General features: G+C 74.0%; 56 protein-coding genes, 4 tRNA genes and 1 pseudogene (1 of these 61 running past the window's edge). 28 read left to right on the top strand and 33 right to left on the bottom strand.

Annotated features, from left to right (window positions below; genetic code table 11):
- The 5 genes from ACL02R_RS20345 to ACL02R_RS20325 all read right to left on the bottom strand — a co-directional run.
- Positions 1 to 1,137, bottom strand: the 5' portion of a protein-coding gene (locus tag ACL02R_RS20345; RefSeq protein WP_412798382.1) for a copper resistance protein CopC. The gene continues 816 nt to the left of window position 1, outside the view; 1,137 of the gene's 1,953 nt are visible here — the first part of the coding sequence; it begins with the start codon at positions 1,135 to 1,137; the stop codon falls past the left edge of the window.
- 10 nt (positions 1,138 to 1,147) lie between these two features.
- Positions 1,148 to 1,618: a copper chaperone PCu(A)C gene (locus ACL02R_RS20340; protein WP_412798381.1), complete on the bottom strand. Its 471-nt coding sequence runs from the start codon at positions 1,616 to 1,618 to the stop codon at positions 1,148 to 1,150.
- Complete coding sequence (locus ACL02R_RS20335; RefSeq protein ID WP_412798380.1) at positions 1,615 to 2,280, bottom strand: SCO family protein; 666 nt, start codon at positions 2,278 to 2,280, stop codon at positions 1,615 to 1,617. Before ACL02R_RS20335 ends, ACL02R_RS20340 begins: the two co-directional genes overlap by 4 nt.
- A gap of 88 nt (positions 2,281 to 2,368) precedes the next feature.
- Positions 2,369 to 3,118 (bottom strand): YcnI family protein, encoded by a 750-nt coding sequence (locus ACL02R_RS20330; protein ID WP_412798379.1) that lies wholly within the window; start codon positions 3,116 to 3,118, stop codon positions 2,369 to 2,371.
- A 127-nt stretch (positions 3,119 to 3,245) separates the two neighbouring features.
- Positions 3,246 to 3,941 carry a hypothetical protein gene (locus ACL02R_RS20325; protein ID WP_412798378.1) on the bottom strand — a complete coding sequence of 232 codons (696 nt, stop codon included), beginning with the start codon at positions 3,939 to 3,941 and terminating at the stop codon, positions 3,246 to 3,248.
- A 228-nt stretch (positions 3,942 to 4,169) separates the two neighbouring features.
- On the opposite strand from ACL02R_RS20325, the gene ACL02R_RS20320 reads away from it, so the two are divergent.
- A complete protein-coding gene (locus ACL02R_RS20320) occupies positions 4,170 to 4,613 on the top strand; it encodes an ATP-binding protein (protein ID WP_362964010.1) in 444 nt (147 codons plus the stop codon).
- A 175-nt stretch (positions 4,614 to 4,788) separates the two neighbouring features.
- Positions 4,789 to 5,067 (top strand): Sec-independent protein translocase subunit TatA, encoded by a 279-nt coding sequence (gene tatA / locus ACL02R_RS20315; protein ID WP_412798377.1) that lies wholly within the window; start codon positions 4,789 to 4,791, stop codon positions 5,065 to 5,067.
- Positions 5,068 to 5,089: 22 nt separating this feature from the next.
- On the opposite strand, the gene ACL02R_RS20310 is transcribed toward tatA, so the two are convergent.
- Positions 5,090 to 5,773 (bottom strand): DedA family protein, encoded by a 684-nt coding sequence (locus ACL02R_RS20310; RefSeq protein WP_412798376.1) that lies wholly within the window; start codon positions 5,771 to 5,773, stop codon positions 5,090 to 5,092.
- 250 nt (positions 5,774 to 6,023) lie between these two features.
- Between ACL02R_RS20310 and ACL02R_RS20305 the strand changes: the two are divergent.
- From ACL02R_RS20305 to speD, 3 genes and pseudogenes are all read left to right on the top strand, one after another.
- A pseudogene (locus ACL02R_RS20305) lies at positions 6,024 to 6,222 on the top strand (phosphotransferase); the annotation flags it as partial.
- A gap of 297 nt (positions 6,223 to 6,519) precedes the next feature.
- Entirely contained in the window at positions 6,520 to 7,032 is a 513-nt protein-coding gene (locus tag ACL02R_RS20300; protein WP_412798419.1) for a peptidylprolyl isomerase, read from the top strand.
- A gap of 72 nt (positions 7,033 to 7,104) precedes the next feature.
- The gene (speD, locus tag ACL02R_RS20295; protein WP_412798375.1) at positions 7,105 to 7,542 is read left to right on the top strand and encodes an S-adenosylmethionine decarboxylase; all 438 of its coding nucleotides are present in this window, start codon (positions 7,105 to 7,107) and stop codon (positions 7,540 to 7,542) included.
- 25 nt (positions 7,543 to 7,567) lie between these two features.
- On the opposite strand, the gene ACL02R_RS20290 is transcribed toward speD, so the two are convergent.
- The gene (locus ACL02R_RS20290) at positions 7,568 to 9,046 is read right to left on the bottom strand and encodes an aminopeptidase P family protein (protein WP_412798374.1); all 1,479 of its coding nucleotides are present in this window, start codon (positions 9,044 to 9,046) and stop codon (positions 7,568 to 7,570) included.
- A 103-nt stretch (positions 9,047 to 9,149) separates the two neighbouring features.
- Positions 9,150 to 10,568, bottom strand: a complete 1,419-nt coding sequence (locus ACL02R_RS20285) for a PP2C family protein-serine/threonine phosphatase (protein ID WP_412798373.1) — start codon at positions 10,566 to 10,568, stop codon at positions 9,150 to 9,152.
- Positions 10,569 to 10,922: 354 nt separating this feature from the next.
- On the opposite strand from ACL02R_RS20285, the gene ACL02R_RS20280 reads away from it, so the two are divergent.
- The gene (locus ACL02R_RS20280) at positions 10,923 to 11,600 is read left to right on the top strand and encodes a bifunctional DNA primase/polymerase (RefSeq protein ID WP_412798372.1); all 678 of its coding nucleotides are present in this window, start codon (positions 10,923 to 10,925) and stop codon (positions 11,598 to 11,600) included.
- A gap of 233 nt (positions 11,601 to 11,833) precedes the next feature.
- Here ACL02R_RS20280 and ACL02R_RS20275 read toward each other — a convergent pair whose 3' ends face one another.
- The 3 genes from ACL02R_RS20275 to ACL02R_RS20265 form a co-directional block, all read right to left on the bottom strand.
- Positions 11,834 to 12,793: a DUF5926 family protein gene (locus ACL02R_RS20275; RefSeq protein ID WP_412798371.1), complete on the bottom strand. Its 960-nt coding sequence runs from the start codon at positions 12,791 to 12,793 to the stop codon at positions 11,834 to 11,836.
- Positions 12,794 to 13,505: 712 nt separating this feature from the next.
- On the bottom strand, positions 13,506 to 13,898 hold the full coding sequence (locus ACL02R_RS20270; RefSeq protein WP_412798370.1) for an ATP-binding protein: 393 nt from the start codon (positions 13,896 to 13,898) through the stop codon (positions 13,506 to 13,508).
- 189 nt (positions 13,899 to 14,087) lie between these two features.
- On the bottom strand, positions 14,088 to 14,876 hold the full coding sequence (locus ACL02R_RS20265; RefSeq protein ID WP_412798369.1) for a glycerophosphodiester phosphodiesterase: 789 nt from the start codon (positions 14,874 to 14,876) through the stop codon (positions 14,088 to 14,090).
- Positions 14,877 to 14,978: 102 nt separating this feature from the next.
- On the opposite strand from ACL02R_RS20265, the gene ACL02R_RS20260 reads away from it, so the two are divergent.
- From ACL02R_RS20260 to ACL02R_RS20225, 8 genes are all read left to right on the top strand, one after another.
- Positions 14,979 to 16,511, top strand: a complete 1,533-nt coding sequence (locus ACL02R_RS20260; RefSeq protein ID WP_412798368.1) for a trypsin-like peptidase domain-containing protein — start codon at positions 14,979 to 14,981, stop codon at positions 16,509 to 16,511.
- Positions 16,512 to 16,544: 33 nt separating this feature from the next.
- A tRNA-Ser gene (locus ACL02R_RS20255) sits at positions 16,545 to 16,631 on the top strand.
- Positions 16,632 to 16,895: 264 nt separating this feature from the next.
- Positions 16,896 to 17,477, top strand: a complete 582-nt coding sequence (locus ACL02R_RS20250) for a sigma-70 family RNA polymerase sigma factor (RefSeq protein WP_362963981.1) — start codon at positions 16,896 to 16,898, stop codon at positions 17,475 to 17,477.
- Positions 17,461 to 18,165, top strand: coding sequence for a hypothetical protein (locus ACL02R_RS20245; protein WP_412798367.1), 705 nt, complete (start codon positions 17,461 to 17,463; stop codon positions 18,163 to 18,165). The genes ACL02R_RS20250 and ACL02R_RS20245 overlap by 17 nt, the downstream gene beginning before the upstream one ends.
- Positions 18,166 to 18,374: 209 nt before the next feature.
- Entirely contained in the window at positions 18,375 to 18,665 is a 291-nt protein-coding gene (locus ACL02R_RS20240) for a hypothetical protein (RefSeq protein ID WP_412798366.1), read from the top strand.
- Between the two features lie 179 nt (positions 18,666 to 18,844).
- Positions 18,845 to 19,771: a DUF1906 domain-containing protein gene (locus tag ACL02R_RS20235; protein ID WP_412798365.1), complete on the top strand. Its 927-nt coding sequence runs from the start codon at positions 18,845 to 18,847 to the stop codon at positions 19,769 to 19,771.
- Positions 19,772 to 19,917: 146 nt separating this feature from the next.
- Positions 19,918 to 20,502 carry a SigE family RNA polymerase sigma factor gene (locus ACL02R_RS20230; protein ID WP_362963973.1) on the top strand — a complete coding sequence of 195 codons (585 nt, stop codon included), beginning with the start codon at positions 19,918 to 19,920 and terminating at the stop codon, positions 20,500 to 20,502.
- Between the two features lie 177 nt (positions 20,503 to 20,679).
- A complete protein-coding gene (locus tag ACL02R_RS20225) occupies positions 20,680 to 22,353 on the top strand; it encodes a long-chain fatty acid--CoA ligase (RefSeq protein WP_412798364.1) in 1,674 nt (557 codons plus the stop codon).
- Positions 22,354 to 22,368: 15 nt separating this feature from the next.
- Here ACL02R_RS20225 and ACL02R_RS20220 read toward each other — a convergent pair whose 3' ends face one another.
- Positions 22,369 to 25,518: a PAS domain-containing protein gene (locus ACL02R_RS20220; RefSeq protein ID WP_412798363.1), complete on the bottom strand. Its 3,150-nt coding sequence runs from the start codon at positions 25,516 to 25,518 to the stop codon at positions 22,369 to 22,371.
- Positions 25,519 to 25,641: 123 nt separating this feature from the next.
- A complete protein-coding gene (locus ACL02R_RS20215; protein WP_412798362.1) occupies positions 25,642 to 26,052 on the bottom strand; it encodes an SSI family serine proteinase inhibitor in 411 nt (136 codons plus the stop codon).
- A gap of 182 nt (positions 26,053 to 26,234) precedes the next feature.
- Here ACL02R_RS20215 and ACL02R_RS20210 point away from each other — a divergent pair.
- Positions 26,235 to 26,324: transfer RNA gene (locus ACL02R_RS20210), tRNA-Ser, on the top strand.
- A gap of 135 nt (positions 26,325 to 26,459) precedes the next feature.
- A tRNA-Arg gene (locus tag ACL02R_RS20205) sits at positions 26,460 to 26,532 on the top strand.
- 55 nt (positions 26,533 to 26,587) lie between these two features.
- Here ACL02R_RS20205 and ACL02R_RS20200 read toward each other — a convergent pair.
- Positions 26,588 to 27,376 (bottom strand): GntR family transcriptional regulator, encoded by a 789-nt coding sequence (locus tag ACL02R_RS20200; RefSeq protein WP_412798361.1) that lies wholly within the window; start codon positions 27,374 to 27,376, stop codon positions 26,588 to 26,590.
- An 86-nt stretch (positions 27,377 to 27,462) separates the two neighbouring features.
- On the opposite strand from ACL02R_RS20200, the gene ACL02R_RS20195 reads away from it, so the two are divergent.
- From ACL02R_RS20195 to ACL02R_RS20185, 3 genes are all read left to right on the top strand, one after another.
- A complete protein-coding gene (locus ACL02R_RS20195; RefSeq protein ID WP_412798360.1) occupies positions 27,463 to 27,894 on the top strand; it encodes an NUDIX hydrolase in 432 nt (143 codons plus the stop codon).
- A 92-nt stretch (positions 27,895 to 27,986) separates the two neighbouring features.
- A complete protein-coding gene (locus ACL02R_RS20190) occupies positions 27,987 to 28,631 on the top strand; it encodes a hypothetical protein (protein ID WP_412798359.1) in 645 nt (214 codons plus the stop codon).
- A gap of 140 nt (positions 28,632 to 28,771) precedes the next feature.
- A complete protein-coding gene (locus ACL02R_RS20185) occupies positions 28,772 to 29,266 on the top strand; it encodes a lamin tail domain-containing protein (RefSeq protein WP_412798418.1) in 495 nt (164 codons plus the stop codon).
- Between the two features lie 4 nt (positions 29,267 to 29,270).
- Here the strand turns inward: ACL02R_RS20185 and ACL02R_RS20180 are convergent, their stop codons facing one another.
- Positions 29,271 to 29,501 (bottom strand): hypothetical protein, encoded by a 231-nt coding sequence (locus ACL02R_RS20180; RefSeq protein WP_412798358.1) that lies wholly within the window; start codon positions 29,499 to 29,501, stop codon positions 29,271 to 29,273.
- Between the two features lie 159 nt (positions 29,502 to 29,660).
- On the opposite strand from ACL02R_RS20180, the gene ACL02R_RS20175 reads away from it, so the two are divergent.
- Positions 29,661 to 30,101 carry a type II toxin-antitoxin system PemK/MazF family toxin gene (locus ACL02R_RS20175; RefSeq protein ID WP_412798357.1) on the top strand — a complete coding sequence of 147 codons (441 nt, stop codon included), beginning with the start codon at positions 29,661 to 29,663 and terminating at the stop codon, positions 30,099 to 30,101.
- Between the two features lie 16 nt (positions 30,102 to 30,117).
- On the opposite strand, the gene ACL02R_RS20170 is transcribed toward ACL02R_RS20175, so the two are convergent.
- From ACL02R_RS20170 to ACL02R_RS20155, 4 genes are all read right to left on the bottom strand, one after another.
- Entirely contained in the window at positions 30,118 to 30,357 is a 240-nt protein-coding gene (locus ACL02R_RS20170; RefSeq protein ID WP_412798356.1) for a hypothetical protein, read from the bottom strand.
- Positions 30,358 to 30,556: 199 nt separating this feature from the next.
- A complete protein-coding gene (locus ACL02R_RS20165) occupies positions 30,557 to 31,444 on the bottom strand; it encodes an LLM class F420-dependent oxidoreductase (protein WP_412798355.1) in 888 nt (295 codons plus the stop codon).
- Between the two features lie 29 nt (positions 31,445 to 31,473).
- On the bottom strand, positions 31,474 to 31,908 hold the full coding sequence (locus tag ACL02R_RS20160) for a Rieske (2Fe-2S) protein (RefSeq protein ID WP_412798354.1): 435 nt from the start codon (positions 31,906 to 31,908) through the stop codon (positions 31,474 to 31,476).
- A gap of 83 nt (positions 31,909 to 31,991) precedes the next feature.
- The gene (locus ACL02R_RS20155) at positions 31,992 to 33,266 is read right to left on the bottom strand and encodes a ricin-type beta-trefoil lectin domain protein (protein WP_412798417.1); all 1,275 of its coding nucleotides are present in this window, start codon (positions 33,264 to 33,266) and stop codon (positions 31,992 to 31,994) included.
- 164 nt (positions 33,267 to 33,430) lie between these two features.
- On the opposite strand from ACL02R_RS20155, the gene ACL02R_RS20150 reads away from it, so the two are divergent.
- Positions 33,431 to 33,643 carry a hypothetical protein gene (locus ACL02R_RS20150; protein ID WP_412798353.1) on the top strand — a complete coding sequence of 71 codons (213 nt, stop codon included), beginning with the start codon at positions 33,431 to 33,433 and terminating at the stop codon, positions 33,641 to 33,643.
- A 66-nt stretch (positions 33,644 to 33,709) separates the two neighbouring features.
- Here the strand turns inward: ACL02R_RS20150 and ACL02R_RS20145 are convergent, their stop codons facing one another.
- From ACL02R_RS20145 to ACL02R_RS20135, 3 genes are all read right to left on the bottom strand, one after another.
- Positions 33,710 to 34,582, bottom strand: coding sequence for an RNA polymerase sigma factor SigF (locus ACL02R_RS20145; RefSeq protein ID WP_362963949.1), 873 nt, complete (start codon positions 34,580 to 34,582; stop codon positions 33,710 to 33,712).
- A gap of 211 nt (positions 34,583 to 34,793) precedes the next feature.
- Positions 34,794 to 35,576, bottom strand: a complete 783-nt coding sequence (locus ACL02R_RS20140) for an RNA polymerase sigma factor SigF (protein WP_412798352.1) — start codon at positions 35,574 to 35,576, stop codon at positions 34,794 to 34,796.
- A 94-nt stretch (positions 35,577 to 35,670) separates the two neighbouring features.
- Positions 35,671 to 35,853 carry a hypothetical protein gene (locus ACL02R_RS20135; RefSeq protein ID WP_412798351.1) on the bottom strand — a complete coding sequence of 61 codons (183 nt, stop codon included), beginning with the start codon at positions 35,851 to 35,853 and terminating at the stop codon, positions 35,671 to 35,673.
- A gap of 158 nt (positions 35,854 to 36,011) precedes the next feature.
- Between ACL02R_RS20135 and ACL02R_RS20130 the strand changes: the two genes are divergently transcribed.
- Complete coding sequence (locus ACL02R_RS20130) at positions 36,012 to 36,506, top strand: hypothetical protein (RefSeq protein ID WP_412798350.1); 495 nt, start codon at positions 36,012 to 36,014, stop codon at positions 36,504 to 36,506.
- A 68-nt stretch (positions 36,507 to 36,574) separates the two neighbouring features.
- Here the strand turns inward: ACL02R_RS20130 and ACL02R_RS20125 are convergent.
- From ACL02R_RS20125 to ACL02R_RS20115, 3 genes are all read right to left on the bottom strand, one after another.
- A tRNA-Ser gene (locus tag ACL02R_RS20125) sits at positions 36,575 to 36,661 on the bottom strand.
- Positions 36,662 to 36,705: 44 nt separating this feature from the next.
- On the bottom strand, positions 36,706 to 37,155 hold the full coding sequence (gene tadA, locus ACL02R_RS20120) for a tRNA adenosine(34) deaminase TadA (RefSeq protein WP_412798416.1): 450 nt from the start codon (positions 37,153 to 37,155) through the stop codon (positions 36,706 to 36,708).
- Positions 37,156 to 37,210: 55 nt separating this feature from the next.
- Positions 37,211 to 37,786, bottom strand: coding sequence for a hypothetical protein (locus ACL02R_RS20115; RefSeq protein WP_412798349.1), 576 nt, complete (start codon positions 37,784 to 37,786; stop codon positions 37,211 to 37,213).
- 276 nt (positions 37,787 to 38,062) lie between these two features.
- Here ACL02R_RS20115 and upp point away from each other — a divergent pair, with 276 nt between their 5' ends.
- Positions 38,063 to 38,698 (top strand): uracil phosphoribosyltransferase, encoded by a 636-nt coding sequence (gene upp, locus ACL02R_RS20110; RefSeq protein ID WP_412798348.1) that lies wholly within the window; start codon positions 38,063 to 38,065, stop codon positions 38,696 to 38,698.
- A 32-nt stretch (positions 38,699 to 38,730) separates the two neighbouring features.
- Here the strand turns inward: upp and ACL02R_RS20105 are convergent, their stop codons facing one another.
- The 3 genes from ACL02R_RS20105 to ACL02R_RS20095 form a co-directional block, all read right to left on the bottom strand.
- The gene (locus tag ACL02R_RS20105) at positions 38,731 to 39,405 is read right to left on the bottom strand and encodes a LytR C-terminal domain-containing protein (protein ID WP_412798347.1); all 675 of its coding nucleotides are present in this window, start codon (positions 39,403 to 39,405) and stop codon (positions 38,731 to 38,733) included.
- A 95-nt stretch (positions 39,406 to 39,500) separates the two neighbouring features.
- The gene (locus ACL02R_RS20100; protein ID WP_052847392.1) at positions 39,501 to 39,797 is read right to left on the bottom strand and encodes a type II toxin-antitoxin system VapB family antitoxin; all 297 of its coding nucleotides are present in this window, start codon (positions 39,795 to 39,797) and stop codon (positions 39,501 to 39,503) included.
- A gap of 138 nt (positions 39,798 to 39,935) precedes the next feature.
- Positions 39,936 to 41,336 carry a M28 family peptidase gene (locus tag ACL02R_RS20095; RefSeq protein WP_412798346.1) on the bottom strand — a complete coding sequence of 467 codons (1,401 nt, stop codon included), beginning with the start codon at positions 41,334 to 41,336 and terminating at the stop codon, positions 39,936 to 39,938.
- 109 nt (positions 41,337 to 41,445) lie between these two features.
- On the opposite strand from ACL02R_RS20095, the gene ACL02R_RS20090 reads away from it, so the two are divergent.
- Positions 41,446 to 42,378, top strand: coding sequence for an AEC family transporter (locus ACL02R_RS20090; RefSeq protein ID WP_412798345.1), 933 nt, complete (start codon positions 41,446 to 41,448; stop codon positions 42,376 to 42,378).
- On the opposite strand, the gene ACL02R_RS20085 is transcribed toward ACL02R_RS20090, so the two are convergent.
- Together ACL02R_RS20085 and ACL02R_RS20080 are read right to left on the bottom strand one after the other, a co-directional pair.
- Complete coding sequence (locus ACL02R_RS20085) at positions 42,356 to 43,549, bottom strand: FAD-dependent monooxygenase (RefSeq protein WP_412798344.1); 1,194 nt, start codon at positions 43,547 to 43,549, stop codon at positions 42,356 to 42,358. The genes ACL02R_RS20090 and ACL02R_RS20085 overlap by 23 nt on opposite strands.
- 10 nt (positions 43,550 to 43,559) lie before the next feature.
- Positions 43,560 to 44,111: a chorismate--pyruvate lyase family protein gene (locus ACL02R_RS20080; RefSeq protein WP_412798343.1), complete on the bottom strand. Its 552-nt coding sequence runs from the start codon at positions 44,109 to 44,111 to the stop codon at positions 43,560 to 43,562.
- Between the two features lie 125 nt (positions 44,112 to 44,236).
- Between ACL02R_RS20080 and ACL02R_RS20075 the strand changes: the two genes are divergently transcribed.
- Positions 44,237 to 45,130 (top strand): MurR/RpiR family transcriptional regulator, encoded by an 894-nt coding sequence (locus ACL02R_RS20075; RefSeq protein WP_412798342.1) that lies wholly within the window; start codon positions 44,237 to 44,239, stop codon positions 45,128 to 45,130.
- Here ACL02R_RS20075 and ACL02R_RS20070 read toward each other — a convergent pair.
- Complete coding sequence (locus tag ACL02R_RS20070; RefSeq protein WP_412798341.1) at positions 45,099 to 46,370, bottom strand: pyridoxal phosphate-dependent aminotransferase; 1,272 nt, start codon at positions 46,368 to 46,370, stop codon at positions 45,099 to 45,101. The genes ACL02R_RS20075 and ACL02R_RS20070 overlap by 32 nt on opposite strands.
- A 91-nt stretch (positions 46,371 to 46,461) precedes the next feature.
- Here ACL02R_RS20070 and ACL02R_RS20065 point away from each other — a divergent pair, with 91 nt between their 5' ends.
- Both ACL02R_RS20065 and ACL02R_RS20060 read left to right on the top strand, forming a co-directional pair.
- Positions 46,462 to 47,991 carry an SDR family oxidoreductase gene (locus ACL02R_RS20065; RefSeq protein ID WP_412798340.1) on the top strand — a complete coding sequence of 510 codons (1,530 nt, stop codon included), beginning with the start codon at positions 46,462 to 46,464 and terminating at the stop codon, positions 47,989 to 47,991.
- Complete coding sequence (locus ACL02R_RS20060; RefSeq protein ID WP_412798339.1) at positions 47,988 to 49,385, top strand: cryptochrome/photolyase family protein; 1,398 nt, start codon at positions 47,988 to 47,990, stop codon at positions 49,383 to 49,385. Before ACL02R_RS20065 ends, ACL02R_RS20060 begins: the two co-directional genes overlap by 4 nt.
- Positions 49,386 to 49,401: 16 nt before the next feature.
- On the opposite strand, the gene ACL02R_RS20055 is transcribed toward ACL02R_RS20060, so the two are convergent.
- Positions 49,402 to 50,103, bottom strand: a complete 702-nt coding sequence (locus tag ACL02R_RS20055) for a hypothetical protein (protein WP_412798338.1) — start codon at positions 50,101 to 50,103, stop codon at positions 49,402 to 49,404.
- Between the two features lie 31 nt (positions 50,104 to 50,134).
- On the bottom strand, positions 50,135 to 51,223 hold the full coding sequence (locus tag ACL02R_RS20050) for a hypothetical protein (RefSeq protein WP_412798337.1): 1,089 nt from the start codon (positions 51,221 to 51,223) through the stop codon (positions 50,135 to 50,137).
- A 287-nt stretch (positions 51,224 to 51,510) separates the two neighbouring features.
- Here ACL02R_RS20050 and ACL02R_RS20045 point away from each other — a divergent pair, with 287 nt between their 5' ends.
- Entirely contained in the window at positions 51,511 to 53,718 is a 2,208-nt protein-coding gene (locus tag ACL02R_RS20045; protein ID WP_412798336.1) for a terpene synthase family protein, read from the top strand.
- Positions 53,719 to 53,834: the final 116 nt, after the last annotated feature.

The raw sequence follows: 53,834 nt of genomic DNA, 5'->3' as shown, positions 1-53,834 counted from the left end.
CACGGCCACGCTGCCGAGCGCCACCGACGAGAAGCGCCGTACCGCCGCGCGCGGCACGGCGACGGGCGCCCGCGCCAGCAGCGCCAGCAGGGCGGCCAGCCCGCCGAGCCAGGCGCCCACGGCGAGGAGGTGCGCGATGTCGGCGGGGATGGCGAGCCCTGTCTGCCGCCCGGTGGAGGCGTGTTCGGACATCGCCCACGTGGCGGCGATGCCGATGGCCAGGATGGCGCCGCCCAGGCCCAGACCGAACGTCAGGTCGCGCAGCCGCTGCGCGTGGGCCTCGGCGAGGTAGGCCGCCTCGTCGGGGTCGTCGGCCCCGGGTTCCGCGGGTATGGCGTCCGCCGCGTGGAGCCGGGCGTAGCGTCCGTAGAGCAGGGCGACGAACGCACCGGCGGCGGCCACCAGCAGCAGTCGCGTGACGAGCGCGGTGCCCGTACGGGTCTCGACCACGTCGCGCAGCCCGCCCAGGTCGAGCACGTCCGCCAGGTCACCCGTACCGGTGTAGGGCGTGCGCAGCAGCAGGAGCGCCACAGTCCCGGCCGTCAGTGCGGTCCACCCCGTGAGCGTCACCTGCTGGAGTGCGCGCAGCCCGGATGCGGCGGGCCAGCACACCAGCGCGAACGCGCAGGAGCCGACGAGCAGCACGAAGCCCGCGTACGACACGTACCGCCCGACGTCGTACAGCAGGCCGACCACACCGTCGTCCCCCGTCGCCGAGACCGCCGCGATGTCTACGCTGGTCTCGGACGGCGCACCGATGGAGAAGGTGAACGCGCCCGCGATCGGGTGGCTGTCGGCGGACACGACGTGCCAGGTGACGGTGTACGTCCCGTCGCCCAGGCCGTCGCGCAGCCCGACGGCCTGCTCGCTGCCGCTGCCCGCGCCACCGGCCGTGTCCCCGGTGTCCGCGCGCGCGCCGTCGGGCGCGAGGACACGGATGCCGTCGTCGGGGACGGACACGCTCTCGGAGAACGTCAGGCCCACGGAGGCGGGCGCCCCGTCGACCACCGCGCCGTCCTCCGGGTCGGTGCCGGTGAGCACGGCGTGCGCGCCCGCGGACGGGGCGGCGGACAGCAGCGCCGCCAGCGCGGCGGCGACGACCGTGAGCAACTGGAGGAAACGGCGTGGCGCGGTCATGGCGGTGCTCTCACTCCCCGGTGTGGTTCGCGGCTTCGACCGGCACGTCGAGGGTGATCGGCGCGGAGGTCCTGAAGTGGAGTTCGATCGGCACGGTGTCGCCCTCGGCGGGGCGGGCGGCCAGGCCCATCAGCATCAGGTGGCTGCCGCCGCGGTCCAGGGACAGGCTGCCGCCCGCCGGGACCGTGAGGGAGGCCACCTGGCGCATGGTGTTCCCCTCCGTCTCGTGGATCTCGACCGACCCGGCGGCGTCGCTCGTGACGGAGGTGAGGGTGTCGTCGGTGCCGCCCGCGTTCTCGATGGTGAGGAACGCCCCCGCCACGTCGGCGGTCGGCGGCCGGGGGATGTACGCGCCGGAGACCGTCAGCTCGGGCGGCGCGCCGTCCCCGTCACCCTCGCCACCGCTCCCGCTGCCCCCGCCGCAGCCGGCGAGGACGAAGGCCAGCGCGAGCGCCGCCGCTGCGGGGCCGCCGCGTCTCACGGCAGTTCCCCTTCGAGCAGCTTCGGCAGGTCGCGCGTGAACGTCTCCGACGTCACGCCCTCCGAGTACAGGACGTGCCCCCGGTCGTCCGTGGGCAGGAAGCCGAGGACCTGGGTGCCGTGGGTGGACTCGATGCTGCCGTCGTCGTTCTCGACGGACGGCTCGATGTAGATGCCCACCGACTCGGCGGCCTCCTGGATGGCCTCGAAGTCACCGGTCAGGCCGGTGAAGTCGGGGTCCTGGGCGTCGAGCCAGGCGCCGAGCGACTCCGGGGTGTCGCGCTCCGGGTCGGTGGTGACGAAGACGACCCGCAGGTCGGCGCGCTGCTCGTCGGTGAGCCCGGCGGTGGCGACGGCGATGTTGCTCATCGTCAGCGGGCAGATGTCGGGGCAGTTGGTGTAGCCGAAGTAGAGCAGGGTGGCGTGCCCGGCCGTCTCGGCCCGCAGGTCGTACGGCTCGCCGTCGGTGTCGGTGAGGACGAGATCGGGCTTCTCGAACGGGGTGTCCAGGACGGTGCCCTCGTCGGGCCGCTGTCCGCCGGACACCTCGGCGGCGGCCGTGTCGTCGCCGCCGTCCGCGCCGTCGTCGTCGCTTCCGCAGGAGGCGAGGGCGAGCACGGTGGCCGCGGCGACGGCCGCGGTGGTGAGTCTGCGCAGGTGCATGAGGAACGGTTTCTCTGAATGCTGCGGTGAAAAGGGGGAGGAGGAACGCGCGGGACGGGCGCCGGCCCGTCCCGCGCGGCCGGTGGTGTCAGGCGCCGGTGCGGCGGCGTCCGGCCAGGACGCCGAAGGCGACGCCCGCCAGGCCGACGACGATGCCGGCGACGCCGAGCACACGGGCCATGGTGTCCGCCGAGTCGTCGTCGGACGCGGCGGCGGCCGTGCCCTGCGTGTCGTCGCCGGACGCGTGCTCCGCGTTCGCGCCGTCCTCCTCGGCCTCGGCCGGGGCCGCGCCGTGCCCGCCGCCGTCGCCGGGGACGAGCGCCAGGACCGGCGACGGGCTCTCCGGCTCGGAACCGTCCGCCGCGGGCTCCTCGATCCAGCGGACGATCTCGTCGTTGTCGTACGTCTGGATCGCGTCGAAGACCAGCTGGTCTGCGTCCTCGGGCAGCGGCCCGACCGACAGCGGGAACTCCTGGAACTGCCCCGGCTGGATCTCCCCGCCGGTCCAGGTCACGACGCTCGGCGCCTCCGTGACGGGGCTGCCGTGCACCTCGATCGGCTCGTCCAGCTCGGCGGTCTCCACCGTCACCTCCCAGCCGGGCACCGGCTGCGGCATGACGGACGCGAGCGGGTGCTCGGGGTCGAGGTGCAGTTCGAGCCGGATGGTCGAGGCGTTGTCCCGCTCGTTGGGGACCTTGACGTTGATGGTGCTGTAGCCGCCCTGTGAGGCTTCGGCGGGGTCGATGGTGACGTGCGCCGAGGCGGTCGGCGCGGTGACCGCGAGGACGGTGGCCGTGGCCGCGACGAGGGTCAGTGCGGCCAGACGTGTGCGCTGCATGAAGGGACTCCGTTGACTCGGAACCGGTGAGGGGGAACGAGGAAACGCGCGGCGTTTCCGGGCGCGCGGTCATGGCGCACCCGTCCCGTCCGGGTTCCGGGGGAGTGGAGCCGGGGGACGGAGTGCGTCAGGCCGCGAGGGCGAAGAGGGGAGGCCCGCGCCGCGTGACGGTGTCGGGCAGCGGCGTGCCCTGGGTGACGGGCGTCGGGTGGTGCGCGGTGCGCGCGGGACGTACGTCGTCCGGCGCGTCGGGCAGCAGCCCCGCGAACAGGGAAACGGCGAGCAGCAGCGCGCGCCGTAGCGGCAGGGGCCCACGGGCGGCGAGGCTTACGAGCCGCCACAGCGCCGCCTCTCCCCTGCGCAGCAGCCACCCGGCGATGAGGGCGGCGGCGAAGTGGGCGAGCAGCATGCTGCCGGACGGCAGCAGCCCGTGCGCCTCAGCGGCGGGCGCCGGGGGAACGGGGTCCAGACCCGCCGCCCGGACGATACGGGTCGCCGACGTGTCGGTCAGCGTGAGCGCGTGGTCGTTGCACAGCAGCAGGCGCGCCTGCGCGACCGGCCCGCCGCCGCCATGGTGCGCGGCAGGGGGCATCGCGGTGCCCAGGCTGTAGAGGCAGTGCAGGGCGAGCTGCCCGATGCCGAGGAACGCGGCGAAGGCAGGGACCGAGCGGCGTTCGCGCCCGGCGGGCGCCAGGGCGACGGCGAACGCGGCGGCCCATCCGGCGGCCAGCGCCCAGGGACTGACGCGGGACCCGCCCGCGGACAGGTGCCCGGCGGCGGCCAGCGTGGCGCACGCCGCGGCGAGGACCGCGGCTCGCAGCATTCGCAGATCGGCTCCGGCACGCATGGCGCGCCCATCATCTCATCGGGGCGGCCGGGCAGCGCCGGTGGGGAGCCGCCCGGCCGCGGACGGCTCCCCCTGTTTGCCACGAAAGATGCCGTTATCCCCTGATACGTCCGCCGAACGGGGGTGTTGCGCCGACCGCACGCTTACGGCGCGCGCCGGTAGGCAATACGTACTGACGGGGCGCGACCGGAAGGAGGCTGGAGCATGAGCATCTGGTGGTCTCTCCAACTGCGGCGGGAAGCGGCCAGCGTCCCGCTCGCGCGGCGCCTGCTGCTCGGCGCGATGGAGGCGGCGGGGGTGGACGCCGAGATCTCCCACGAACTGTCGGTCGCCCTCTCCGAAGCCTGCTCCAACGCGGTGCGGCACGCGGGCGGCCACTCCGGCGTCTACCGTGTGACCGCGTCGATCAACGGGGACGTCTGCCGCATCGAGGTCACCGACAGCGGCCCTGGCTTCCCCGCGGGCGGCTGGCTGCCGCCGGTGGCGGGACCCGCCCGCGAACCGGCGCTCGGCGGGCGCGGCCTCGGCCTGATCGAGGCACTGTCCGACCGCGTGCGCTTCGGCAACCAGCCGGGCAGCGGCGGCGCGGTCATCACGTTCGACAAGGTTCTCAAGTGGCGCGAGGGCGCGCTGCTGCGTGTCTCCTGAACGCGCGCCCGCCTCTTCCGGCCCCTGCCGTACCTAAGATCCCTGACGCCCTGATCCCCTTGTCGGGGCACGGATGTCCGGCGTATTCCTGTTCACTTCGCGCGCGCCGCGTTACCGTGGCGAGGGATGAGGGGCGCGCGGACGCGGCCCTTCCGTTCCGCGCGGAGGTGGGGTCATGGGCCAGATAGGACTCAGGGAACTGGTGCTCCTGGCGATCGTCGTGCTGCTGCTCTTCGGCGCCAAGCGGCTCCCGGACATCGCACGGTCGCTCGGCAAGTCGGCGCGCATCCTCAAGAGCGAGACGGCGGCCATGCGCGCGGAGCACCGCGCGGAGAACGCGCCGGCCGAGACACCGGCCCAGCAGCCCGTGGCCCCGCGCACCGTCCAGGCCGCGCCGGGTGACGTGTCCACCGCCCGCCCGGTGACCGGGACGGGCACCGCCGCCCAGGGCTGACCCGCCCCGGGCACCGACACGCTCAGCGCTTCGCGTGCCGCCCGCGCACCGGCGGCGGCTCCGCCGCCCCTGCCGCGCCCGCCGGCGCGGACCGCCTGGCGCGCAGGTACTCGACAGCGATCGGCACGACCGAGAGCAGCACGACCGCGACGAGCATCAGCTCGATGTTCTCCCGCACCAGCCCGACCCGCCCGAGCGCGGCGCCCAGCAGCGTCACGCCCGCCCCCCACAGCACGCCGCCGATCACGTTGAAGACGACGAACGAGCGGTAGTCCATGCGACTCACGCCCGCGATGATCGGCGTGAACGTCCGCACGATCGGCACGAAGCGGGCGAGCACCAGCGACTTCGGCCCGTGCTTCGCGAAGAAGACGCTCGCCTTCTCGACGTTCTCCTGCTTGAACAGCCGCGAGTCCGGCCGCCGGAAGAGCGAGGGCCCCACCTTGCGCCCGAAGAGGTAGCCCACCTGGTCGCCGAGCACCGCCGCGACCACCACCAGCGCGCACACCAGCCACAGCGGGTGGTGCAGGTACTGCCCGGTGGAGACGAGCATGCCCGACGTGAAGAGCAGCGAGTCGCCCGGCAGGAAGAAGCCGATCAGCAGCCCGGACTCGGCGAAGACGACGAGCAGGATGCCGATCAGGCCGAAGGACTGGATGAGGTGTTCCGGGTCGAGCCAGCTCGGGCCGAGGGCCAGGGATTCCATGCGGGAGAAACCTCGCGGAGCGCCGCCGGAAGCGGTCCCTCCGGGCTGCGCCCCAGGCTACCAACGCGCCGCGCGGCTCCCTCCCGTACGCCGTCCCGCGCGTGCCGCCGCCCGGATACCCGGTGGTGTGCGCCCGGGGCCGTCCGCGAGAGGGGCCCGGCGCACGCCGACAGCGTTCCGCACGGCCCGCCGCCCGGCTCGGTGATCCTCGTCACCGGGGTCATGGCGGCGGGGAAGTCCACCGTCGCCGAGGCCGCCGCACGTCGTCGTGCTCGCCCCCGGCCCGGACGCCGTGGCGGCGCGCGAGGCGGGCCGGGCGAAGACGGGGTACGGGGCGTGGACGGTGGCCGCCATGGACAGTGCCCTGGCTCGACACGTCGGCGCAGACGCCGGAGGAGACGGTGGACGCCGTCCTCGCGCGGCTGCCGGAGTCCCGGATCCGCCGCTGAGACGGTTCCGGTGGTCACCGGGGGGAGGCGTACGGGGACGCTGTGGTGCATGATGTGGGGTCGGAGCCCCTCTTTCCTCATACTTTTTCGGAAGGCGTCCTCATGATCCGCTCCCCCCGGCGGCTGGCGACCGCACTGCCGACCGCGCTGCTCTGCCTCGGACTGGTGACCGCCTGCGGTTCCGACGACGGCTCCGAAGGCGAGGGAGGCGACGGCGCGAACACCGCCACGAGCGCCCCCGAGGAGCAGCCCACCGAGGAGGCGCCGGCGGAGCCGGAGTTCGGCGGCCCCGCGAGCGTGGACCCCTCGGACGCGACCGCCGCGACCATCCACACCAGCGAGGGCGACATCGAGGTGACGCTCTTCCCCGAGCAGGCGCCGCTCGCGGTCACCAACTTCGCCGGCCTCGCGGACGGCTCGCTGCCCTACGAGGGGCAGGAGAACGGCGAGCCGCTCTACGACGGCACGATCTTCCACCGCGTCATCGCCGACTTCATGATCCAGGGCGGCGACCCGGAGGGCACCGGCATGGGCGGCCCGGGGTACGAGTTCCCGAACGAGACCAGCCCCGACCTGACCTTCGACGAGCCGTATGTGCTGGCGATGGCCAACGCGGGTCCCGACACGAACGGTTCGCAGTTCTTCATCACCGTCGCGGCGACGGAGTGGCTGAACGGCGGCTACAGCATCTTCGGCGAGGTCACCGACGAGGCGAGCCGCGAGGTGGTGGACGCCATCGTCACCACGGAGGTCAACGGCGAACGGCCGGTCGAGGACATCGTCATCGAGTCCGTCGAGGTCACCGGCTGACGGTCCCGCCGCCGCCCTACCATCCGCACATACGCCGATCAGCCGATATGTCCGGATGGTAGGCTCGCCGCCGTGACCCCGCACGTGCCGGCGGCCGGGACAACAGCCGCAGCCCCGCCGCCCGTTGACGCGCCGTCCGGCACCCTCACCGGCACGGGTCCCGGCGGCGGCGAGATGTCCACCTACGCCGTGGACCTCTGGGTCGCCGACCCCGCCGTCCTCACCGACGAGCCGCTGCTCCTGCACATCCTGCGCACCGCGGCCGCCGCGGGCGGCGCCACCGTCCTCGGCGAGGCGACGCACGTCTTCCCCAACGGCGCGGTGACGGCGATCCTCCTGCTGTCCGCGTCCCACATCAGCGTCCACACCTGGCCGGAACACCGCCTCGCCCACGTGGACGTGCTCGCGTACGGGCGCGGCAGCGGCGCCCGCATGGTCGCCTCCGTCGAGGCGGCGCTCGCCCCCGTACGCGTCACGACGGCGCGCGTGCCGCGCGCCGTCGGCCCCTGAGCGCCAGGATGTCAGGGCAGGAGCGTCAGGGCAGGAGGCGGGCCATCCACGCCTCCACGTCGTCCGCGCCGCGCGGCAGGCCGGCGGAGAGGTTGCGGTTCCCGTCCTCGGTGACCAGCAGGTCGTCCTCGATGCGGATGCCGATGCCCCGGTACTCCTCGGGCACCGTCAGGTCGTCCGGCTGGAAGTAGAGACCCGGCTCCACCGTCAGGCACATGCCGGGCTCCAGCGTGCCCTCGACGTACGTCTCCCGGCGGGCCGCCGCGCAGTCGTGCACGTCCATGCCGAGCATGTGGCCCGTGCCGTGCAGCGTCCAGCGGCGCTGGAGCCCGAGGTCGAGCACGCGCTCCACCGGCCCTTCGAGCAGCCCCCACTCGACCAGCTTCTCCGCCAGCACCCGCTGCGCCGCCGCGTGGAAGTCGCGGTACTTGGCGCCCGGCTGCACGGCGGCGATGCCCGCCTCCTGCGCCTCGAACACCGCGTCGTAGACCTTCCGCTGGAGCGGCGTGAAGCGCCCGTCCACGGGGAGGGTGCGGGTGACGTCCGCCGTGTACAGCTCGGTCGTCTCCACACCCATGTCGAGCAGCAGCAGGTCACCCGGCCTGACGGGCCCGTCGTTGCGCACCCAGTGCAGCGTGGTGGCGTGCGGGCCCGAGGCGCAGATCGAGCCGTAGCCCACGTCGTTGCCCTCCACGCGGGCGCGCAGGAAGAACGTTCCCTCGATGTACCGCTCGGACGTCTCGCGCGCCTTGTCGAGCACGCGCACCACGTCCTCGAAGCCGCGCGCGGTGGCCTCGCAGGCGTGCGCCAGCTGCGCGATCTCGAAGTCGTCCTTGACGAGCCGCAGCTCCGACAGGAAGACGCGCAGCTCCTCGTCACGCTCGCCCGTCACCTTGTCGGCGAGCGCCGCCTCGACCTCGGTGTCGTACGAACGCACCACGCGGACCGGGCCCTTCGCCGCCCGCAGCAGGTCGGGCACGGTGCGCACGTCCGCGACCGGCAGGCCGTAGAGCAGCCCCGCCTCGGTCAGGCTGGTGCGGCGGCCGACCCACAGCTCGCCCTGCCCGCTGAGCCAGAACTCGCCGTTCTCCCGGTCGGAACGCGGCAGCAGGTAGAGCGTCGCCTCGTGGCCGCCGGAGTCGCGCGGCTCCAGGATCAGCACGCCGTCCTCGGTCTGGTCGCCCGTCAGGTAGGCGTACTCGACGGCGGCGCGGAAGGGGTAGTCCGTGTCGTTGGAACGCGTCTTGAGCCGCCCGGCGGGGACCACCAGGCGCTCGCCGGGGAACCGCGCGGACAGCGCGGCGCGGCGGCGCGCCGTGTGCGCGGCCTGGGGGACGGGGGCGAGGTCGCGGCGCTCGGTGTCGGCCCAGCCGCGCTTCATGTTCTCGGCCAGCTCGTCGGAGATCCGCGGGGTGACCTTGTTCTTCCGGTCCTCGCGCTCGTCGGGCTCCCCGGCCGGCTGCTCGCCGCCGTCCACATCCGGGGTGGTCTGCTCCTCGGCCATGCCACGCCTCCTCGCCTGCCGGTGGACCGGTCGCTGACCGGCCCGTCCATCGTATGCGGCGGGGCGCGGCGCGCGACAGGCCGGTGGGCGGCGCGATGGCGGGTCAGCCGCCGAAGCGCGCGGCGAGGAGGACGGTGTCGTCGGCGGCTCCGGCGTGCGGCGCGTCGGGGCCGGGGCGGTCCGCGGGGCGCACGGTGCGCAGCAGGTGGTCCACGAGCAGTTCGGGGTCGGCGCGGACGCCTGGCCCGGCGGCGAGCGCGGCGTCGCGCAGGCGTCCGAACGCGCGGTCGAGCGGCTCGCCGGTGCGGTGCAGCAGCCCGTCGCTGTAGAGCAGGACCGTTTCTCCCTCCGCGATGTCCAGCTCGACGCTCGGCGCCTCCCAGCAGGCCAGCATGTTGAGCGGCGCGGACAGCGCCGTCTCCGCGAACTCGGCACGCGAGGGCCCGACCACCAGCGGCGGCGGATGCCCGGCCGAGGCGACGACCAGGCGGCGCGCGGCCGGCTCGGCGTACCCGAAGAGCGCGGTCGCGGGACGGCCGGGCTCGGTCAGGCGCAGCAGCAGCTCCAGGTCGGACAGCACGGCGACCGGGTCTTCGCCCTCCATCACGGCGTACGCGCGCAGCCCGGCGCGCAGCCGTCCCATCGCGGCGAGCGCGGCGGGTCCGGTGCCGGTCGTGCCGCCGACGGCGAGGCCGAGCGCGTGGTCGGGCAGGGCGAGCGCGTCGTAGAAGTCCCCGCCGCCGCGCGGCCCGGTGCTGTGCCGCACGGCCAGCGTCACGCCGGGGACGCGGGGCAGGCGCGGCGGCAGCAGGCCCTCGTGGACGGCGGTGAACGCGGAGCGGGCGCGGGCGAGTTCGAGACGGTTCGCGATGTGCTGCCCGGCCTGGCGCAGGTAGAGGGCGAGCAGGTGCCGCTGCCGCCCGTCCGGCTGCCCCGGCTTGTCGTACAGCCATACCGCCGCGCCGAGCGGTCCCGGGGTCTCCGCGGTGAGCGGCACGGCGTAGCTCGCCGCGAAGCCGAGGCGCGCGGCGACCTCGCGGTGCCGCGGGTGCAGCCGGTCCTCGCGGGCGATGTCGCGGTGCACGACCTCGGCGGTCTCGCCGTCGCCGCCGAGGGCCGTGTGGAAGCCGCGCGGCACGGTCTCGATGTGCCCGAGGTCGGCGCGGCCGAGACCGAGCCCGGCGAGCCGTTCGGGGCCGAGGCCGTCGGCCGGGCGCAGGCTCACCAGGCCGCGGCGCGCCCCCACGAGCCCGGCCCCGGCGCGCAGGGTCTCATGCAACGCGTCGGCGAGGGTACGCGTACGGGCGAGCCGTTCCGTGAGGCTGTGCAGGGTCGTGAGGTCGGAGATCCAGGACGCGAGCCGGTCCTGGACGCCGCCGGGGCGGGCGGCGCCGTCGGCGGGCCGCGCGGACGGCGGCACCGGGGTCTGCGACACGGGATTCTGCGGCACGGAGGAAAGGGAAGGTTTGATTCCGGCCACTTTTGACGAGGGGAGCGAAGGGGGCGAGGGGGATGCGCTCATGTGGGAGGGCTTTCGTCAAGGCACGCAGGCCCACGGATGTCGGTATTGTCCTGCCGTGATGGATGATGCCCAGGGAACGGCTCCGTTCCGGGGCCGACAGGCCGGGCCGCGCGGACTTTGGCGGAAAACGGCCTGCTGTCCCCGGGGGCGCGATCCACTGGGCCGCCACGACCGAGGAGCGGATCGGACGGACCGTGTACATATCGGAACGGATGCGCGAGTTCCGGCGTCCTACAGGGTGAGGCGGTCAGGTCCCCCCTCCCTCCGCTGCTCCTCACTGCGCGACCCGCTGCACACGGTGATCTGAGTTCCACGTGGTGTATCCGAACCCGCGAAGGAAGGGAACGAGCGCTGATGCGCGAGATCCTCGGAGAGCGACGCACGAACGGAAACGGAAACGGAAAGGACGGCCGGGACGGCGACCCCGCCCTGCGCCGCGCCGCCCTGCGGTACGCGCGACACCGGCACTGGCCCGTCCTCCCCGGGGCCGCGGTCCTTGAGGACAGCGGCTGCGCGTGCGAGCGGCCCGACTGCGTGGTCCCCGGTGCCCACCCCGCCGATCCCCCGCTGCTCGCGGCCACGGCTGACCCCGCCATGGTCGCCTGGTGGTGGACCGAACGCCCGGCCGCGCCGATCGTGCTGGCCACCGGGGGGCGCGCGCCCTGCGCCATGAGCCTCCCGGCGCTCGCCGGGGCGCGCGCGCTCGACGCCTGCGACCGCCTCGGTGTGGCCACGGGCCCGGTGCTGGCGACGCCCACGCGCTGGATGTTCCTGGTCGAGCCCTACGACCTGCCCGAGCTGGGCGAACTGCTCGTCGAGCAGGAGCACGTGCCCAGCAGCCTGCGCTTCCACGGCGAGGGCGGTTACGTGCCCCTGCCCCCGTCCCGTACGGGCGCGGGCGACGTCTGGTGGGTGCGCGAACCCCGGTCCGCCGGCGGCCGCGTCACGCTGCCGCGCGCCGCCGGGCTGCTGGACGTCCTGGTGGCGGCCGGACTGACCGCGCCCGACCAGGGCAGCCGGCTCGCGTACTGACCCGCGCGGCACCCGGGGGAGAAACAGAGAAACGCCGCCCGGGGAGGACGGCGTGACATGGACGGACCCGATCGCTGGCGACGGGGGATGCACCAGCGACCGGGCCCACCTCAGAAGGTAACAACTGATCGGGGATTCGCAAATCCCGCATGGCCGCACAATGGCCGAAGTCGCCGCTGTGGCGGGGCGTTGTGACTGGAATCACTCCCCCGCCCGGCGGCGTCGGCCCGCCCTCAGCTCAGGGTGATCTGACGGTTCGTGAGCCCGCTGCGCGCCCGGCGCTCGTCCACCGTGAGCGGAGCCGCCGACGCGAGCGCCTCGGCCAGCCGCTCGCCGAACGCGGTGGCGGGCTTCTCGCACTCCTCCGCGCCCATCGCGCCCGGCAGGTCCCACACCGGCACGGTCAGCCCGTGCGCGCGGAACGAGCCCACCAGGCGCGTCCCCTCGCCGAGCGACGAGGCACCGGCCGCGTGCAGCCGCGCGAGGCCGTCGAGCAGGTCGTCCTCGGCCTGCGGCATGACCCACCTGAGGTGGTTCTTCTCCGGCGTGCGGCACCAGTAGGCGGCCGTCACGCCGGACAGCCGCGCGGTGGGCATCGCGGCCTCGTTGGCGCGTTCGAGGGAGGCGGTCACCTCGGGCGTCGCCTGCGCCGCGTCGTCCAGCCAGAACTCGAAGCCCTCGTGCACCTCGGGCTCGAAGGGCGCGGAGAGGTCCAGCAGGTCCTGGAGGCGCGGGCCGTCGGGCGCGGTGCGCGCGGACGGGACGGGGTTGCCCGGCTCGGTGGCCAGCGCGCGGGTGAGGACGTCGGCGAGGTCGCGGCTCAGGTCGCCGGTCGCCGTGTCGTTCTGCACGCCCAGGAGCACCGCCCCGTTGTCGCGGCGCAGCGCGGGCCACGCCATCGGCAGGACCGTCGCGAGCGTCACCGAGGGCACGCCCTCGGGCAGCCCGTCCCGCAGCGCCAGCGGCACGGTCGCGGCGGGCACCAGCTCGCGCAGCGCGACCCAGTCGCACTCGCCCGGCAGGCCCTCGAAGGGGCGCCGCACCAGCTCGGTCGCGGCCTGGGCGGCGGCGCGCCCGTGGCACGCCTTGTAGCGGCGGCCCGAGCCGCACGGACACGGCTCGCGCGCGCCGACGACGGGCACCTCGCCCGTGACGGGCTTCGGCTGATTCTGGGGACGGCGCTTTTTGGCCATGACGGACGGGTCTCCTGCGTGCGGACGGCGTACGGGTACCGTCCGGGAGCCTAACGCCAAGGCGCCCGCGGCCCGCCCCGTCGGGACGCCGCGCACGGCATCTTCAGGACGCGCCCGCCACGACGGCGATCCGACACCACACCACCGGACCCCGACCGGTCGCCGCCCCGGCCTGCCAGCGGGAGCCGGTCCGGCGGACGGTGGGGCTACCGGTGCTCCGCACGGGCTCGGGCCGTTGCCCCAGTCGTCGGGGGAGCCGGCTGGGCGGGCGGTGGCGCTGCCGGTACCCCGTCCCGCCGTCGGGGAAGACGGTGCCGGGCAGGCGCGGCCTTCGAGGGCCGGGGAGTGGCGGAGCGTTTCAACCGCCCCCGCCCCGCGCGCAGCAGCGCATCACCTCCGGGACCCTCGCGCGGGCGTCCCGCCGTCGGGGGCCCCGCCCGGGACCGCGCTGACAGGCCGCGCGTACGAGCCGCGCCGCTCCGCACCGCGAGGTACCGCACCGCGAAGGCGCGCCCCAGGGTCCGTCTACGAAGGGGGCGTCCGACCGCTCGCGGCTCCCCCGGCCCGAGCTGTCCCCAGGTGCGTGCGACCGCAGGGCGCCGGATCGTCCTTGTACCGGGCCCCACAGAGGCGATTCGGTAACGCGGCAAGCGTGCGCGCCAGGGGGAACGCCCAGCCGCCAGGCTGAAGGACCCCTCTCGGAAGACGAGCCCTAGCCGTCCCGGCCGTCGAGCACCGCCCACACCGTCACGGTGCCCGGTGCCTCCGCCTCCCGGACGCCCCAGGCGCGCGCGAGGGAACCGATGATCGTCAGCCCGCGCCCGCCGCGCGCGGTGAGCGACGGACTGCCGGGCCGCGGCCGCGTCGGACCGCCGCCGTCCGTGACGGCGACCGTGACGGCGCCGTCGACATCCTGCGACCAGGCCGCCCGCACCTCCTGGCTCGCCGGGAGCGGGCGCGCGTGCCGCCATGAGTTGCTGAGCAGTTCGGAAAGGATCAGTGCCGCGTCGTCGATGACGGCTTCCGCGGCGCCGCTGCCGGCCAGTTCGGCGCGCAGCCGGCGGCGTGCCGTCGCCACGCCCGACGGGCCGTGGAAGACCGACATGGACGAAGACGTCGGTACCTGTTGTGTCACCACCAACGCCACCCCCGAGACCTCCTTAGCCCCACGCCACCTGATTCGTGCCCTTGCGCCATTGCCGGGAAACCGTTCGCCGGTCTCCTGTTGACGCAGTCGTGACGGAAGTGTGCGCAGCGGATGCGCCGGGGCGCGCCCGGCGGGGTCGGGACCGGCTCAGGCGGGGGCGTCCCCGAGCTGCTCGCGCACCGCGCGTGGCCGGTTGGTGATGATGGCGTCCACGCCCAGGTCGGCGCAGAGGGCGACATCGGCGGGGTCGTCCACCGTCCAGACGTGGACCTGGTTCCCGGCGCGGTGCGCGCGTTCCACGTAACCGGGATCGCGCCGCAGGATGCGGATGCCGGGCCCGGCGATCCGCACACCCTCCGGCAGCCGGCCCGTGCGGTGCCGGGGGAGCAGGAACTGCATCAGGTAGACAGTGGACAGGCCAGGCGCCGCCGCGCGTACGCGGTGGAGCGAGCGCGCGGAGAAGCTCATCACCCGTACGGGGCCCGGCAGGGGGTGGCGCGCCAGCAGGTCGATCAGCCGCTCCTCCACGCGGCCCGCCCAGCGCGTGGGGTGCTTGGTCTCGATGGCGAGGCCGACGGGCCGGCCCGCGTCGGCGACGAGGCGCAGGAGCCGTTCCAGGGTGAGGACGGTCGTCCGTTCGCGGTCGGCGCTGTCGGGGGCCTCGGGGCCTGCGGAGGCCTTCCACGAGCCGAAGTCCAGCTCGGCCAGCTGCGCGAGTTCGAGCGCCGACACCGCTCCGCGCCCGTTGGACGTACGGTTGACGCGCCGGTCGTGCACGCACACCAGGTGCCCGTCGGCCGTCAGCCGGACGTCGCACTCCAGGGCGTCCGCGCCGTCGTCGATGGCCTTGCGGTAGGCCGCCAGGCTGTGTTCCGGCGCGTCCTCGGACGAACCCCGGTGCGCGATGACCGGGATGCGGCGGCGGTCGGCAGTCATCGCGTCATGGTGCCATGCGCGGACGGGCCCGGGGTTTATGCCCGCCTGACAGGTCATGGGCAACACTGGACACATATTCGTCGTGCATCCGAGGAGATAGCTGTGAGCACCGAGAACGAGCGCGCCGGTCAGCCGGACGGGCCGACGGCCGGTGCGCCGGAGACCGGCAGCGGCCCGGCGGCCGGTGCGCCGTCGCCCTACGGTCCGCCGCCCCAGCAGCCGGCCCCGTCCTACGGCCCGCCCCAGCACCCGCAGCACCCTCAGGCCCCGTCGCCCTACCAGTCGGCGCCGCCGCCACCGCCCCACGCGCAGCCCCCGCACCAGCACGCGCAGCCCCCGGCACAGCCGCCGCTGCCCCCGGCGGCGCCGTCCGCCGAGCAGCAGCAGCCGGCCAGTCCCACCACCACGGTGCTGCGCGCCCTGCCCCCGACGCCCCCGGCCGGTCCCGTACCGGGGCAGGACGGCACGGGGCAGCTGCCGCCCGCCGAGCCCTGGACGGTGCTCCCGCCCCCGGCCCCGAAGAAGAAGCGCAACGGCCTGCTGATCGGCGTCCTCGTCGCGGCGGTCGTCGCGGGCGGCGTCGGCGGCGGTGTGGGATACCTCGTCGCGGACGACGACGCGTCCTCGCCCGCCGCGTCCGCCCCCGGCCGCGGCGACGGCGACGAGGTCGCGGCCAGGCCGCCGGACTCGGTCGCCGGGATAGCGGAGTCCGCCCTGCCCAGCGTCGTCACCATCGAGGCGGGCAACGGCGCCGAGGCGGGCACCGGCACCGGCTTCGTCTACGACGAGGAGGGCCACATCATGACGAACAACCACGTGGTCGCCCCCGCCGCGGACGGCGGCACCCTCAGCGTCACGTTCTCCGACGGCGAGAGCTACGACGCGGAGGTCGTGGGCCGCGCCGAGGGGTACGACGTGGCCGTCATCCGCCTCACCGACCTCAACGGCAGGCAGCTCGACCCGCTGCCGGTCGGCGACTCCGACAGCATGGCGGTCGGCGACGCGACCATCGCCATCGGCGCCCCGTTCGGCCTGTCGGGCACGGTCACGACCGGCATCATCAGCGCGAAGGACCGCCCGGTCGCCTCCAGCGACGGCCAGGGGGCGAGCGCGTCGTACATGAACGCCCTCCAGACCGACGCGTCCATCAACCCGGGCAACTCCGGCGGCCCCCTGCTGAACGCGGAGGGCGAGGTCATCGGCGTCAACTCCGCGATCCGCTCCACGTCCAACGGCATGGGCGAGGCGGGCAGCATCGGCCTCGGCTTCGCGATCCCGATCAACCAGGCGGAGCGCGTCGCGCAGGACCTGATCGACGGCGGTGAGCCGATCTACCCGATCATCGGCGCCTCGGTCGACAACGGCGCCTCCGGCATGCAGACGGCCGGCGCCCCCATCGTCGAGGAGACCAGCGGCGGCACCGACCCCATCACCAGCGGCGGCCCGGCGGACGAGGCGGGCCTGCGCCCCGGCGACGTGATCACCCGCTTCGGCGACCGCCCCATCGACTCGGGACCGACCCTCATCAGCCAGATCTGGACCTACGAACCGGGCGACTCGGTGGACGTCACCTACGTCCGCGACGGCGACGAGCACACCACGACCATCACCCTCGGACAGCGCGTGGGTGACTGACGCCCCAACCGCTAGGCTGTGCGGGTACCTCCAGGAGGCGTGCCCGAGCGGCCGAAGGGACCGGTCTTGAAAACCGTCGTGGCGGCAACGCCACCGTGGGTTCAAATCCCACCGCCTCCGCCGCCCGCATCACACGCACGGCCCCCGACCAGCGCAGACGGTCGGGGGCTCGTGTGTCTGTGCGGTGGGCGTGGCGAAGGTCTCGCGCCGGGGGTTTTTGCGTTCGCCCCGAGGGCTGGGAAGCTTCTACCGTATAGAAGTTCGGCCGGACCCGGATGGGTCGGGCGCGGGGGACGACGAGAGGACCAGGAGGTCCGTGAACGAGCAGATCGCCGGGCGCCGAGGTGCCCAGGGCGCGGAGCGGCGCATACGGGAGGTCCGGCCGTGACCGGAAGCCCCTCGCCGCACCGCCACGGTGTCAGCCCGCTGATCCCCCTGCCCGCGGATCTCCGCGCCTTCCATCAGCTCTACCGCCCCGCCTACGTCCGCTGGGCCGAACTGCACCTCGGCGACCGGCAGGCCGCCGAGGAGACGGCCGACCGTGTCTTCGAGCAGCTCGCCGCCGAGTGGGGCGACGTCCTCCGCCTCGACAGCCCCGCCGGGTACGCCTGGACCGTCCTCAAGCAGCGCACGCGCGAGGCCGCCAGGGACCGTGGGCGGCGCCCTGTCGTCGCGGACACGGCCGCGTTCGAGACCGAGGCGCTGCGCACCGCCGTCGATCCCGTCGGCGAACTGGCCGGCAGCATCTCCCTCTACCAGGCCATGCGCGAGCTGCCGGAGCGTCAGCACGATGTGATCGTCCTGCGCTACTGCATCGGCTACAGCCCCTCGGAGACGGCGGACATCCTCGGTGTCACCGTGCCGGGGGTCCGCTCCACCGCCCGGTACGCGAAGCACCGGCTGAAGGAGTCGCTCGGCCTGTCCGCCCCGGGGAAGGAGGACGCCGACGATGGCTCCGACCATTGAGGAACTGCTGACGAGGGCCCTCCTCGCCCATCCGCTGCCCGTCTACAGCCAGGCGGAGATCGAGGCGGCCGAGCGGCGGATCGCGGCCCGGCTGACCACCGGGCGCGTCCGGCCCCGCGAACGCGCGGAGCAGCAGCTGCCCTCCGGTGACGGTCCCGGCGGCCCCGGGGCGGAGGGGCCGTGCGTCGACGGCCATCTGGCGACGCTCTGCCGCACCGTCGCCGAGCGGGACGGCGCCCTCCAGCACATGGCGGCCTTCCTGGGCGGCCGGGTCCCGCAGCCCGAGGGGGCGCGCGTCCTCGGCTGTGTGCTTCAGCTGGCGGGGCGCGAGGACAGTGCGCGTTTCTGGTGGCAGTTCGCGGCCGGGGCGGGGGACGCCGCCGCCGCCTACTGCCTCTACCTTCACCACCTCGCGCTCGGCGAGGAGTGGGAGGCCGAGCTGTGGCGCAGGCAGGCCGACCCGGACCGCCCCCCGCACCCCCTCCACGACGGGGCGGCGGGCGACGGCAGCGACCCCGCGCTGGTGCTGCGCGTCCTGGCGCTGCTGCACGGCGACCACGGCTACCTGACGGACACCACGGCGGCCGTCGTGCACTACATCCCGCAGGCGGTCCAGTTCGTGGACGAGATAGAGCTTCCCCTCCCCGGGCCCGACTTCGCGCGGCGCATCGAGGAACTGACGGCCTGAACCCGCCGTGCGCCCCCCCCGTGCGCCACGCGGGTGGGGAAAGGGCGTTTGTTCCGCCGCCGTCATTCGTGCGGGGGAATCGGCCCGGTGCGGGTGGTGGGCGGGTGATCCTCTGGGCAAGCCTGGTGTCACGACGTCGTGATCCGTCCAGGCAGTCCGGCCGGCTGCTGTGCCACACCCATCGTCCGATTCCACGGAGGAACTGACCTATGGCAAGCATCCGCACCGCCCGCACCCTCGCCGTCCTCGCCGCCGCGCCGCTCGCCCTCGGCGTGTGCGCCGGCGTCGCCCAGGCCGACAGCGTGGACGGGCTCAGCGGCAACTCCATCATCGGCGGCGGAGTCGGCGACGACCTGGCGGGCAACTCCACCGTCACCCAGCAGTCGTCCGTGGGCTTCGGCAACTCCAACGAGAGCAACGCCGCCAGTGTCAACGGCTTCGGGGTCATCGACCAGTCCGACAAGGCGTTCACGCTCATCGTCGCCAACTTCCTCCCGTGACGACGGGGCCCCGGTGACGTCCCGGGGTACGTCGCCGTTCTGATGGCAGGGTCAGCCGCGCGGTCCGCACTCCACGGTGCGGGCCGCGCGGTGCGTCGTCCGCCGTACGGCTGAACCCTCCACCGCCACGGGGAGTGTCGCGCCGTCCCACCCCGTACGCGCGACTTTGACTCATCCTCATGCGATATGCCCATCACACCCCCTGGTCGCCTCGCACCCGCCGTGCCCGGCACGCCCGCCCCACCCCGCGCCGCGCCCCCCACCTGTGGCACGTCCTGCTCGCCTTCTTCCTGACGGCCCTCCTCGCCACCCCCGCGACCGCCGCCGAGGACCCGCGCCCCCTTCCCGCTCCCACGCTGATGGACAGCGACCTGTCCGCCCAGGGCGCGGAGATCTACGAGGGCGCCGCGTTCGACACGTGCGAGGCGCCCTCGCTCGACACGATGCGCGGCTGGCTGGCCTCCCCCTACCGGGCCGTCGGCATCTACGTCGGCGGCGCCGGACGCGCCTGCCCCGCCCAGCCGAACCTGACCCCGGACTGGGTCACCGGCGTGTCCGAACTGGGCTGGCGCCTCCTGCCCCTCTACGTCGGCTCGCAGTCGCCCTGCGTCCTCGACAAGGCCAAGAGCGCCGTCCCGATCGACGCCGACCGCCCCTGGCAGCAGGGCGTCACCGAGGCCGCCGACGCCATCGCGTCCGCCGAGGCCCTGGGCCTCGCGCCCGGCAGCCCGCTCTACCTCGACATCGAGAACTACGACCACCTCGACGCGTCCTGCGCCCGCACCACCCTCGCGTTCATCCAGGGCTTCAGCCGCGAACTGCGCGAGGAGGGCTGGATCCCCGGCCTCTACTCCAGCGCCGCGTCCGGCATCGCGCACATGGAGAGCGCCCGCGCGGCCGGGGCCGTGGACCTGCCCGACGTGCTGTGGTTCGCCCGCTGGGAGACGTCGCCGACCCTGGACGGCGAGCCCTCGCTCGACCCCGCCGCCTGGCAGCCGCACCGCCGCATCCACCAGTACGCGGGTGACGTCACGGAGACGCACGGTGGCCGCCGCCTCGCCATCGACCGCAACCTGGTGCACGCCCCGGTGGCCGTCCTCCGGTGAATCCCTGATACCCCTGGGGGGTGACGGGCGGAACCCCTACACCTGTGGGAGGTGTAGCCCGCACCACCTCTACTCCCTGGGGCGGATGCCCCATCGCGACCTCTGGGCGATCCGCCCGGGGGGTCCTTCGGCCTAATTTGTAGAGCATGACCACGCCCACCGCGGCCCAGAAGGCGCCACCGCCGACCTTCAGCTCGTACGTGCGGGCCCGCGGCCCCATGCTGCTGCGGACCGCTCGTTCCCTGACCTCGAACCCCTCCGACGCCGAAGACCTCCTCCAGACCGCGCTGACCAAGACCTACCTGGCCTGGGAGCGCATAGAGGACCACCGCGCGCTCGACGGCTACGTCCGCCGGGCCCTGATCAACACCCGCACCTCCCAGTGGCGCAAGCGCCGCGTCGACGAGTACGCCATGGACGAGCTGCCCGAGCCCGACAGGCGGCCCGACACCGACCCCGCCGAACAGCAGGCCGTGCGCGACGCCATGTGGCGCGCCATCGTCAAGCTGCCCGACCGCCAGCGCGCCATGGTCGTCCTCCGGTACTACGAGGACCTCAGCGAGGCGGCCACCGCCGAGCTGCTCGGCGTCTCGGTCGGCACCGTGAAGAGCGCCGTCTCCCGTGCCCTCGCCAAGCTGCGTGACGACGAGCAGCTGATCGACATCCTGCGCGGCGCGGCCCCCGCCGCCCGCGAGCGCGTCCCCGCTCAGCGGCACGCCATGGCGGCCTGACCCCCGGCCGCCCGGCACGCCGCCGTGCCCGGCCCCGTGCCCCGTACCCGGTCGTTCCCCGGGCGCGCCCCCGGGCACGGCGCCCCCACCCCCTGGCCAAGACGCCGCCGACCCCGCAGAATCACCGGCACACACGCGTCGCAGTCGCTCAGCGGGAGGCCCTTGGTGTACGGCACGATGCAGGACACGCCCCTACTCGTCAGCCGTATCCTGCGGCACGGCACGACGGTCCACGCGGCGGCGTCCGTCACCACCTGGACCGGTACGCCCGAAGGACCGCGCCGCCGCACGTTCGCCGCCGTCGGTGAACGCGCGGCCCAGCTCGCCCACGCCCTGCGCGACGAACTGCGCGTCGAGCCGTCCCAACGCGTGGCGACCCTCATGTGGAACGACACGGAGCATCTGGAGGCGTACTTCGCCGTCCCCTCCATGGGCGCTGTCCTCCACACCCTGAACCTCCGGCTGCCCGCCGACCAGCTCGCGTGGACCATCACCCACGCCGCCGACCGCGTCATCCTCGTGGACGGCACGCTGATCCCCCTGCTCGCCCCGCTGCTCCCGTCCCTGCCGACGGTCGAGCACGTCATCGTCAATGGCCCCGGCGACCGCGCCCCCCTCGACGGCGCCCGCGCCACCGTCCACGACTGGGACGAGCTGATCTCCGGCCGCCCCACCACGTACGCCTGGCCCGAGCCGGACGAACGCACCGCCGCCGCCCTCTGCTACACCTCCGGCACCACCGGCCACCCCAAGGGCACGCTCTACAGTCACCGGTCCATCTACCTGCACTCGATGCAGATCGGTATGACCGAGTCGATGGGCCTGTCCGCCGACGACACGACGCTTCCGGTCGTCCCCATGTTCCACGTGCTCGGGTGGGGGCTGCCGCACGCCGCGTTCATGTCCGGTTTCGGCCTCCTCCTGCCGGACCGTTTCCTCCAGCCCGGCCCGCTCGCCGACATGATCGCCGCCGAACGGCCCACGCACTCCGCCGCCGTCCCCACCATCTGGCAGGGACTCCTCGCCGAACTGGCCGACCGCCCCCGCGACCTCGGCTCCCTCCGCCGCGTCACCATCGGCGGCTCCGCCTGCCCGCCCGCGCTGATGCGCGCGTTCGAGGAACGGCACGGCGTCCGCGTCGAGCACGCCTGGGGCATGACCGAGACGTCGCCCCTCGGCTCCGTCGCCCTCCCCCCTGCCCGGCTCAGCCCCGAGGAGCAGTGGCCGTACCGCGTCAGCCAGGGCCGTTTCCCGGCGGGCGTCGAGGCACGCCTCGCCGGGCCCGACGGAACGTTCCTCCCCTGGGACGGCGCGTCGGAGGGCGAGCTGGAGGTACGCGGCCCCTGGATCGCCGCCGCCTACTACGGCGGCGCGGACGGCGAACCCGACCGCCCCGCCGACCGCTTCAGCCCGGACGGCTGGCTGCGCACCGGCGACGTCGGCGTCATCTCCCCGGACGGCTTCCTGACGCTCACCGACCGCGCGAAGGACGTCATCAAGTCGGGCGGCGAGTGGATCTCGTCCGTCGCCCTGGAGAACCACCTCATGGCGCACCCGGACGTCACCGAGGCCGCCGTCGTCGCCGTGCCCGACGACCGCTGGGGCGAACGGCCCCTCGCCACCGTCGTGCTCACCCCGGGGACGGCGCCGGAGGCCGCGTTCCCCGCCCTGTGCGCCTTCCTCGCCGACCGCGTGCCGCGCTGGCAGCTGCCGGACCACTGGGCGGCGATCGACGCCGTGCCGAAGACGAGCGTCGGCAAGTTCGACAAGAAGCTGATCCGCGCCCGGCACGCCGACGGCGCGCTGGACGTCACGACCCTGCCGCGCCCCCGGTCCGGGGGCGACGGCTGAGGTGCCGCCGGCGGGTCAGTGCGCGCCGATCTTCGTCAGCAGGTCCACGATCCGCTCCTGCACGTCGGCGTTGGTCGAGCGCTCCGCCAGGAACAGCACGGTCTCGCCCGACGCGAGCGACGCCAGCTGCGCCGGATCGCTGTCCGCCGCCGTGTAGACGACGAACGGCGTACGGTGCAGCAGGCCGTTCACCCGCAGCCAGTCGATGATCCCGGCGCGCCGCCGCCTGACCTGGCCGAGGTCCATGACCACCAGGTTGGGCCGGACGCGGGCGGCGACCTCCATCGCCTCCGCGTCCGACGCGGCGTGCGCGGCCTGCATGCCCCGGCGCTCCAGCGACGCGGCCAGCGCGCTCGCGATCTCCGGCTGCTCCTCGACGAGGAGGACGCGCGGCGGGTGCTGCTCGCTGTCGCGCGGCGCGAGCGCCTTCAGCAGCACCGCCGGGTCGGCGCCGTACGCCGCCTCCCGGCTCGCCTGGCCCAGACCGGCCGTCACCAGCACCGGCACCTCGGCGGCCACCGCCGCGGCGCGCAGCGACTGGAGGGCCGTCCGCGTGATCGGCCCGGTCAGCGGGTCGACGAACAGCGCCGCCGGGTAGGCCGCGATCTGCGCGTCCACCTCCTCGCGCGAGTGCACGATCACCGGGCGGTAGCCGCGGTCGGTGAGGGCCTGCTGCGTGGACGGGTCGGGTTCCGGCCACACGAGGAGGCGCCGCGGGTTGTCCAGCGGCTCGGGCGGCAGTTCGTCGTCCGCCGGGGCGGGCGGGCCCGCGGTGGCTGGGCTGTCGGTCACCTCGACGGCGCCGTTCGGCCCGTCGAGCGGCTCGGGGCCCTCCGCGGCGCCCGCCGCGGGCGCGCCGATGGCGAAGCGGCGGCCCCTGCCGTGCGTGCCGGGTCCCTGCTGCTGCGGTACGGGCGCCGCCGCGCCCGCCGCGTTCCCCTGCTCCGGCTCCTCCGCGGGCGGCGTCGCCAGTTTCCGGCGCCGCGTGGGCATCTGCTGCGGTACGGCCGCCTGCATCGGCGGCGGTGGTGCGGGAACCCCCGGCGCGGGCCGTCGTTCCGGCAGCGCCGATGGTGGTACGGGCACGCCCTGTCCGAGCGTCTGCACGCTGACGCCGGGGAGCGCCCGTTCCGCACGGTCACTGCCCGGCATGGGCAGCGCGCGGGGGGCGCGCGGCGCGCTCACCGGCGGCGGCGCGCTGCCGTCCAGGATGGGACTCGCCGCCACCACCGAGTGCTCGACGGGTGGGGGTTCCTCCTGCTGCGGCGGCTCCTGCTGCGGCTGCGGCTGCGGCTCGGGCACGACCGCCTCGGCGGCGGGCTGCTGTGCCGCCTCAGCGTCGGCGGCCTGCCTGCGCCGCCGGCCCGTGGGCTGCGCCGCCGGGGGCGCCGACTCCGGCACCTGCGGCACCGGTACGTCGCCCTGCTCCTCCACCGCCGGGCCCAGCGCGCGCCTGCGGCGCCCGCGTCCCGACATGTCCACCGAACCGGTGTCCCCGGCGCCCTGCTCCGTCTCCTCCGGCGCGGGCGCACCCGCCCTGCGGCGCCGCCCTCGCCCGGTCGGCGTGTCCTGCACGGGCTCGATGGCCAGCGCCGGTCTCCGCGCCTGCGCCGCCGTCCCCCGCGCGGGCTCCGCCGGTACGGGCATCACCGTCGTGTCACCGCTTGCGTCCCGCGTCGCCGGTACCGCGGAAACGGCTCCGCCCCCGGCGAGCACCGGTACCTCCAGCACGTACGCCGACGCGCCACCCACCTCGTGCGTCTGTAGCACACCGCCGTGCTGCCGGACGATTCCCCGCACGATCGGCTCGTGCACCGAGTCCCCGCCGGGATACGGCCCGCGCACCTCGATGCGCACCACATCCCCGCGCTGCGCCGCGGCCACCACGATCGTCGAATCCCCGGCCGCCGCACCCGACGCCGCACGCCCGGTCGCGTCCACCCCGGCCACGTCGGCCACCAGGTGCGCCAGTGCCTGCGCCAGCCGGTCCGGGTCCACCTCCGCCTCGATCGGCGGCGCGTGTACGGCGAACTGCGCCCGGCCCGGCCCGATCAGCTCCACCGCGCCCTCGACCCCCGCCGCCACGACGGCGTCGAGCGACACGCGCTTCACCGACAGCTTCTCGTGCCCCTCGTCCAGCCGCTGGTAGCTGAGGACGTTGTCCACGAGCGTGGTCATCCGCGTGTATCCGGCGGCGAGATGGTGCAGCACCTGGTTCGCCTCGGGCCACAGCTGGCCCGCGGGGTCGGCCGCGAGGGCCGTCAGCTCCCCGCGCAGCTGTTCCAGCGGCCCGCGCAGCCCGTCCCGCAGCACCGACAGCAGCTGCGTGTGCCGCGCGGCGAGCGCGTCGTACGCACGCCGGTCGGTGAACGCCAGGACGGCCCCGACCAGTTGGTCCCCGTCCCGCACCGGCGCCGTCGTGAGGTCCACGGGGACGGCCTTGCCGTCCTTCGTCCACAGCACCTGCCCGCGTACGCGGTGCTTGCGGCCCGAGTGCAGCGTGTCGTGCAGCGGCGTCTCCTCGAACGCCAGCGGTGTCCCGTCCGCTCGCGAGTGCTGGGCGAGCGGGTGGAGTTCCTGCCCGCCGAGCTGGCTGGCCCGGTGGCCGAGGATCTGCGCGGCGGCCGGGTTGACGAGCACGATCCGGCCCGCCGTGTCCACGCCGACGACGCCCTCGGACGCCGCCCGCAGGATCATCTCCGTCTGCCGCTGCTGGCGCACCAGTTCGGCCTCGGTGTCGAGGGTGCCCGACAGGTCGCGGATGATGAGGACCAGCAGTTCCTCCCCTGCGGGGTCGTCGGCGAAGGCGGCCTCGATGGCCGACGCGTACGGCGCGCGGTCCGAGTTCAGCCCCGCGCTGGTCACCTCGACCTGCAACGCTCTCCCGTCCGTCCGCCGTGCCACCATCCGCGTGGGCTTGGTCCTGACACTGGGGTCCTCCTCGGGACGGCGCATGGAGCCGGGGATGCGGCGCGGATCGAAGTCCGGGACGATGTCCAGCAGTCCGCGGCCGATGAGGGGGGCGCCCGGAGCCTCCAGGGTCTCCACGGCGATGGCGTTGGCATTGACGACGGTTCCGTTGCCGTTGACCAGCAACAGCGCGTCGGGCAATGCGTCGAGTATGGCGGCGAGGCGAGCAGCGCCTCTCGCTGGCCTGCTGCTCACGACGTCGGTTCCTCCCTTGACCCACGTGATTCAGGTGCACGGACCCCGTGCGTGTCTCCAGGGGAGTCTACGGCCAGCGGCGGCGGGAGCGGCGGTGTGTGCCGAAGTCGCCGCCCGTGAGGGTCAGCTCACGGGGCCGGGAAGCACCGGCACGAGGGCGTCCCAGCGGGCGATCTCGCAGCCGTTCGTGCGGCTGTAGCGGGCGTGGACGGGCTCGCCGTTCCAGACCCCCTGGATCGTCGCGGTGGCCGGGCCGCCGTACACGTAGGTGCACAGCGGCTCCGCGCCGTCCGTCTCACCGGCGGTGGCGAACGGCGCCCGAGCGGCGCGCAGCACCTCGCACGCGCCCTCCGGATCGGGGTGCGTCCCGCCGGGCGGCGCGCACTCCAGCTCGTACGTGCCGTCCCGCCCGTCGCCGGCGCCTTCGACCGTGACGGTGAGCCGGTCCCCGGACTCCAGGGCGTGCCCGGCCGGTGCTGCGGCGAACGCTCCGGCGAGGGCGATGAGGGCGACGAGACTGGTGCGCAGCGGCATGCGGGAGCTCCTGTGTGTACGCGGCGTGAGCGGGTGTCTTCCCTCTGTCAACGCTGCCGCGCCCCGACCGTCACGCAACTCGACGCGAGGGCCCGTACCCCCGTAGGGTGGAATCCGATTGGCTGCGGCCGTTCGGGCTGTGGCATCATTTGCACGCACGCATCGTCCGCGCTGTCGTGCAAGGAGGCTTCGCCTAGTCTGGTCTATGGCGCCGCACTGCTAATGCGGTTTGGGGTGACCCCCCATCCCGGGTTCAAATCCCGGAGCCTCCGCATCACCCCCGCGAGCCCCGTCCTGCTGGCCGGGGCTTTCGCATTTCCGCAGGTCAGCAGGGGTGCGGACAATGGATTTCACCTGACGCCGACGGTCCTGTACTGTTGTCCACGCAACGCCCCGCAGGGGGCGGAGCGCTCGTAGCTTAACGGATAGAGCATCTGACTACGGATCAGAAGGTTGCAGGTTCGAATCCTGCCGAGCGCACACAACGAGGCCCTGTCGCACAGCGACAGGGCCTTTTGCTATGCCCGCTTGGTTGTCAGTGGGCGGGCAGGTGGTAGGTGAGGATGTAGGTGTCGGCGGCCATGGTGGTGTCGCAGACTTCGACGGGGCGGTTCTCTGTGTCGTAGGCGGTGCGGATGAGGTGGATGACGGGGATGCCCGGGGCGAGGCGGAGGGACTTGGTCTCGTGTGGGGTGGGCATCCGGGCGCGGATCTCTTCTTCGAAGTGGTCGAGGCGGTGGCCGAGTTCTTCGAGTCGTGCGTAGATGCCGCCGGGGCCTGGGTTCGGTTCGGCGATCGGGGTGCCGGCGGCGATGTCGAGCGGGAGGTAGGAGGTCGCGGACTCGACCGGCCGTCCGTCGAGCAGGTAGCGGCGTCGGCGGGCGAGGACTTTGCGGGGTCCGCCGAGGCGGGTTGCGATGTCGCGGGTGGGGCGTTCCTCCCTGACCTGGAGGCTGTCCACCTCCGGGTGGCTTCCGGCGGCCTCGGCTTCCACGGTGAAGGCGGCCTTGCCCTGGTCGCGGTGGCGTCGGGCGAAGCGGTCGGAGGCGAGGCGTCGCACGGGTGGCCGGGGGCGGACGAAGACGCCCTTGCCGTGCTCGGAGTGCACCAGTCCTTCGCCCTGGAGGATGCCGAGGGCGTTGCGGACGGTCATCCGGGAGACCCCGAAGTGCTCCACCAGTTCGGACTCGGACGGGAGCTTGGCCCCTTCCTTGAACCGGCCCTTGTCGATCGCTTCGCGGAGGTGGTCGGCGATCTGGCGGAAGACGGCCCGGTCGCTGGTGGGGTCCAGGGTGCCGAGCACGCCGGAGGGCGGAGCCGTCATGCGCTCACTCCTTCGGGTGTCTAGACGAGTGGTTGAGTGGAGTTGCTACGGTGGGAAGCCTAGCCAGTCGAGAGGGCAGGGCAGCAATGGGTCGTGAGCGTCCGCATTCCGTCAGCGTGGCGGGGGTGATCGTGGACGATCGGGGGCGCGCGCTTCTGATCAGGCGGTGTGACAACGGGAAGTGGGAGCCGCCCGGCGGTGTCCTGGAGCCCGGGGAGACGATCCTCGATGCCCTGGAGCGCGAAGTCCTCGAAGAGACCGGCCTGAAGATCGCCCCGTCCGCGACTCTGACGGGCGTGTACAAGAACATGACCGGGCTGATCGTCGCGCTGGTCTTCCGCTGCGAGTCCATCGGTGGCGAGCCGACGACCGGGGAGGAGACGGCCGAACTGCGCTGGGTCACCCGCGAGGAAGCCGGACTGCTGGCCGACGAGGCCTACGCCGTCCGCGTCACCGACGCCCTCGACGCCCCCGTCCCACCGGCCGTCAGGGCCCACGACGGCGTGAAGCTCGTCTAGCAGATCTTCCACCGCACACCCGCCCACCAGCAGGGAGCAACTTGTATGGACGAGTATATGAGTGAGGCGTCGTCTCGACTCGGGTGCATCCGGTGAGCCCGGCGCCGACCCGGGCGGTCGTGCCCTACATCACGCGTTGGAGCGGCGAACGCCCGCCAGTTGTAAGGGTCGTTGAGCGACGCGGGCGCCTCGCGTACGCCGACGAACGCTCCTACGACCGTGACACCGGCGGCGTCCTGTGGCGCCGTGTCCCCTCCACGCCGGGCAAGGGCAGGCGCGAGTTCGGCGCGGTGCATCCCCTGCGCCAGCGGGTCGCCATGGCAGGCCTGCTCTGCCAGGTCTGCGGCGGTCCCGCCGACCGCAACGAGAACGGCGTGCTGTGGCTCATCGGCGACGCACCGGACGCCCCCGGCTCCTGGCCCCAGGGCCTGGAGACCGCCCACCCGCCGGTCTGCCAGCCCTGCGCCGACCTGTCCGTCCGCGCCTGCCCGCACCTGAGGCAACGTTCCGTCACCCTGCGCGTCCGGACCTGGACCCAGGCCGGAGTCCACGGCGCGCTCTACCGGCCCGGCTGTCCCGACCCCGTCCTCACCGACGCAACCGGCATCCCCTCCGACCACCCCGCCATCCAATGGATCATCGCCAGCCAACTCATCGTCAGGCTCGACCACTTCACCCTCATGGGCGCGGGGATCGAACACCTCGGCCGCGGGGAGGGGGCGAATGGTCGAATGTGATCAAAGTTAGGTGTGAAGTGATCCAGTGAAGAGGATCTTCGCAAGGTGTTCGTGTGATGGAGGGATTGTCTGTACGGTGAGGCCTCCGTTGTGCACAGGGGGTGCGGGCGGGGATCCGGTCTTGTGGGGAGGCCCTTGTGGTGAAGGCTGTTCGGCTTGCTGTCGTGGCGCTCGCGTCGGTGTGTGTCGCCGTTCTCGTGCCGGGGCAGGCGCAGGCCGCCGAGTACAGTTCGGCGCTGAAGATCAGGGGGGTGCAGTACGACGCTCCCGGGCGTGACGACAACAGCTGCTCGTCGGGGAACACCGACGAGGAGTTCCTGGTGATCACGAATTTCTCGCGGTCGACGACCGTCAACCTGCGGGGGTATGTCGTGAAGGACGCGGCGGGGAACCGTTTCGTCCTCACGAAGAACCACACCCTCCAGCCCGGTGACTTCATCCGGCTGCGAGGCGGGCGCGGTACCGATTCGGACGGCGGGAACGTCGTCTACCGCAACAACTGCAACTTCCTGTGGAACAACGCCGGCGACTCCCTCTACCTCTACAAGCCGTCCGGCGACCGGGCCGACGTCCACGCCTACACCAAGGCGAAGAACGACCGCGACGGCAACGGGTACGTGACGTTCCACAAGTGAGCCGTCAGTAGTCCTCGCGGTCGCGGATGTCGTCGATGTAGGCGTTCGCCGAGGCGCCCTCGTCCACCAGGTCGGGGGTCAGGGGGGCCGCCTCCAGCAGGCGTGCGCCCGCGCCCTCGGCGGGCTCCCACTCCGCCGCGATGATCCGCTGCTTCTCCTCCGGCTGGCTCTCCAGCCACTCCCGGTTGAGAGGGCTGAGCTGGCGGAGGAAATGGGCGAGGAGTTCGTCGGGCATGGGGTCGTCTCCTGACCGGTCGGCGGGTTACGGGGCACAGCCTCGGCGAGCCGCCGCCGGTCGGGGGGCGTGTGGCGGGCGGGCCGGGTGTGTCTCACCCGGTCGGGTGCCCGCGGCCGCCGCCTGTACCCGGGGAACGCGCGGTGGTTCCATGGCGGGATGGATGCGCTCGTGTGGGTTCTCCTGGCCGTCGCGGTCGCCGTGGTCGTGTACGCGCTGCGCCGGGCCGGGCGGCGGCGGGCCGTACGCGTACGGGGCTTCCGCGCGGTGGCGCCCGGCCGGCTGCCGCCTGGCGTGCCGAGGCCGCGTGAAGTGCACTGGGCCGCCGTGCCGTTCGAGGACGGCGGCGGGGTGAAGGACCGGCCGTGCCTCGTGCTGGCGGCGAACGCCGAGCGGGTCGTCGTCGCCAAGATCACCACACGGGAGTACCCGCCGGCGCGCCCTGTCCGGCTGCCGGCCGGCACCGTCGACGACCGGCGGGGGAGGGTCAGTTGGGTCGAGCCGGCGAACCTGCGGGTGCTGTCGGTCGGCGCCTTCAGGCGTCGGGCCGGCGCGGTGGACGGCGCTGTCTGGGACCAGGTGCGGCGGCGGGCGCGGTGACGGGGGGGACGGGGGGTCAGGAGAGTGCGTGGCGCTGCTGGCGTGCGCGGCGGTTGGCCTCCGCCACGCGCTGCCGCAGGGATTCGCTGGCGCTGACGGGCTGCACGTCCTCGGGCAGTGCCGTCCATTCGCGGCCGCCGCCCGGGGGGCGGAGCCAGATGTGGCCGGACAGGTGGGCCATGACGCGGCCGATGCGGTCGTGCGACGCGTCGTAGGCCATCGTGCCTATCTCCGGCTGGGCGGGCTCGTGGGTCATGGCCGGACTCCGAACGCTGAGGCGGGCGCTGGTGCGGTGCCGTGTGATCGGCTTCACGTTCTCCACCATGCCCGAGCGGCGGGGTCCCGGACGCACGGGACCCCGCTTCCAGAGGGAAATTTGAGGTTGTGGTGTCCTGTTTATCCGGACAGTGGCATTCCTGCACCGCCGCATATGCCACCGGTGTGGGACAAGTCGATCACCCTGCGGAGCCGAGCGACAGCGCCTCGGCGAGCGTGCGGTACGCGGCGCGCGGGATGTCGGTGCGCGGGTTGTCGTTGACGACCTGCACGGCCACGTGGTCGGCGCCCGCCGCGAAGAACTGCTCGATCTTGTCGCGGACCGCCTCCGCGTCCCCGAGGCCGTAGACCGCGTCCAGCAGCCGGTCGCTGCCGCCCGAGGCGAAGTCGTCCTCCGTGAAGCCGAGCCGCAGCAGGTTGTTCGTGTAGTTCGGCAGCTTCAGGTACATGGCGAGGTACGCGCGGGCGGTGGTGCGGGCCGAGGCGAGGTCGGGGTCGAGGACGACCTTCAGTTCGGGGGCGAGCGTCGCGCCGTCGCCGAGCCGTTCGCGGGCCTGGGCGACGTGGTCGGCCGTGACGAGGTACGGGTGCGCCCCGCCGGTGCGTTCGGCGGCGAGCGCCAGCATCTTCGGGCCGAGCGCGGCCAGGACGCGCCGCTCGGCGGGCACGGGCTCCTCGGCGGCGTCGAGGCCGTCGAGGAAGTCGCGCATGGCGGAGTAGGGGCGGTGGTACTCGCGGTGGAGCGGGCCGTGGCTGACGCCGAGGCCGAGGACGAAGCGGCCGCCGTACGCGCGGTTCACCTCGGCGGACGCGCGGGCGACATCGGCGGGTCCGTCGTTCCAGATGCTCGTGATGCCGGTGGCGACGGTGAGGCGGGAGGTCGCGGCCAGGGCGTGCACGGCCTGCCGCGGTGTGGCGCTGCCGCCGAGCCACAGCGTCCCGTAGCCCAGCTCCTCCAGCTCGGCGATGCTCTCGGTGATCTCGTCCCGGCGCGCCGGCTCATCAACGGCGAGCAGGCCGCTCCAGATGCCGACGCGACCGAGGTCTTCGGTCAGTTGAGTACCCATGGGCCGGTCAACAGGATGACGCTGCGCGCCTATTCCGCGACGATGCGGTCATTCTCGATCTTCACCCGGACGGCGGGGAGGGCCCTGGTCGCCGGTCCGGAGACGACCTCGCCGGTGGCCGCCTCGAACACCGAGCCGTGGCAGGGACAGCGCAGTTCGTCGCCCGCGGGCTGGACCGCGCAGCCCCGGTGCGTGCAGGCGGCGCCGTACGCGGTGACCGTCGTCTCGTCGGAGCGGTAGAGGAACGCCTCGCCGCCGCTCTCCGTACGGGCGAACGTCGGCTCGCCCACCGGTACGTCGGCCAGCGCGGCCAGCTCCTCGCCGGGGCGTACGCCGGGGTCGTCCGACGTGTCCCCGCCTCCGCCGCCACCGCGGCCGCAGGCGGTGAGGGCCAGGGCCCCGGCGGAGGCGGCCGTGGCGGCGACGAGGGTCCGGCGGCGGGTGCCGGTGGGGAAGGCGTCCATGTGAAGGGGAACGAACCGGGGCCCGCGGAGGTGCCCGGCCCGGCGCGCGTCACAGGGCGCGCGCCGGGCGGAAGGGGCGTACGTCAGGGGGCGGTCCACTTCTGGTTCGCGCCGCCCGTGCACGTCCAGATCTGGAGCCGTGTGCCGTTGGCCGACGAGTTGCCCGTCGCGTCGAGGCACTTGTCGGCCTGGGGGTTCACGATGTCGTTGGCCCCGCTGATGGCCCAGCGCTGGTTGGCGCCGCCGACGCAGTCCCACAGGTGGAGCTGCGCGCCGTTGGCCGTCGAGTTGTTGGAGACGTCGAGGCACTTGCCGAGGGCACGGATGGTGCCGTCCGTGCCGACGGTCCACTGCTGGGCGGCGGTGCCGTTGCAGTCGTAGAGCTGGACCGGGGTGCCGTTGGCGGGGTTGGCGCCCGCGACGTCCACGCACTTGCCCCCGAGCCCGCGGATCGGGCCCGTACGGCCGCCGCCGGGGGTGTCGCCCGTGGTGACGCGCACGTAGTCCACGGTGAGCTGGCCGGGGAACGGGGTGGAGCTGTTGGGGTCGCCCGGCCAGTAGCCGCCGACCGCCAGGTTGAGGATCAGGAAGAAGGGCTTGTTGAACACCCACTGATCGCCGCCGAGGTCGGCGGGCGTACGGGTCTGGTAGGTGTTGCCGTCGACGGACCAGGAGATGCGGTTGGGCGACCAGTCGATGGCGAACGTGTGGAAGCCGTCGGCGAACGCCTGGCCGCCGGGCAGGGTGTAGCCGGCGCCGATGCCCTCGCCGCCCGAGTAGCCCGGCCCGTGGAGCGTGCCGTGGACGGTGCCGGGCTCGAAGCCGACGTTCTCCATGATGTCGATCTCGCCGCTGGCCGGCCAGCCGACGCTGCCGATGTCGTTGCCCAGCGCCCAGAAGGCGGGCCACATGCCCTGGCCGCGCGGGACGCGCAGGCGGGTCTCGATGTGGCCGTACTGGGCGGTGAAGCGGCCCGCGGTGTTCATGCGGGCGGAGGTGTACTCGCACCGGCCGTACCAGCACTGGTAGTTGCCGGGGTTCTCGCGGCGGGCGGTGATGACGAGGTTGCCCTGGCCGTCGAGGGCGGCGTTGGAGTTGCCGCCGGTGTACCACTGGCGTTCGTGGTTGTTGACGTTGTCGCCGGTCTCCAGCTGCCAGCGGCTGCCGTTGACGGCGGAGCCCGCGGGGCCGTCGAAGGTGTCCTCGAAGACGACGGCCATGGGGACGGCGTCCGGGGCCGCGGGGGTGGTGGGGGTGGGGGCGGCGTCCGCTGCGGTCTGTAGCAGGGTGGCGCTCAAGGCCACGGTGGCCGCGGCGGCGAAGAGGCGCCGGAAACGGCGGCGCGACAGTATCTTCATGGGCATGACATAAGCGGTTGGCGTAGACCAATACAAGGTGCTGGACACGAACCGGGAGTTCCGGAACTCGCGCGGCGCGCCCCACCGTTCACCCTCGCCCCAGGAGACGACAGCCGCGGACCGGAGTGTCCGTGCCCGCCGGGTGTTCGCTAGGGTCGGCAGGCATGGCCCACAATCAGCAGCAGCCGTACGGTTCCCAGGAACCGGACGCGGCAGGCAACACGCAGATGTTCCAGGCGTTCGTCAACGACGGAGGCACGCCCCTCAACGGCCCCGCGCCCGCGACCCAGTCGTCCGGTCCGCGTGTCGGGCTGATCGTGGGCGTCGTCGTGGCCGTCGTGGTGGTCGCCGCGGTCGCCTTCCTGGCGCTCGGCTGAACCTGAACACGCCCCACCTGAACACGCCCCGGACCGGCGGGCACCGTGCCGCCGGTCCGGGCCTCGTCACTCCTCGGCGGTCAGGCCCTCGCGCAACTGCGCGAGCGTACGCGTGAGAAGCCGCGAGACGTGCATCTGCGAGATGCCGACCTCGTCACCGATCTGGGACTGTGTCATGTTGCCGAAGAAGCGGAGCATGATGATCCGGCGCTCGCGTGCGGGCAGACGGGCGAGCAGGGGCTTGAGGGACTCGCGGTACTCGACCCCTTCGAGGGCGGTGTCCTCGTAGCCGAGGCGGTCGGCCAGGGAGCCCTCGCCGCCGTCCTCCTCGGGGGCGGGCGAGTCGAGTGAGCTGGCGGTGTAGGCGTTCCCCACCGCGAGGCCGTCCACGACCTCCTCCTCCGACACCCCGAGGCAGGTGGCGAGTTCGGCGACGGTCGGGGAGCGGTCGAGCCGCTGGGACAGCTCGTCGCTGGCCTTGGTGAGGGCGAGCCGCAGCTCCTGGAGGCGGCGCGGGACGCGCACCGACCAGGAGGTGTCGCGGAAGAACCGCTTGATCTCGCCGACGACGGTGGGCATCGCGAACGTCGGGAACTCCACGCCGCGTTCGCAGTCGAAGCGGTCGATCGCCTTGATCAGGCCGATCGTGCCGACCTGGACGATGTCCTCCATCGGCTCGTTCCTGCTGCGGAAACGCGCCGCCGCGTAGCGGACCAGCGGGAGGTTCAGTTCGATCAGGGTGTCGCGGACGTAGCCGCGCTCGGGGCTGTCCGGGTCGAGCGCCGCCAGGCGCAGGAACAGCGAACGGGACAGGGTGCGGGTGTCGAGGTTGTCGGTCTCCGCGGGCGGGTCTGGCGGCAACGAGGGTACGTGTGGCGCGGGTACGTGCGGCGTGCCGGTCGTGGCGAGCACCTTGGAGCTGCCCAGTTCTACGGACATGCCACCCCCTTGAGGTCGTGGACGGGTCGCGACGGCGCGCTTCCGGTGTGACTCCCATGAGAGAAGTGCGCCCTCTCGTGGATACCGGATCGGCCGCCACGGCAAACGCGGTTCCCACAGAATGTCACATGTCATCAACGCGACGTAGCTTCATGTCGATAAAACGGCACACCTGGTGGGGAAGTTCCCGGAGTTGAGTCGCTCTTCCGGATTACTTCTCGACCGGATTTGCGGACCTGAGCCGGGTGACGCTTCGGGCCAGCATGCGGGACACGTGCATCTGGGACACGCCCAGCTCGGCACTGATCTGCGACTGCGTCAGGTTCCGGTAGTAGCGCAACAGCAGGACGCGGCGCTCCCGTTCGGGGAGCTGCACCAGCAGGTGCCGTACGAGCGCGCGGTGTTCGACCCCGGCGAGGCCCGGGTCCTCGTAGCCGAGCCGGTCGATCGGGCCTGCGGCGCCCTCGTCGTGCTCCCGGTCCGCCTCCAGCGACGAGACGCGGTAGGCGCGGCCCGCGTCCACGCTGGCCAGCACCTCCTCCTCGGGCACGCGCAGCCGGTCGGCGATCTCGGCGGCGGTGGGCGCCCGTTCCAGCGCGACGGTCAGGTCCTCGGCGGCGGTGCGCACCTGGGTCCACAGCTCGTGGAGCCTGCGCGGTACGTGGACGCTGCGCACGCTGTCCCGGAAGTAGCGCCGGATCTCGCCCACGATGGTGGGCACCGCGAAGGTGGCGAACTGGACGCCGCGCCCGGCGTCGAAGCGGTCGATCGCGTGGATCAGGCCGATGGTGCCGACCTGGACGATGTCCTCCATCGGCTCGTTCCGGCTGCGGAAGCGGAGCGCCGCGTAGTGCACCAGCGGGAGGTTCGCCTCGATGAGCGCCCCCCTGACGCGCGCGTGCGCCGCGGTCCCCGTGTCATGGCGGTCGAGTTGCTCGAAGAGCGCCCGGGTCAGCGCGCGCGCCTCGGCGCCCCGGGTCTGCGTCACCGCCACTGCTGACCACCACCCCTTACGGTGCACTCGCCGCAAAAGCAGTCATAGCATCACAAGACATATCCACCGTGCGCAAGCACCGTGTGTCGCCGTGTTAAGGCAGCGGATCGGTGACGAGTTCGCCCACGCCGTGGGCCGCGTCCGCGGCGGCGGTGAACAGCAGTTCGGCGAACTCGGCCGACCGCGCGGGCCAGGAGACGGCCGCGTACAGCACGAGGACGGCGGCCAGGAACAGCCCGGCCCTGCGGGCGGCCGCGGACTGCGGGAGCTTGCTCATGGGGGCACCTCCGGGGCGTTCGGGCGCGCGCCGTCACGGCCCGCGCGGCGCGGGGGCACATTGAACCACGCGCCCCCGGCGCGTTCCTGCCGCAGTGCGCCGCCCGTGGTCGCCTCGCGAAGGGTGACGCCCGCGCGAGGCGCCGATAGATTGGGCGCATGGGGCGCGAAGCGGGGCGCGGGGACGAGGCGGCGATCCGCAACGACGTCAGCGGGTACGTCAACGGTCCTGTGGGCCAGTTCGGCGTCGTCCACGGTGACGTCCACCTGAACGCGCCCGGCGCGCGGTGGGACGGGGACTTCGAGGCACGCTACCGGGCGCGCCTGGAACGGCAGTGGGCCGAGGAGGAGGCCGCGCGCGCCGCCGAGGCCGCGCGCGCCGAACAGTTCCGTCTCGCCCGGCTCGAAGAGCCCGCGGTGCGGTGGCGCGAGCAGGACGCCCGCTGGCGCCGGCGGATCGCCGTGTGCCGGAACTGGACGGTCGGCATGCTGCTGGTGAGCGTCCCTGCCTGGGTGGCCTTCGCCCTGGTGGGGGAGGACAGCTCCGCGCGGGGACCGCTGGCCTTGTGCGCGATGCTGATCTTTCCTGCCGCCGGCACGCTGCTCGGCTATGTGAATCTGGTGGTCCGCCACCAGCTGTGGCGCGGATGGTGACGGCGCGCCGGGAACGCACGACGAGAGGGCGGGCCCTTCCGGGTCCGCCCTCTCAGGTGATGCTGGAGCGGTAGCGGAGGGATTTGAACCCTCGGTGGAGTTGCCCCCACACTCGCTTTCGAGGCGAGCTCCTTCGGCCGCTCGGACACGCTACCGGGGGTAGCCTAACCCACCCGGCGGCCCGCGCAGAAATCGCTTCTCAGGCCGTCTCCGCCCCGGACCGGAAGAAGCCCGTCAGCAACTCCGCGCACTCGTCGGCGAGCACCGAGCCGATCACCTCGGGGCGGTGGTTGAGCCGCCGGTCGCGCAGCACGTCCCACAGGGAGCCCGCCGCTCCCGTCCTCGGCTCGCGCGCCCCGTAGACGACGCGGTCCACGCGGGCGAGGACGGCGGCGCCCGCGCACATCGTGCAGGGTTCGAGGGTGACGACCAGGGTGCAGCCCCCCAGCCGCCATGTGCCGAGCCCGGCCGCCGCGGCCCGCAGGGCCAGGACCTCGGCGTGGGCGGTCGGGTCGCCGGTGGCCTCGCGCGCGTTGTGGGCGGCGGCGAGGACGTCGCCCGCCGGGCCGCCGGGACCGAGCAGGACGGCGCCCACCGGCACGTCGCCCGTGGTCCCGGCCGCGGTGGCCCGTGCCAGCGCCCGGCGCATCGCCGGCTGCCACGGGTCCCGCAGCGGGTCGCCCGTCACGGGGCGCCGGGGTCCGTCACCTGACCGCCTCCAGGACCTCGGCGCAGCCCAGGGCGTCGGCGATCTCGCTGAGCGCGTCGTCGGGCGTGAGCGTGCGCACCGTTCCGGCGTCGATGCCAAGGTCGGCCAGCAGTCCGGGGTCGCCGAGCGGGCCGCGCGGCACGTCCTGGCCGCCCGTCCCGTCGTCCGCGTCGTCCTCGCTCGCGGCGGCGACGGCCCCGCCGTCCCCGTCCCCGTCCTCGGCGTCCCCGGCGTCCCCGGCGTCGTCCGCCAGGTCCGCGAGGCCGTCCAGCATGGCGTCGTCCTCCGGCCGGCGGCCGAGAAGCTCGTCGGTCAGCAGGATCTCGCCGTACGCGCTGCGCATGGCCCGTGCGGCGTCGGAGACGTAGACGCGCGGATCGTCCTCGCCGTCCACGCGGACGAGGCCGAACCAGGCGCCCTCCTGCTCGATGCAGACGAGAACGGTCTCGTCATCGGGAGCGGCGTCGCGGGCCAGTTCGGCCAGCTCGTCCAGACTCTCCACGTCGTCGAGCTCTGTGTCACTCGCTTCCCAACCATCATCGGTCCGCGCGAGCAGTGCGGTGAAGTACACCGTGACTCTCCCCACTCGGTTAGGCAGTGCCACCAGCATCGTGGCAGAAAAGGGGTGTCCTGTCGGGTAACCCGGCAGTGCACCGATGGAATGTCCGTATGTGTTGTCACCGGGTTCACCGGCGGTCCCGGGGTGGGCGGATGTCGGGGCATATGCCCTCTCCTCCCTCCACGCACCACTCTCCACGTCGCCGCCGCCCTTTGTCCACCGGGGTGGACAACAGGAAAGCAGCCGGTCAGACGCCGGTCGTCAGTGGGGTTCGGTACTGTCGGGCGCATGCGGACCCATGTCGTCGACCACCCCCTGGTGGCCCACAAACTGACCACGCTGCGTGACGCGCGTACCGACTCACCGACGTTCCGGCGACTCGCCGACGAGCTGGTCACCCTGCTCGCGTACGAGGCGACGCGTGACGTCCGCACGGAGGTGGTGGACATCACCACACCGGTGGCCGGGACCACCGGCGTGCGGCTGTCCCATCCCCGCCCGCTGGTCGTGCCGATCATACGTGCAGGTCTCGGCATGCTCGACGGCATGGTGCGGCTGCTGCCGCCCGCCGAGGTGGGCTTCCTCGGCATGATCAGGGACGAGGAGACGCTGGAGGCGCGCACCTACGCGAACCGCATGCCGGACGACCTGTCCGGGCGTCAGGTGTACGTGCTGGACCCGATGCTGGCGACCGGCGGCACGCTCGTGGCGGCCGTGCGGGAGCTGATCGGGCGCGGGGCCGACGAGGTGACGGTCATCTGCCTGCTGGCCGCGCCCGAGGGCGTGGAGCGGCTGGAGGAGGAGCTGGCCGGCGCGCCGGTGACCGTGGTGACGGGCGCGCTGGACGAGCGGCTGAACGAGCAGGGGTACATCGTGCCGGGCCTCGGGGACGCGGGGGACCGGATGTACGGGACGGCCGGCTAGCCGGCCGTCCCTCCGGCGTGTGCGACGGCCCGTCAGCAGGCGGCGGCGGGTGTGTCGTCGGCGGACGGGGTCGGGGAGGGGCTGGCCAGGTCGGCGAGGCGGCGTTCGGCCTCGTCGGCGGCGGTGAGCTCGCTGAAGTCCTCGCCGATGACGAAGTCGACGACCTCGGGGCTGTCGGCGCGGGCGCCGGGCTCCGGGGTGCCGGTCTCGGCGCCGTCGAGCTGGGTGGCCAGGACGCGCAGGGCGCCCGACTCCTCGGCCGCGGCGGTGGCGAGCAGCAGCCCCGGCGCGTCCACCTCCCCGTCGAGGCCCTCGGGCGCGTTCTCCACCTCGCCGATGACGAAGCCGCGGTCGGCGAGCGCGTCGGCGGTCTCCTGGGCGAGGCCCGTGCGGCTGGTGGCGTTGTAGACGTTGACGGTGATGGCGTCCGGCTCGGGGACGCGCACGGGTTCGTCGTCGGGGCCCGCGCAGTCCTGGCGTTCGGACGCGTTGCGGGCGCCGGCCCCGGCCGGGCGGTCGCCGTCGTCGCCGGAGAAGACATCGACGATCTGGAGCGTCCCGTAGCCGAGCAGGCCGAGCACCGTGACCACGGCGAACAGGGCCAGAACGGTCCGGCGGCGGCGGCGCGGTCGGCGCATCCTCGGGTAGCGGTCGCCCGTGACGCGGAACTTCTTGCCGCCCATGCCCGGTGGCGTCAGCATGCTCATGGCCGCAGCGTAGCCACGCGGGCGCCGGGGGCCCAAGACATGATCAGCTAAACGGCGTCGGCGACCCCGAACAGCGCAGTCGCCCGGCGGGGGACTCAGCCCAGTTCGAGCACCCGCGCGTGCAGGACCTGCCGCTGCTGGAGGGCCGCGCGGACGGCGCGGTGCAGGCCGTCCTCCAGGTAGAGGTCGCCCTGCCACTTGACGACGTGCGCGAACAGGTCGCCGTAGAACGTCGAGTCCTCGGCGAGCAGGGTTTCGAGGTCGAGCTGCTGCTTGGTGGTGATCAGCTGGTCGAGCCGGACCGGGCGCGGCGCGACGTCTGCCCACTGCCGGGTGTTGTCCCGGCCGTGGTCAGGGTACGGTCGTCCGTTTCCGATGCGCTTGAAGATCACACGGGAAGCCTACCGGGCAGGGGACCGCCGCCGCAGCCTCCGGTCGGCGGGCGGCCGTCCGGGGGAATCCGGGGCCGCCCGTTCCGGGGGCGCGGGGGCGGGTCGGCGCGCGGGCGTGCGCGCGGGTGGGAGAGGGGCTCAGGGGGCGGGCGAGGGGGCGTCCGGCAGGTGGTGCGCGTAGTGGCCGACGCTGTGGGCGATCAGGCGGACGGCGACGGCGAGCGCGTCCTCGCCGACGTTGCCGAGGTCGTCGCACGCCTGGTGGTAGCAGGGGTCGTACGCGGCGCCCGGCAGGCCGCCCCACAGGGCGGCCTCCGCGTCCGTCTTGACGCCCTCCGCGCCGGTGAACACCGCGCCCGCCGGGACCCCGGCGGCGTCGAACGGCGCGTAGTCGCTGCGGCCGTCGAACGGCGCCGAGCCGGGTGACTCGCCCGCCGCCCGGAGGAACGCGGCGAGGTCCGCCGCCACCGCGGGGTCTCCCGCCTGCACGAACAGGCCGTGGTTGGGCGAGGCGATCATGTCGAAGTTGAGGTAGAGCGCGATGCCGGACAGCTCGTCGGGCGCCAGCTCCGCGACGTAGTGCTCCGAACCCAGCAGGCCCGACTCCTCGGCGGACCACAGGGCGAAGCGGACGCGGTGCGGTGCGCGGCCCGACGGGTCCGCCTCGGCGAGGCGCAGCGCGGTCTCCAGGACGCCGGCCGAGCCTGACCCGTTGTCGTTGAGGCCGGGGCCGTCCGGGACGGAGTCGAGGTGCGCGCCGGCCATCACGACGCGGTCGGGGTCGCCGCCGGGGGAGTCCGCGATGACGTTGACCGTCTCGCGCTCCTCGGCCAGTTCGGCGAGTTCGAGGCGCGCCGTCGCGCCGCCCTCGGCCAGTGCGGCGGCGAGGGCGGCGCCGTCCTCGCGGGTGATGCCGCCGATGGGGATGGAGCCGGGCTGCGGGCCGCCCAGGGTGCCGCGCAGGGGCCCTGCCACGTTGTTGGCGACCAGGGCGGCGACGGCGCCGCCGGCCGCCGCGTTCGCCTGCTTCTCGGCGAAGGTGCAGCCGCCGCGGGTGATGAGGGCGATGCGGCCGGTGTAGGCGCCGGCGGGCGCGGGGGTGCAGGCGGTGCCCGCGTCGGCGAGGGGGGCCTCGGTGCCGCCGTCGGGGGTGGCGGGCGTGTAGGTGAGGGTGCGGACGGGGATGTCGCGCTGCTCGGGGGTGAGCTGGGTGAGGCGTTCGGTCAGGGGCTCGCGGTAGGAGAAGGGGAAGCGCTGGTACGTGACGTCGTAGCCGGCCGCTTCGAGGAGGCCGCCCGCGTAGCGTGCGGAGCGCTCGTGGCCGGGAGTGCCGGCGGCGCGGTTGCCGTCGGAGGCGTCGGCGATGCGCTGGAGGACGGCGAGGTGGCGCATGGCGCCCTTGGCGGTGGTGCGGGCGGTGAGGGTGTCCGCGAGGGAGGGCGCGTCGCGCGGGGCGGGGGCGGCGCCGGTGAGGAGGGGGACGGTGAAGAGCGTGGCGGTGGCTGCGGCCAGGAGGGCCGCGAGGCGGCGTGCTGTCACGGAATGGGACGGTATCGCATGATTTTCCGCATGCCGGTGGCGCGCGCGGGTCGACCGGGGTAGTGGAGGTCACGTTGACCGGTGACCGGTCTTGTTCGAGAGTGCGCACATGGGCGGTGTGATCACGGGATTCGCGATCATCGCCGTCGTCATCGCGACCGGATACGTACTGGGTCTGCTCGGATCGCTGGGTGAGAACGGCCGCGAGGTGCTGACCAGGCTCGCGTTCCACGTGGCGACGCCCGCCCTGCTCTTCACGACGCTCGCCGAGGCCGACCTCGGCGTCATCCTCTCGCCGCCGCTGCTGGTCACCGCGCTCGCGACCCTGGCCGCGTGCGGCGTGTACCTGGTCGTCGGCGCCTTCGCGCGCTGGGGCGTGGGTCCTACGACCATCGGTGCCCTGTGCGCCTCCTACGTCAACGCGGGCAACCTCGGCATCCCCATCGCCGTCTACGTGCTCGGCGACGCGTCGCTCGTCGCGCCCGTGCTGCTGCTCCAGCAGCTCACCCTGTCACCCGTCGCACTGACCGTGCTCGACATAGCCACCCGTGACAGCGGCGAGGACGCCAGGCCATCGGTGCTGTCACGGGTCCTCACCCCCTTCCGCAACCCCGTCGTCGTCGGCTCACTCGCCGGGGTGACCGTCGCCGCCACCGGATGGACCGTGCCCCAGGCGGTGTTCGACCCCGCCGTGCTCATCGGGAACATGGCGGTGCCCGCCGTGCTGCTCGCGTTCGGCATATCCCTGCGCGGCGCCGCCATGCCGGGGCGCGGGCCCGAGCGGACGCAGGTGCTCGTGTCCGTGGCCCTCAAGTCGGTGGGGCAGCCGCTGATGGCATGGCTGCTGGCGGCGTTCGCCTTCGGCCTGGACACCGACGACCAGCTGCACGTCGTCGTGCTCGCCGCGCTCCCGGCCGCGCAGAACCTCTTCACCTACGCCTCGCGGTACGGCACCGGCGTCCGGCTCGCCCGCGAGGCGGTGCTGCTGTCCACCGTCCTGTCCGTGCCCGTCCTCACCGTCATCGCGGCCCTGCTGGGCTGACGGGCTCCTCGCCCGAGCCCGCGTAGGCGTGCGCGAACGCGACGGAGAACGGTCCGGGCACGGCGAGCCGTTCCAGCGTGGCGAGGCGCAGCCGCAGCCCGAAGCGCGGATCGGCGGCGTTCTCCGAACCGGCGGGCAGGTGCAGCAGGCCGAGCAGCCGGTCGGAGAACTCCTGCGTGCGCCACACGTCGGGCAGGCGGCGCGCGCTGTAGCCCTCCAGGGCGGCCGGGCCGCGCGTCAGGGCGTCGGCGAGGTCGGCGGCGTCGGCGATGGCGAGGTTCATGCCCTTGGCGCCCGAGGGGGTGAGGACGTGCGCGGCGTCGCCCGCCAGCAGCAGGCGTCCCCTGGCCATGGGTTCCGTGACGTCGGCGCGCATCCGCAGCATGCGGGTCTCGGTGAGGGCGCCGATGCGGGGGAGGTGCGCCCCGTTCAGTCTGCGCCGCAGGGCGGCCAGGATACGGGGGGCGGGCCAGGCGGCCGGGGTGTCGCCCGGCGGGCACTGGAGGTAGAAGCGCGCGAGGCGGGGGGAGCGGGGCATCATGCCCGCGAAGCCGTCGGCGTGCAGTCCGTAGACCACGCCGGGGACCGGGCGGTCCACCTCGGCGAGGATGGCGAGCCAGTCGTACGGGTAGCGCCGCCGGTAGGGCGTGGCGGCTGGGGAGAGCGCGGCGCGGGATAAGCCTTGAGGGCCGTCGGCGCCGACGACGTGGTCGCAGACGACCGTGGGGCCGTCCTCGCAGCGGATGGTGGCGCGGGGGCCGTGGATGTCCTCGACGGCGACGGCCGAGCACTCGAACAGCGGCGGCCTGCCCGCGGCGTCGAGCGAGGCGAGCAGGTCGCGCACGAGTAACTGCTGCGGATAGACCCAGTGTCTCGCGCCGGAGAGCGCGGCGTAGTCGAGGCGTATGACGCGGCCGAGGCACAGGAAGTCGCACCAGCCGTGCGGGCTGCCGTCCGACAGGAGGCGGCCGGCGAGGCCGTGGTCGCGCAGGAGGCGCACGGTGCGCTGCTCGACCAGCCCGGCGCGGGCGCGGCGTTCGACGCGGGCGCGGCTGTGCCGTTCCAGCACGACGCAGTCGATGCCTGCGGCCGTCAGCAGGTTGGCCAGGACCAGCCCGGCGGGTCCTGCGCCGATGATGCCGACCTGGGTGCGGAGTGTGCGCGCTTCCATGCGGCCCCTCTCAGTCCGGGGGAACGAGGTCAGGGTGGAACAGTTCGTGGACCAGGGCCAGGGGTTCGTCGCCGAGCCAGATGAGATACGTCTTGTAGCAGGCGGGCTTCGGCCCCCAGGTGCGGCGCCCCACGTCGAGTACGGTCCGCCGGTGGCCCGCGCCGACAGCGCTGAGCGCCGGGCCGAGCGGGAGGGTGTCGCCGGTCAGGCAGGCGGCGACGGCCGGGGGGAGGTCCTGGCCGATGCGCGCCACGACGTGGTTGGCGGACACCGCTCCGCCCTCCTGGCGCAGCAGCGCGGAATGCCGGACCAGGACGGTGGAGTGGTGTTCGGCGCGCAGCAGTCCGGGTACGGCGTGGCCTGCCGCACCGGCGGAGGCCTGCGTCTGGGCGATGCGGTGCAGGCGCAGCCGTTCACCTGAGAGGGCTTCGAGGAGGGTGGTCGTCAGACCGTCACCGGCGAGCAGCATGCGGGTCAGGGGGGAGGCGAAACGGTGGCGGTCCGCACCGGGATCGCGGCGTTCGCCCAGGGGGAACGTGGCGCAGGGCGCCGGTGTCAGCATGCTGTGTCCCTCCCCCGGGGCCCGCGCTCCCTGCGCGGGTGAGTCCCCTGTAGGGGAACGGCGCGGGAGGTGGTCAGGTCACGGGCGGCTGCGGGCGGTCCTGGCCCGGGGAGGAGAATTCGGTCATGGCTTCGGCATCGGCGGCACCGCAGACCTTCGACGACCTCATGGCGCTGCTCCACGAGCGGCGGCCCGTCCTCACGCGTTCGCAGCGGCTGCTGGCGGACCGGGTGCTCGCGGACCCCGAGGGGGTCGCGTTCATGACGGTCTCCGAGCTGGCCGCCGCCGTGGGGGTCAACGAGGCGACGGTGGTGCGCTTCGCGACCAGCCTGGGCCTGGAGGGCTATCCGGGGCTGACGCGGCTGTGCCGGATGCGGCTGCGGGAGCAGGCGCAGCTGCTGCGGCGCTTCCAGACGCTCGAACAGCTCGGCAGCGACGGCGGCGACCTGCTGGAACGCGCGGTGGCCCTCGACCGGGCGAACATCAGCCGGACCTTCGCCCGGATCGAACCCGCCCTGTGGGACCCGGCGGTGCGCGCGCTCGCCGAGGCGCCGCGCGTCCACGTGATGGGACTGCGCAAGTGCCACGCCCCCGCCTACCTCCTCGGCTACCTGCTGGAAATGCTGCGCGAGGAGGTCGCGACGGTGACGGCGGGGGCGGGCACGCTGACCGACCAGCTGCGGCGCGTGCGTTCGGGCGACTGCTTCGTGTCACTGGCCATCCACCGTTACTCGACCGACACGGTGCGCGCCGCCGCCTGGGCGCGGAAGCGTGGCGCGCGGTGCGTCGCGCTGACCGACAACCCCTCCTCGCCGCTGGCGGCATCAGCTGAACACGTGTTCTACGTGGATGCGTCCGGGCCTTCCGTCCTGCGGTCGCTGACCGGTTTCACGGCGCTGGTGCAGGCCCTCGCCGGTGGTGTGGCGGCGCTGCTCGGGCAGGAGGTGCGGTCGTCGCTGCTGCGCGAGGAGGAACTGCTGGAGGAGTTCAGCGTGTACGACGATCCGGAGCGGCGGTGAGGCCGGCGAGGGCCGTGCGCAGCTTCGTCAGCGCGTCGGCGATCCACGGCAGGCGCACGGGGTCGTCCGACCGCAGCGCGCGGAGCCGCTGCTCGTCCGTCTCGCCGTAGAGCAGGCTCGTCGCGGCGCGGAAGCGCAGACCGTCGGAGGTGTCGCCGAAGGCGGTGCCGGACAGGACGCCGACGCCGTGCCGCTCCAGGAGGTACGCGGCGAGGGCGTCGGCGGTGCCGATGCCGCGGGCCGCGAGCGCGGCGCGGTGGGGGCCGAGGTCCGGGTACAGGTAGAAGCCCGCCGCGGGCGCGCGGCACTCGGCCCCGGCCGCGGTGAACTCCGCGTGCGCCGCCGCCGCGACGGCCCCGTGCAGGCGGCGCGCGGCGTCGATGTGCGCCAGGACCTCGGGCGGGTCGGCCAGGACGTGCGCGGCCACCGCCTGCATGGGCGCGGCGAGGCTCGACCAGATCTCGCTGGCGACGCCCGCGACCTCGGCACGCGTCCGCTCGCCCCACGCGCCCTCGGGGAAGCGGGCGAAGCCGACGCGCCAGCCGCCCAGCGCCATGGACTTGCTCAGTCCGGTGGTGACGACGGTGCGGTCGGGGAGGTGGGCGGCGGCGCGCGGCGCGGTCCCGCCGTCGTGCAGCAGCTCGGCGTAGATCTCGTCGGCCACGACGGCGAGCCCGTGACGGGCCGCCAGGTCGCAGACGGCGCGCAGGTGGCCGGGCCTGGCGACCGTTCCCGTGGGGTTGTCGGGGACGGTGAGGACGAGCACGCCGGGGCGCGCGCCGCCGTCCTGGGCCGTGCGCAGCGCGTACGCCAGCAGGCCGGGGTCGGGGACGCCGCCTGCCTCCGGCGGCACGGGGACGCCGATCACGCGCTTGCCCGCCAGCGCGCTCTGCGCCGCGTAGCTCACCCACGCCGGGCGAGGCAGGACGACGTCCCCGGGTATGGCCGCCAGCAGCGCGTAGAGCAGCGGCTTGCTGCCGGGGGCGAACGTCACCTGGGCGGGCGCGGTGGGCAGGCCGCGCCGGGTGAACCAGCCGGCCGCCGCGTCCCGCGCCTCGGCCGACCCGGCGACCGGCCCGTACCCGTTCCGCCCGGCGGCGCGGGCGAGGACGTCCGCCACAGGGCCGGGCACGGGCAGGCCCGCCTCCCCGAAGCCGAGGTGCAGCACCTCCTCCCCTCGGGCGCGACGGGCACGGAGAGCGGTGTCGATGGCCAAAGTCGGACTGAGCGCTGTCGTCATGCCGCACATCCTGTTGCACAAGTGGACTTGTGTGCAATTTGATGTGCGTCACTGCGGTTGCGGCAGCCAGGGGGGCCGCCAAGATGAGGGAATGAGCCTCGACCACCCCCTGTGCCTGGTCACGGGCGCGAGCGGCTACATCGGCGGCCGGCTGGTGCCCGAGCTGCTGGCCGCCGGCCACTCCGTACGCTGCCTCGCCCGCACGCCCGAGAAGCTGGCCGGGCGGCCCTGGATCGACCAGGTGGAGACCGCGCGCGCCGACGTCAACGACCCCGGGCTGCTCGCCGAGGCCATGCGCGGAGTGGAGGTCGCCTACTACCTCGTCCACTCCATCGGCGGCAAGGACTTCGTCGCGACCGACCGCCACGCCGCCAGGATGTTCGCCGAGCAGGCACGCGCCGCCGGAGTCCGCCGGATCGTCTACCTCGGCGGCCTCACCCCCCGCGACATCCCCGAGGACGAGCTCTCCCCCCACCTCCGCTCCCGCGCCGAGGTCGGCCGCCTGCTCCTGGACTCCGGCGTCCCGACCGCCGTCCTGCGCGCCGCCGTCGTCATCGGCTCGGGCTCCGCGTCGTTCGAGATGCTGCGGCAGCTCACCGAGCGCCTGCCCGCCATGGTCACCCCCCGCTGGGTCCGCACCCGCGTGCAGCCCATCGCCGTACGGGACGTGCTGCGGCTGCTCGTCGCCTGCGCCTCGCTCCCGCCCGACGTCAACCGCACGTTCGACATCGGCGGACCCGATGTGGTGACGTACGAGCACATGATGCGGTGCTACGCGCAGCAGGCCGGGCTGCGGCGGCGGCGCATCGTCCCGGTCCCCGTGCTCACCCCCCGCCTGTCCGGCCTGTGGGTCGGCCTGGTCACCCCCATCCCCGGCAGACTGGCGCGCCCGCTCGCCGAGTCGCTGCGCTACGAGGTCGTCGTCCGCGAGCACGACATCGAGCGGTACGCGCCCGACCCGCCCGGCGGACCCCTCGGCTTCGAGACCGCCCTGCACCTCGCCCTGCGCGCCTCCCGCGAGGCCGAGGAGAACGTGCCGGAGGACGGCGCCTCGCCGAGCGACCCCCTGTCCGCCGACCCCGACTGGGCGGGCGGCAGCTACTACGCCGACCGGCGCGAACGGCTCGTCGCCGCCTCCCAGGAGGCCGTCTGGAAGGCCGTCGCGGCGATCGGCGGCGAGCACGGCATGTACTCCGCGCCCCTCGCCTGGGCCGCCCGCGGCTGGATCGACCTGCTCCTCGGCGGCCCCGGCGTACGCGGCGGGCGGCGCGGCCCCGGACCGCTGAACGTGGGCGACCGGCTCGACTTCTGGCGCGTCGAGGAGATCGCCCGGCCCCGCCTCCTGCGGCTGCGCGCCGAGATGCGGCTGCCCGGCCGGGCCTGGCTCGAACTCGCCGTCGATCCCGCGCCGGGGGACCGCGCGCTGTACCGGCAGCGCGCCGTCTTCCGCCCCAGGGGCCTGTCGGGACACCTCTACTGGTGGGCCGTCAGCCCGTTCCACGCCGTAGTGTTCCGCGGCATGGTCCGCAACATCGCCGCCACGGCGGAGACGCAGGAACGCGCCGCCCGCGCCGCCGCCGGGCGCCCCGGCGGCGCCGAGCCCACGGCGGACGCGGCATGACCGCCGCCGTCGCCCTCTTCACCTCCGACCTGCGGCTGCACGACAACCCCGTGCTCCGCGCCGCGCAGCGCGAGGCGGACGAGGTGGTGCCGCTGTTCGTGCTGGACGACGGCGTACGGGACGCGGGCTTCGCCGTCCCGAACCGCGCCGCGTTCCTCGCCGACTGCCTCGCCGACCTCGACGCGTCGCTGCGCTCGCGCGGCGGGCGGCTCGTGCTGCGGCGCGGCGACGTGGTGGCGCAGGTGTGCCGCGTGGCCGCCGAGGCGGACGCCCGTACGGTGCACGTCGCCGCCGCCGTGACCGGTTACGCGGACCGCCGCGAGGGCGCCCTGCGCGCCGCGCTGGAGGAGGACGGGCGCGAGCTGCGCGTCCACGAGGCGTCCCGCACCGTCGTGCCCCCGGGCGCGCTGACCCCGGGCAGCAGGGACCACTTCGCCGTCTTCACGCCCTACTTCCGCCGCTGGGCCACCGCCCCGCGCCGTACGGTCCTGGGCGCGCCGCGCACCGTACGCGTGCCGGACGCGGTGCGGTCCGACGACGTCCCGTCCGCCGACGCGCTGGTCCGCGCGCTGTGCGGCCCGTCCTGCCGCACCCCGTCGCCCGGCCTGCCGCGCGGCGGCGAGACGGAGGCGCGCCGCCGCCTCGCCGCCTGGGAGCGCGGGCCGCTCGCCGACTACGAGGACCGGCACGACGACCTCGCCGCCGACGCCACCTCCCGCCTCTCCGCCGACCTGCACTTCGGCACGCTCTCGCCGACCGAGATCCGCGAACGCGCGGAGCGGCGCGGCGGCGCGGGCGCGGAGGCGTTCGTACGGCAGCTGGCGTGGCGCGACTTCCACCACCAGGTCCTCGCCGCCCGGCCGGACGCCGCCCGCCGCGACTACCGCACGCGGAACGACGCGTGGCGCGACGACCCAGCGGCCGCCGAGGCGTGGCGCGCGGGCCGTACGGGCTACCCGCTGGTGGACGCGGGGATGCGGCAGCTGCTGCACGAGGGCTGGATGCACAACAGGGCGCGGCTGGTGGCGGGGAGCTTCCTGACCAAGTACCTGTACGTCGACTGGCGCGTCGGCGCGCGGCACTTCCTCGACCTGCTGGTGGACGGGGACGTGGCGAACAACCAGATGAACTGGCAGTGGGTCGCCGGGACAGGGAACGACTCCCGCTTCAACCGGATGCTCAACCCCCTGACGCAGGCACGCCGTTTCGACCCGAAGGGCGCGTACGTACGGCGCTGGGTGCCCGAACTCGCGTGCGCCGAGGGGCTGGACGGCGGCGCGGTCCACCGGCCGTGGCGGCTGCCGGAACCGGACCGCGCGGCGCTCGACTACCCGCCGCCCATCGTGGACCTGGACGCGGCCACGGGCCGGTTCATGGGGCATCGCAAGGGCTGACGCGGGGGCGGCGCGCTCACGCTCCGAGCCACCCGAGCGGACTGCCCGCCGCCTCGCCCGCCGCCCGGTCCACGGCTTCCTCCCCCGTCGCGCCGGTCTCGGAGCGCACCGGCGTCAGGGGCCGGAGCAGCCGACGTCCCCCGCTGGGCGCGGGGGGTGCCACGTCCCGGCGGGGCGCGGAGGAACGGGGGGCCGTGCGCCGCAGGGTCCAGTACCGCCCGGGGGCGATGACGGCGATAGGCGGCGGGCCGTACCGGTCGGGCAGCGGGACGAGGGAGGCCCGTGCGGTGCCGGGCGTCAGCGTGCGGCCGGCGGCGAGGCGGGTGCGCAGCCGTGCGACCGGTACGCGGTCGAGGGTGACGACGACCGGACCGGCCGGGCCGGGCGCGCCCCTGCGGGCCATCCGCAGCGGTACGCCTTCGCGGGCGGCGCGCGGCGGCGTGTGCTGCGACACCTTCCGGTCCGCCACTGCGGCGTACGGCCAGTTCGCCGAGCCGCCGCATGAACTCCTCGGTCCCCGCCGCACCCGCAGCGGCCGGGTGCTGCTGCCGCCGGGCCACCGGCCGTGCGGGTACGCGTTGGCCATCGCCGCCAGGTGCAGGTCGTCGAGCGGTACGCGCCGCCAGGCGTATCGGCCGTCGCGCAGGTGGCGCTCGTCCGGTCGTACGCGGTGGCGTGGCGGGAAGCGTCCCGGTTCGCCGTGCACGGGACGTGTCATGCGGTCCCCTCCCAGGGGCCGCCGCGCGGGGTCAGTCCCCGCCGCCACCACCGCCTCCGCCGTCGCCTCCCCCGCCACCACCGCCGTCCCCGCCTCCGCCGCCGCCATCTCCTCCACCGCCGTCGCCCCCGTCCCCGCCACCGCCGTCCCAGCCCCCGCTGCCCCCGTCACCGCCACCCGAGGGGCTGTCGTCCCGGCCGCAGCCCACGTCGCTGTACCAGGGCTCGGTCCACGTCTCCCAGTCGTCCGGCTCGGACCTGGTCTCGCGCCGGACGCCGAACCGTATGCGCCCGATCCCGTCGCCGATCCCGCACACCACGCCGAAGAAGTGCGCCACCACCGCGTCCAGCGGATCGGCCGACTGGTACGCCACGTTCGTCAGCGGGCGCAGCACCGGGCGGCCCCGCACCGGGTCGGGCCGCGACAGCACGGCGACCTGCCGGTAGTCCCGCAGCAGCCGCGACGAGCGGTGGTCGCGCCACCGCAGCTCCCAGCGCCCGTGCGGCGACTGGACGACGATCATGCGGCGCGACTTGCGCCAGGGCACCGCCGCGAGCAGCTCGGCCGGCTGCTCCCCGATCGTGACGGTCAGCCCGGCGGCCGGGTCGCTGCGCCCCAGGGGCAGGCCGCGCGGCCCGCGCAGCCGCAGCGCCGGGACGCCGGGGCTCCACACGTCGGCCCGCATGAGCGCCCGGTCCACGGTGACGACGACCGGCCCCGCCGGGCCGGGCGCGACCCTGCGGGCCATCCACAGCGGTACGCCCTCGCGCGCCGCCTGGTCCGCGTACCCGCGCACCGCCTCCGGCCCGCCGCAGGCCCGGACGGCCAGTTCCCCGAGCGTCCGCGCGAACTCCTGGCCGCGCCGCGCCTGGAGGGGCCGTGACGCGCCCGTCACGCGCGTCACGGGCACGACCGACCGGCCCTCGCGGAGCGCTGCGAACGGCACCTCGGTGCCCCCGCCGCCGAGCCACCGCCCGCGCAGGTACGCGTCGGCCATGGCGGGGAGGTTCAGTTCCGCGACGGGTGTGCGGCGCATCCCGACGGACAGTTCACTGTCGCTGAGCCGTACGGCGGTGCCGAACGGTACCCACGACTTCTCGGTGTACAGCACTGCGGACATCAGGACCCCCTCCAAAGGGTTCACCCCTGCAACGAGGCGTGAACGAAACCGTGTCCCGGTGGTATGGAGACGTGGCGGGGGGTGCGCCGGGTTCCCGCGGGCGGCGAAGTCGCGTACGGGCCAGTCCCGTTCGGCCGCCGCTGGGCCGCCCCGCGCTCACCGGGCGTGCGCCGGTACGGGGGCTCCCGGGCTCGCGTCAGCACGGCGCACCGACCGGAGATTCACCCGAGCGGGTGGTTTGGCGTGAGCGCTCTGTAACGCCAATGGGCAGCCGGAATGCTGGCGGGGTGACTCAGCCCTTCCGCCTCCCGGCGTTCTACACCCCTTATCCGGCCCGCCTGAACCCGCATCTCGAAGCGGCCCGCGCCCACACCCGGCGCTGGGCGCGCGACATGGGGATGCTCGAAGGCTCCGGGATCTGGACCTCCGACGACCTCGAAGCCCACGACTACGCGCTGCTGTGCTCGTACACGCACCCGGACGCGTCCGCCGAGGACCTGTGCCTGGTCACCGACTGGTACGTGTGGGTCTTCTTCTTCGACGACCACTTCCTCGAACTCTTCAAGCGCACCCAGGACCGCCCCGGCGGCAAGCGCTACCTCGACCGGCTCCCCGCGTTCATGCCCATGGACCTGGCCGCCGGGATGCCCGAGCCCGCCAACCCCGTCGAGGCCGGGCTCGCCGACCTGTGGACGCGCACGGTGCCCGCCATGTCCCCCGCCTGGCGCGGCCGTTTCGCCGAGAGCACCGAGCACCTGCTGAACGAGTCGCTGTGGGAGCTGTCCAACATCAACGCGGGCCGCATCCCCAATCCCGTCGAGTACATCGAGATGCGCCGCAAGGTCGGCGGCGCGCCCTGGTCGGCCGGACTGGTCGAGTTCGCCGCGCACGCCGAGGTGCCGGCCGTGATCGCCGCCGAACGGCCGCTGCGCGTGCTGCGCGACACGTTCTCGGACGGCGTGCACCTGCGGAACGACCTGTTCTCGTACCAGCGCGAGGTGGAGGAGGAGGGCGAGTTCAGCAACGGCGTGCTGGTCCTGGAGACGTTCTTCGGCTGCACCACGCAGGACGCCGCCGAGGCGGTGAACGACCTGCTGACGGCCCGGCTCCAGCAGTTCGAGCACACCGCGCTGACCGAGCTGCCCACGCTCTTCGCGGAGCGCGGCATCGGCCCTGACGGGGTCGCCGACGTGCTGGCGTACGTGAAGGGGCTCCAGGACTGGCAGTCGGGCGGCCACGAGTGGCACCTGCGCTCCAGCCGGTACATGAACGACGGCGGCGCGGCGGCCGAGGGGCGCGGTGGCGGCCGGGTCGGGGCGCTGCTGGGCCTGAGCGGCCTCGGCGCCGGTACGGCGGACATCCGCTTCACGACGCGGCGGGCGGAGACGGCGCGCGCACGCCGCTTCCAGCACGTGCCGTTCCGCCGCGTCGGCCCGTCGCGGCTGCCGGACTTCGAGATGCCGTTCACGACGCGCCTGAACCCGCACCTGCCGGACGCCCGCCGCCACACGGTGGCGTGGGGCCGGGTGATGGGGATGCTGGACGAGCCGCCGGGCGTGTGGGACGAACGCAAGCTGGACGGCTACGACTTCCCGCTGTGCGCGGCGGGCATCCACCCGGACGCCGCCGCCGAGGACCTCGACGTGTCCTCGCAGTGGCTGACATGGGGGACGTACGGCGACGATTATTACCCGGTCGTGTTCGGGCGCACGCGTGACCTCGCGGGCGCGCGGCTATGCACCGAGCGCCTCAGCGCGTACACCCCCCTGGACGATCCGGGGGCCACGCCCCCGCCCGTCAACGCGCTGGAGCGCGGGCTCGCCGATCTGTGGCGGCGCACGGCGGGGCCGATGACGCTGGAGCACCGCCGCGTCTTCCGCACCACCATCGAGGAGATGACGGCCAGCTGGCTGTGGGAACTCGACAACATGGCGCTGCACCGCGTCCCGGAGCCCGTGGACTACCTGGAGATGCGGCGGCGGACGTTCGGCGCGGACTTCACGATGAGTCTGTGCAGGCTGCGGCGCGGGCGGACGCTGCCGCCCGAGGTGTACGCGAGCGGGCCGCTGATCTCCCTGGAGCGGGCGGCGTCGGACTACGCGGGCCTGATGAACGATGTGTTCTCCTACCAGAAGGAGATCGAGTTCGAGGGCGAGACGCACAACGGGATCCTGGTCGTGCAGAACTTCTTCGACTGCGACTACCCGACCGGGCTCGCGATCATCGACGATCTGATGAAGTCACGGATGCGTCAGTTCCAGCACATCGTCGCGCACGAACTGCCGGTGGTCTGTGCGGATCTGGGCCTGGACGATCAGGCGCGGGCGGCGCTCGACGCGTACGTCACCGACCTGGAGAACTGGCTGGCGGGCATCCTCACCTGGCACCGCGGCTGCCGCCGCTACCGCGAGGAGGACCTGCGGCACGGCCCCCTCGGCACGCCCTCGGGCCTCGGCACCTCGGCCGTCAGGCCCTGGGCGCGGCAGACCGGCTGACCCCTCCACGGGCCGGGGGGGGGGGGGGGGGGGGGGGGGGCGGGGGAGGGGGGGGGGGGGAGGGGAGAGGGGGGGGGGGGGGAGGGGGGGGGGAAGGGAGGGGGGGGGGGGGGGGG

It is taken from the genome of Streptomyces sp. MS19, assembly GCF_047200595.1.
GTDB lineage: Bacteria > Actinomycetota > Actinomycetes > Streptomycetales > Streptomycetaceae > Streptomyces.
This window is presented reverse-complemented; position numbering and strand designations above follow the sequence as displayed.

Bases quoted from the DNA above. Each gene is read 5' to 3' on its own strand.
- ACL02R_RS20335 (WP_412798380.1), bottom strand. From the start codon at position 2,280: ATGCACCTGCGCAGACTCACCACCGCGGCCGTCGCCGCGGCCACCGTG.
- ACL02R_RS20330 (WP_412798379.1), bottom strand. From the start codon at position 3,118: ATGCAGCGCACACGTCTGGCCGCACTGACCCTCGTCGCGGCCACGGCC.
- ACL02R_RS20325 (WP_412798378.1), bottom strand. From the start codon at position 3,941: ATGCTGCGAGCCGCGGTCCTCGCCGCGGCGTGCGCCACGCTGGCCGCC.
- ACL02R_RS20320 (WP_362964010.1), top strand. From the start codon at position 4,170: ATGAGCATCTGGTGGTCTCTCCAACTGCGGCGGGAAGCGGCCAGCGTC.
- tatA (WP_412798377.1), top strand. From the start codon at position 4,789: ATGGGCCAGATAGGACTCAGGGAACTGGTGCTCCTGGCGATCGTCGTG.
- ACL02R_RS20310 (WP_412798376.1), bottom strand. From the start codon at position 5,773: ATGGAATCCCTGGCCCTCGGCCCGAGCTGGCTCGACCCGGAACACCTC.
- ACL02R_RS20290 (WP_412798374.1), bottom strand. From the start codon at position 9,046: ATGGCCGAGGAGCAGACCACCCCGGATGTGGACGGCGGCGAGCAGCCG.
- ACL02R_RS20285 (WP_412798373.1), bottom strand. From the start codon at position 10,568: ATGAGCGCATCCCCCTCGCCCCCTTCGCTCCCCTCGTCAAAAGTGGCC.
- ACL02R_RS20280 (WP_412798372.1), top strand. From the start codon at position 10,923: ATGCGCGAGATCCTCGGAGAGCGACGCACGAACGGAAACGGAAACGGA.
- ACL02R_RS20275 (WP_412798371.1), bottom strand. From the start codon at position 12,793: ATGGCCAAAAAGCGCCGTCCCCAGAATCAGCCGAAGCCCGTCACGGGC.
- ACL02R_RS20270 (WP_412798370.1), bottom strand. From the start codon at position 13,898: ATGTCGGTCTTCCACGGCCCGTCGGGCGTGGCGACGGCACGCCGCCGG.
- ACL02R_RS20265 (WP_412798369.1), bottom strand. From the start codon at position 14,876: ATGACTGCCGACCGCCGCCGCATCCCGGTCATCGCGCACCGGGGTTCG.
- ACL02R_RS20245 (WP_412798367.1), top strand. From the start codon at position 17,461: ATGGCTCCGACCATTGAGGAACTGCTGACGAGGGCCCTCCTCGCCCAT.
- ACL02R_RS20240 (WP_412798366.1), top strand. From the start codon at position 18,375: ATGGCAAGCATCCGCACCGCCCGCACCCTCGCCGTCCTCGCCGCCGCG.
- ACL02R_RS20235 (WP_412798365.1), top strand. From the start codon at position 18,845: ATGCGATATGCCCATCACACCCCCTGGTCGCCTCGCACCCGCCGTGCC.
- ACL02R_RS20230 (WP_362963973.1), top strand. From the start codon at position 19,918: ATGACCACGCCCACCGCGGCCCAGAAGGCGCCACCGCCGACCTTCAGC.
- ACL02R_RS20225 (WP_412798364.1), top strand. From the start codon at position 20,680: ATGCAGGACACGCCCCTACTCGTCAGCCGTATCCTGCGGCACGGCACG.
- ACL02R_RS20215 (WP_412798362.1), bottom strand. From the start codon at position 26,052: ATGCCGCTGCGCACCAGTCTCGTCGCCCTCATCGCCCTCGCCGGAGCG.
- ACL02R_RS20200 (WP_412798361.1), bottom strand. From the start codon at position 27,376: ATGACGGCTCCGCCCTCCGGCGTGCTCGGCACCCTGGACCCCACCAGC.
- ACL02R_RS20195 (WP_412798360.1), top strand. From the start codon at position 27,463: ATGGGTCGTGAGCGTCCGCATTCCGTCAGCGTGGCGGGGGTGATCGTG.
- ACL02R_RS20180 (WP_412798358.1), bottom strand. From the start codon at position 29,501: ATGCCCGACGAACTCCTCGCCCATTTCCTCCGCCAGCTCAGCCCTCTC.
- ACL02R_RS20175 (WP_412798357.1), top strand. From the start codon at position 29,661: ATGGATGCGCTCGTGTGGGTTCTCCTGGCCGTCGCGGTCGCCGTGGTC.
- ACL02R_RS20170 (WP_412798356.1), bottom strand. From the start codon at position 30,357: ATGACCCACGAGCCCGCCCAGCCGGAGATAGGCACGATGGCCTACGAC.
- ACL02R_RS20165 (WP_412798355.1), bottom strand. From the start codon at position 31,444: ATGGGTACTCAACTGACCGAAGACCTCGGTCGCGTCGGCATCTGGAGC.
- ACL02R_RS20160 (WP_412798354.1), bottom strand. From the start codon at position 31,908: ATGGACGCCTTCCCCACCGGCACCCGCCGCCGGACCCTCGTCGCCGCC.
- ACL02R_RS20155 (WP_412798417.1), bottom strand. From the start codon at position 33,266: ATGAAGATACTGTCGCGCCGCCGTTTCCGGCGCCTCTTCGCCGCCGCG.
- ACL02R_RS20150 (WP_412798353.1), top strand. From the start codon at position 33,431: ATGGCCCACAATCAGCAGCAGCCGTACGGTTCCCAGGAACCGGACGCG.
- ACL02R_RS20145 (WP_362963949.1), bottom strand. From the start codon at position 34,582: ATGTCCGTAGAACTGGGCAGCTCCAAGGTGCTCGCCACGACCGGCACG.
- ACL02R_RS20135 (WP_412798351.1), bottom strand. From the start codon at position 35,853: ATGAGCAAGCTCCCGCAGTCCGCGGCCGCCCGCAGGGCCGGGCTGTTC.
- ACL02R_RS20130 (WP_412798350.1), top strand. From the start codon at position 36,012: ATGGGGCGCGAAGCGGGGCGCGGGGACGAGGCGGCGATCCGCAACGAC.
- tadA (WP_412798416.1), bottom strand. From the start codon at position 37,155: ATGCGCCGGGCGCTGGCACGGGCCACCGCGGCCGGGACCACGGGCGAC.
- upp (WP_412798348.1), top strand. From the start codon at position 38,063: ATGCGGACCCATGTCGTCGACCACCCCCTGGTGGCCCACAAACTGACC.
- ACL02R_RS20105 (WP_412798347.1), bottom strand. From the start codon at position 39,405: ATGAGCATGCTGACGCCACCGGGCATGGGCGGCAAGAAGTTCCGCGTC.
- ACL02R_RS20090 (WP_412798345.1), top strand. From the start codon at position 41,446: ATGGGCGGTGTGATCACGGGATTCGCGATCATCGCCGTCGTCATCGCG.
- ACL02R_RS20085 (WP_412798344.1), bottom strand. From the start codon at position 43,549: ATGGAAGCGCGCACACTCCGCACCCAGGTCGGCATCATCGGCGCAGGA.
- ACL02R_RS20080 (WP_412798343.1), bottom strand. From the start codon at position 44,111: ATGCTGACACCGGCGCCCTGCGCCACGTTCCCCCTGGGCGAACGCCGC.
- ACL02R_RS20075 (WP_412798342.1), top strand. From the start codon at position 44,237: ATGGCTTCGGCATCGGCGGCACCGCAGACCTTCGACGACCTCATGGCG.
- ACL02R_RS20070 (WP_412798341.1), bottom strand. From the start codon at position 46,370: ATGACGACAGCGCTCAGTCCGACTTTGGCCATCGACACCGCTCTCCGT.
- ACL02R_RS20065 (WP_412798340.1), top strand. From the start codon at position 46,462: ATGAGCCTCGACCACCCCCTGTGCCTGGTCACGGGCGCGAGCGGCTAC.
- ACL02R_RS20060 (WP_412798339.1), top strand. From the start codon at position 47,988: ATGACCGCCGCCGTCGCCCTCTTCACCTCCGACCTGCGGCTGCACGAC.
- ACL02R_RS20055 (WP_412798338.1), bottom strand. From the start codon at position 50,103: ATGACACGTCCCGTGCACGGCGAACCGGGACGCTTCCCGCCACGCCAC.
- ACL02R_RS20050 (WP_412798337.1), bottom strand. From the start codon at position 51,223: ATGTCCGCAGTGCTGTACACCGAGAAGTCGTGGGTACCGTTCGGCACC.